Origin of the sequence: Rosistilla carotiformis (genome assembly GCF_007753095.1) — a bacterium.
Taxonomy (GTDB): domain Bacteria; phylum Planctomycetota; class Planctomycetia; order Pirellulales; family Pirellulaceae; genus Rosistilla; species Rosistilla carotiformis.
This window is the reverse complement of sequence record NZ_CP036348.1, coordinates 6,991,937-7,049,607: the sequence shown is the minus strand read 5'-3', so window position 1 is coordinate 7,049,607 and position 57,671 is coordinate 6,991,937. Positions and strand designations below refer to the sequence as shown.

General features: G+C 58.6%; 39 protein-coding genes (1 of these 39 cut by a window edge). 22 read left to right on the top strand and 17 right to left on the bottom strand.

What is annotated here, in order from left to right; genetic code table 11:
* Window positions 1–265: 265 nt before the first annotated feature.
* Both Poly24_RS25375 and Poly24_RS25370 read left to right on the top strand, forming a co-directional pair.
* Window positions 266–1,498, top strand: coding sequence for an ABC transporter permease (locus tag Poly24_RS25375; RefSeq protein WP_145102158.1), 1,233 nt, complete (start codon window positions 266–268; stop codon window positions 1,496–1,498).
* Window positions 1,499–1,559: 61 nt separating this feature from the next.
* On the top strand, window positions 1,560–2,243 hold the full coding sequence (locus tag Poly24_RS25370; RefSeq protein WP_145102155.1) for an ABC transporter ATP-binding protein: 684 nt from the start codon (window positions 1,560–1,562) through the stop codon (window positions 2,241–2,243).
* A gap of 505 nt (window positions 2,244–2,748) precedes the next feature.
* On the opposite strand, the gene Poly24_RS25365 is transcribed toward Poly24_RS25370, so the two are convergent.
* From Poly24_RS25365 to Poly24_RS25345, 5 genes are all read right to left on the bottom strand, one after another.
* Window positions 2,749–3,639, bottom strand: a complete 891-nt coding sequence (locus tag Poly24_RS25365; RefSeq protein ID WP_145102152.1) for a cupin-like domain-containing protein — start codon at window positions 3,637–3,639, stop codon at window positions 2,749–2,751.
* 2 nt (window positions 3,640–3,641) lie between these two features.
* Window positions 3,642–4,862, bottom strand: a complete 1,221-nt coding sequence (locus tag Poly24_RS25360; protein WP_197452164.1) for a GNAT family N-acetyltransferase — start codon at window positions 4,860–4,862, stop codon at window positions 3,642–3,644.
* Entirely contained in the window at window positions 4,859–5,956 is a 1,098-nt protein-coding gene (locus Poly24_RS25355; protein ID WP_145102147.1) for a GNAT family N-acetyltransferase, read from the bottom strand. Before Poly24_RS25355 ends, Poly24_RS25360 begins: the two co-directional genes overlap by 4 nt.
* Before the next feature lie 304 nt (window positions 5,957–6,260).
* On the bottom strand, window positions 6,261–6,602 hold the full coding sequence (locus Poly24_RS25350; RefSeq protein ID WP_231753350.1) for a hypothetical protein: 342 nt from the start codon (window positions 6,600–6,602) through the stop codon (window positions 6,261–6,263).
* Window positions 6,602–7,726: a DUF1559 domain-containing protein gene (locus Poly24_RS25345; protein ID WP_145102145.1), complete on the bottom strand. Its 1,125-nt coding sequence runs from the start codon at window positions 7,724–7,726 to the stop codon at window positions 6,602–6,604. Before Poly24_RS25345 ends, Poly24_RS25350 begins: the two co-directional genes overlap by 1 nt.
* 220 nt (window positions 7,727–7,946) lie before the next feature.
* Between Poly24_RS25345 and mntR the strand changes: the two genes are divergently transcribed.
* Window positions 7,947–8,408, top strand: a complete 462-nt coding sequence (gene mntR / locus Poly24_RS25340) for a manganese-binding transcriptional regulator MntR (RefSeq protein WP_145102143.1) — start codon at window positions 7,947–7,949, stop codon at window positions 8,406–8,408.
* A 534-nt stretch (window positions 8,409–8,942) separates the two neighbouring features.
* On the opposite strand, the gene Poly24_RS25330 is transcribed toward mntR, so the two are convergent.
* The gene (locus Poly24_RS25330) at window positions 8,943–10,712 is read right to left on the bottom strand and encodes a glycoside hydrolase family protein (RefSeq protein ID WP_231753348.1); all 1,770 of its coding nucleotides are present in this window, start codon (window positions 10,710–10,712) and stop codon (window positions 8,943–8,945) included.
* A gap of 156 nt (window positions 10,713–10,868) precedes the next feature.
* On the opposite strand from Poly24_RS25330, the gene Poly24_RS25325 reads away from it, so the two are divergent.
* Window positions 10,869–11,342, top strand: a complete 474-nt coding sequence (locus tag Poly24_RS25325) for a YaiI/YqxD family protein (protein WP_145102136.1) — start codon at window positions 10,869–10,871, stop codon at window positions 11,340–11,342.
* 234 nt (window positions 11,343–11,576) lie between these two features.
* Here Poly24_RS25325 and Poly24_RS25320 read toward each other — a convergent pair whose 3' ends face one another.
* Window positions 11,577–13,055, bottom strand: a complete 1,479-nt coding sequence (locus Poly24_RS25320; RefSeq protein WP_145102134.1) for a tetratricopeptide repeat protein — start codon at window positions 13,053–13,055, stop codon at window positions 11,577–11,579.
* A 23-nt stretch (window positions 13,056–13,078) separates the two neighbouring features.
* On the opposite strand from Poly24_RS25320, the gene Poly24_RS25315 reads away from it, so the two are divergent.
* The 3 genes from Poly24_RS25315 (at window position 13,079) to Poly24_RS25305 (ending at window position 16,547) form a co-directional block, all read left to right on the top strand.
* Complete coding sequence (locus Poly24_RS25315) at window positions 13,079–14,680, top strand: aldehyde dehydrogenase (NADP(+)) (protein WP_145102132.1); 1,602 nt, start codon at window positions 13,079–13,081, stop codon at window positions 14,678–14,680.
* A gap of 101 nt (window positions 14,681–14,781) precedes the next feature.
* Window positions 14,782–16,059, top strand: a complete 1,278-nt coding sequence (gene tyrS, locus Poly24_RS25310) for a tyrosine--tRNA ligase (RefSeq protein WP_145102130.1) — start codon at window positions 14,782–14,784, stop codon at window positions 16,057–16,059.
* A gap of 41 nt (window positions 16,060–16,100) precedes the next feature.
* Entirely contained in the window at window positions 16,101–16,547 is a 447-nt protein-coding gene (locus Poly24_RS25305) for a DUF4430 domain-containing protein (protein WP_145102128.1), read from the top strand.
* Window positions 16,548–16,620: 73 nt separating this feature from the next.
* Here Poly24_RS25305 and Poly24_RS25300 read toward each other — a convergent pair whose 3' ends face one another.
* Window positions 16,621–16,941, bottom strand: coding sequence for a P-II family nitrogen regulator (locus tag Poly24_RS25300; RefSeq protein WP_145102126.1), 321 nt, complete (start codon window positions 16,939–16,941; stop codon window positions 16,621–16,623).
* 166 nt (window positions 16,942–17,107) lie between these two features.
* Here Poly24_RS25300 and hisS point away from each other — a divergent pair, with 166 nt between their 5' ends.
* Entirely contained in the window at window positions 17,108–18,445 is a 1,338-nt protein-coding gene (gene hisS / locus Poly24_RS25295) for a histidine--tRNA ligase (protein WP_145102124.1), read from the top strand.
* 18 nt (window positions 18,446–18,463) lie between these two features.
* Window positions 18,464–19,450, top strand: coding sequence for an AAA family ATPase (locus Poly24_RS25290; protein ID WP_145102122.1), 987 nt, complete (start codon window positions 18,464–18,466; stop codon window positions 19,448–19,450).
* A gap of 33 nt (window positions 19,451–19,483) precedes the next feature.
* On the opposite strand, the gene nirD is transcribed toward Poly24_RS25290, so the two are convergent.
* Complete coding sequence (gene nirD, locus Poly24_RS25285) at window positions 19,484–19,801, bottom strand: nitrite reductase small subunit NirD (RefSeq protein WP_145102120.1); 318 nt, start codon at window positions 19,799–19,801, stop codon at window positions 19,484–19,486.
* Between the two features lie 134 nt (window positions 19,802–19,935).
* On the opposite strand from nirD, the gene Poly24_RS25280 reads away from it, so the two are divergent.
* The 4 genes from Poly24_RS25280 (at window position 19,936) to Poly24_RS25265 (ending at window position 29,390) form a co-directional block, all read left to right on the top strand.
* Window positions 19,936–21,765: a TIGR03960 family B12-binding radical SAM protein gene (locus tag Poly24_RS25280; protein ID WP_145102118.1), complete on the top strand. Its 1,830-nt coding sequence runs from the start codon at window positions 19,936–19,938 to the stop codon at window positions 21,763–21,765.
* Between the two features lie 372 nt (window positions 21,766–22,137).
* Window positions 22,138–24,975, top strand: coding sequence for a leucine--tRNA ligase (leuS, locus tag Poly24_RS25275; protein WP_145102116.1), 2,838 nt, complete (start codon window positions 22,138–22,140; stop codon window positions 24,973–24,975).
* A 33-nt stretch (window positions 24,976–25,008) separates the two neighbouring features.
* Window positions 25,009–27,225 (top strand): beta-galactosidase trimerization domain-containing protein, encoded by a 2,217-nt coding sequence (locus Poly24_RS25270; RefSeq protein WP_145102114.1) that lies wholly within the window; start codon window positions 25,009–25,011, stop codon window positions 27,223–27,225.
* Window positions 27,226–27,512: 287 nt separating this feature from the next.
* On the top strand, window positions 27,513–29,390 hold the full coding sequence (locus Poly24_RS25265; RefSeq protein ID WP_231753347.1) for a TolC family protein: 1,878 nt from the start codon (window positions 27,513–27,515) through the stop codon (window positions 29,388–29,390).
* On the opposite strand, the gene Poly24_RS25260 is transcribed toward Poly24_RS25265, so the two are convergent.
* From Poly24_RS25260 to Poly24_RS25250, 3 genes are read right to left on the bottom strand one after another with little or no spacing between them, the layout of a single operon-like run.
* Complete coding sequence (locus Poly24_RS25260) at window positions 29,391–31,442, bottom strand: ABC transporter permease (protein WP_145102110.1); 2,052 nt, start codon at window positions 31,440–31,442, stop codon at window positions 29,391–29,393.
* Between the two features lie 51 nt (window positions 31,443–31,493).
* A complete protein-coding gene (locus tag Poly24_RS25255) occupies window positions 31,494–32,759 on the bottom strand; it encodes an efflux RND transporter periplasmic adaptor subunit (protein ID WP_145102108.1) in 1,266 nt (421 codons plus the stop codon).
* Window positions 32,756–34,360, bottom strand: a complete 1,605-nt coding sequence (locus Poly24_RS25250) for a cyclic peptide export ABC transporter (protein WP_261343099.1) — start codon at window positions 34,358–34,360, stop codon at window positions 32,756–32,758. The genes Poly24_RS25255 and Poly24_RS25250 overlap by 4 nt, the downstream gene beginning before the upstream one ends.
* A gap of 195 nt (window positions 34,361–34,555) precedes the next feature.
* Between Poly24_RS25250 and Poly24_RS25245 the strand changes: the two genes are divergently transcribed.
* Window positions 34,556–35,707, top strand: coding sequence for a glycosyltransferase (locus Poly24_RS25245; protein WP_145102103.1), 1,152 nt, complete (start codon window positions 34,556–34,558; stop codon window positions 35,705–35,707).
* Window positions 35,704–36,597, top strand: a complete 894-nt coding sequence (locus Poly24_RS25240) for a glycosyltransferase (RefSeq protein ID WP_145102101.1) — start codon at window positions 35,704–35,706, stop codon at window positions 36,595–36,597. The genes Poly24_RS25245 and Poly24_RS25240 overlap by 4 nt, the downstream gene beginning before the upstream one ends.
* Before the next feature lie 7 nt (window positions 36,598–36,604).
* On the opposite strand, the gene Poly24_RS25235 is transcribed toward Poly24_RS25240, so the two are convergent.
* Window positions 36,605–37,459: a sulfotransferase domain-containing protein gene (locus Poly24_RS25235; RefSeq protein ID WP_145102099.1), complete on the bottom strand. Its 855-nt coding sequence runs from the start codon at window positions 37,457–37,459 to the stop codon at window positions 36,605–36,607.
* A gap of 48 nt (window positions 37,460–37,507) precedes the next feature.
* On the opposite strand from Poly24_RS25235, the gene Poly24_RS25230 reads away from it, so the two are divergent.
* The 6 genes from Poly24_RS25230 (at window position 37,508) to Poly24_RS25205 (ending at window position 52,563) form a co-directional block, all read left to right on the top strand.
* Entirely contained in the window at window positions 37,508–38,776 is a 1,269-nt protein-coding gene (locus tag Poly24_RS25230; RefSeq protein WP_145102098.1) for a glycosyltransferase, read from the top strand.
* Window positions 38,777–38,879: 103 nt separating this feature from the next.
* Entirely contained in the window at window positions 38,880–40,178 is a 1,299-nt protein-coding gene (locus Poly24_RS25225) for a hypothetical protein (RefSeq protein ID WP_145102096.1), read from the top strand.
* Window positions 40,175–41,242: a glycosyltransferase family 8 protein gene (locus Poly24_RS25220; protein WP_145102094.1), complete on the top strand. Its 1,068-nt coding sequence runs from the start codon at window positions 40,175–40,177 to the stop codon at window positions 41,240–41,242. The genes Poly24_RS25225 and Poly24_RS25220 overlap by 4 nt, the downstream gene beginning before the upstream one ends.
* Window positions 41,243–41,247: 5 nt before the next feature.
* Complete coding sequence (locus Poly24_RS25215; protein ID WP_145102092.1) at window positions 41,248–42,162, top strand: hypothetical protein; 915 nt, start codon at window positions 41,248–41,250, stop codon at window positions 42,160–42,162.
* 73 nt (window positions 42,163–42,235) lie between these two features.
* The gene (locus tag Poly24_RS25210) at window positions 42,236–43,513 is read left to right on the top strand and encodes a glycosyltransferase (protein ID WP_145102090.1); all 1,278 of its coding nucleotides are present in this window, start codon (window positions 42,236–42,238) and stop codon (window positions 43,511–43,513) included.
* Window positions 43,514–43,689: 176 nt separating this feature from the next.
* A complete protein-coding gene (locus Poly24_RS25205; RefSeq protein WP_197452163.1) occupies window positions 43,690–52,563 on the top strand; it encodes a type I polyketide synthase in 8,874 nt (2,957 codons plus the stop codon).
* Here the strand turns inward: Poly24_RS25205 and Poly24_RS25200 are convergent.
* A complete protein-coding gene (locus Poly24_RS25200; RefSeq protein ID WP_145102086.1) occupies window positions 52,560–53,897 on the bottom strand; it encodes a hypothetical protein in 1,338 nt (445 codons plus the stop codon). The two genes, Poly24_RS25205 and Poly24_RS25200, sit on opposite strands and share 4 nt — an antisense overlap.
* A gap of 113 nt (window positions 53,898–54,010) precedes the next feature.
* Between Poly24_RS25200 and Poly24_RS25195 the strand changes: the two genes are divergently transcribed.
* Window positions 54,011–55,243 carry a glycosyltransferase gene (locus tag Poly24_RS25195; RefSeq protein WP_231753345.1) on the top strand — a complete coding sequence of 411 codons (1,233 nt, stop codon included), beginning with the start codon at window positions 54,011–54,013 and terminating at the stop codon, window positions 55,241–55,243.
* A 50-nt stretch (window positions 55,244–55,293) separates the two neighbouring features.
* Here the strand turns inward: Poly24_RS25195 and Poly24_RS25190 are convergent, their stop codons facing one another.
* From Poly24_RS25190 to Poly24_RS25180, 3 genes are all read right to left on the bottom strand, one after another.
* Window positions 55,294–55,509, bottom strand: a complete 216-nt coding sequence (locus Poly24_RS25190) for a DUF4339 domain-containing protein (RefSeq protein ID WP_231753344.1) — start codon at window positions 55,507–55,509, stop codon at window positions 55,294–55,296.
* Between the two features lie 337 nt (window positions 55,510–55,846).
* Window positions 55,847–57,565 (bottom strand): NAD(P)-binding domain-containing protein, encoded by a 1,719-nt coding sequence (locus Poly24_RS25185; RefSeq protein ID WP_145102084.1) that lies wholly within the window; start codon window positions 57,563–57,565, stop codon window positions 55,847–55,849.
* Window positions 57,566–57,581: 16 nt separating this feature from the next.
* Window positions 57,582–57,671, bottom strand: the 3' portion of a protein-coding gene (locus Poly24_RS25180) for a non-ribosomal peptide synthetase (protein WP_145102082.1). 5,220 nt of this gene lie beyond the right edge of the window; the window shows 90 of its 5,310 coding nt (coding positions 5,221–5,310); its start codon lies off the right edge, out of view — the gene reads right to left on this strand; it ends in the stop codon at window positions 57,582–57,584.

Below are 57,671 nucleotides of genomic sequence, written 5' to 3'. Positions count from 1 at the left end.
CAAACTTTGATTTGAGGACTGATGGTAGTGGACGAGGTCACGAGTCCCATAATCTCTGTCGCGAAAGGACTCGTGACCTCGTCCACTACCCTGAATTCTAGTGTTGACGCAGCACTAGCATCTGCGTCGCTCGAAACGCCGCGGCCTCCTCGCTCGATGATCCGCCAAACCGTTTGCGTTTGGCGGGCAGGATGCGGCTCCGCGGCGTTAGAAAACACTCCCACGAAATACGTAAAACGTAAAGCACTCTCAAGGAACGGAATCCATGCAACTGAAGTCCATGATTTGGAAAGAACTGTGGCAGCGGCCGACACCGATGTTGACCAGCCTGCTAGCGGTAACGCTTGGCGTGACGGCGCTGGTCGCGATCCAGAACATCACCGTTTTCTCGGAGCGGAAGATTGCTGGCGACATGGAATCGCTGGGAGCCAACGTGCTGGTGCTGCCACCGAACGTCAGCTTGCAAGATTATTATTCGGCCGACATGCATGGTCACACGATGCCTGAAGAGTATGTCACGCGGTTGGCTTTGGCCCGGATGGCGGGCGTCGAAAATTTGGCGCCCAAGTTGTGCGTGGCTGCGGATGTCGATTCGATTCCCGTGACGCTGACCGGGATTTTGCCACGCAGCGAATTCCAAGCGAAATCGGCTTGGCAGGGGCTGGGAATGTTGACCAATGCCGTCGGCACCGACGCCGGTTGCTGTGCTCCCAAAGCTTCCGTTCCATCGAGCGGCGACAACGATCCCGATTCCTTGGCGACCAATCGCACGATCGAGGAACTGGGCGATCGCGACGTGATCTTGGGACGCGACATCGCCACGCAATTGGGAGCCAGCGTTGGCGACAAGCTGCCGTTGTTGGGCGAAGAATTTAAGGTGCTGACGATTCTGCCAGCCACCGGAACGATCGACGACGGCCGCGTCTTCGCTCACCTGCACAGCGTGCAAGATCTTTCCGAAGCGGGCCCGGTTGTGAACGTGATCGAGATCATGGCTTGCTGTGAGGAAGCCGCCGGCGGATTGATCGGCAAGCTGTCGGCAGAACTGCCCGACACACGAGTGATCACAATCGCGCAAGTGGTCGAAACGCAGATCGCCGTCAACGGTCTGATGTCGCGATTGTCGTGGGTCTTCTTTTCGATCCTGTTGTTGGTCGGCGGAGCGAGCATCGCCAGCGTGATGTACGCCAACGTGACCGAACGCCGCAAAGAGATCGGCACGCTGATGGCGCTGGGTGCATCGCGCGGCTTCGTCACAAAGATGTTCTTGGGCAAAGCGACGTTGTTGGGCTTGGCCGGCGGTGTCGGCGGGTTCGCTGCCGGAACGATCCTGGCCGCGATCTTAGGTCCTCAATTGTTGGGCGTTCACGTCCAACCGATGCCCAGCCTGCTTGGCGTCGGGATGGCCACCGCCACGATCGTCGCCGTGTTGGCTAGCCTGCTGCCAGCTCGCCGCGCCGCGGGAGTCGATCCCTGCCTGGTGTTCAACGACGCCTGATTCGCGAGTCTCGCGAACCATCACCCCAATTCAACGCTCTCATTTTCAAGGAAGGACTGTCATGTATCGCTTGCAATCGGTCACTCATACGTACCAGCGTCGCGGTCAAATCGTGACCGCTCTGGACGACTCCAATCTCGAAATCGCCGACAACGACTTCATCGCGATCGTTGGTCCCAGCGGCAGCGGAAAGACGACGTTGCTGTCGGTGTTGGGAGGCATGTTGGCTCCCACGACCGGTCAGATCATGCTCGATGGCCAGTCGCTGTACGATCTGTCGATCGAGAGCCGAGCGGAGCTGCGACGCGAAAAGATCGGCTTCGTGTTCCAGTCGTTCAATCTGATCCATTGGCTCTCCGCATGTGAAAACGTGCAGATCCCACTGATGCTGTCGGGACTGAGCGCTCAACGGCAGCGAGCGCACGCGTTGGAGCTGTTGGATCGCGTCGGACTCGCCGACCGCAGCGATCACCGTCCGTCGGAGATGAGCCAAGGGCAACAACAACGCGTCGCACTGGCGCGGACGTTGGCCAACGATCCTCAGATCATCTTAGCCGACGAACCGACGGGAAACCTCGACGCCGAGACCCGCGTGCAAGTGATGGAATATCTGACCGAGTTCCACAACGACGGCCGCACGATCGTGATGGTCACTCACGATGCCCAGACCGCGTCGTTCGCCAACCGAACGATCCGTCTAGTCGCGGGCGTGACACAAGAAGTTGCCACAGCCAAAGCCGCCTAGCGCGTGTTGGCGGGCTGAACGGCCCAGCAAGGTTTTGTAACCCAGGCTCCAGGCCTGCGAATGGGATTTCGGCTCCCATCGCGGGCCGAAGGTCCAGCAATTTGCATGGCCCAGGCAGAAGGCCTGGGTGAAAAGAAGGCGCGCAAATACACCCAAAGGGCCAACGGCCCGGCGGTCGATGGCGGTGCGACCGAGTCCGCGATTGCCAAAGGGATCCCGCAGGGATCTCAGGTGGTAGCCGGAGGTCGACGCGCAGCGGCGCACCTCCGGAACACGATACCACGGCGCGCGACGCTCCCGAAGGGATCGCAGATCGACGTGCGCCCCCGTCGGGGCCGGCGTTCGAATTAACAAACGGTTGGCCGGAGCAGGGGTTGGGACGCCGGGTTTCTCCTGGATCCCGCGGGCCGAAGGTCCAACAATTTGCATAGCCCAGGCAGAAGGCCTGGGTAACGGCGGCCCGACACACAACTCGCCCCTCAAAGGGCCAATGGCCCGACGGTTATTACGCGTCGGCGGGACGGCGCACGATGTTCTTCACCTTCCGCAGCGTCCGCAACATCGTCAATTTTGCGTTGTCGCGACCGGGACGCTCACCGACGTTCGACGGCGTCAAACCGATCCGTCGCAAGTGGCGGTTGAAGCGATGAAGGGTTTGCCGATCCGAGGAGTCTTGGGTCTGGAAGGTGATGCTGAACGAGACCGAGACCTCGGGGCCATTTTCGACGTAATGCGGCGCAACGACGGGGAAGTGCAAACCCTCGCCGGGCGACAGATCGAACTGCTGGCCACGCTCGCGGAACCGTTCTTCGAACTGCATGTTCCGGTGAGCGCCGGAGAAGAAGTCTTCGACCTGCGTTTCGGGGAGGACTTCGCGATCGTTCTGCCCGAACATCCAGACCTTCTTCGTGCCGCGGATCTGCAGAAGAAAGTTATTCTCCGGATCGATATGGAATGGAGTCACCGAACCGGGAGACGAAATGAAGATGAAGCCCTGCTTGTGCGTCATCCCTTCGGATACCAACGCTGCCAGCGGTTTGACCTGGTCGAGGCATTGATCCAACAGGTCGCCATATTCGTTGTTCAGTTCAACGTTTTTTAGCACCAACCAAGATTGGCACTGCTGGATCCGTTGGATCGTCTCTTCCACCGACAGCCCGTTTTTCGGCGTCGATGTCGGGTCTTGTGATACCGGCAGGTTGCCAGCGTTGTATTCGACGCGGTCGGCTGGCAGGTCTTTCGACAATGCGATCAACGATTCCAATGCGAACAACGGATGATCGTTCAATTGATGCCCGATCTTAAACGGACGGCGATTGAAATCGTCGATGAACTTCTGCTGGTCCAGGTCGCACAGATGGTCTTGGCTGAGCGCGGTGGGGAGTGGTTGCAACATCGTTATTTTCCCTTCTTTGTAATGGAGTGATGGACCAGCTGGAGCATCGGTAGGCTGGCTGCGGCGATGTTCGACAGCTTGCCGCCCAATGCTACGACGAGACTTTGAAATCGGATCCGGTCGGGCCAGACGCGGTTGATCATCGAGTGGTCGGGATCGGCGCACGAATCGACGATCTCCAATCCGCGGTCGTGCATGATCGGGATGTTCTCCAGTTCGGCGATCAAGCCGGGAGAATATTCGTGTAGCGTTTCGTCGAAAGTGGTTTTGAAGTGCGCCCCGCGTCCGGATGTCGTTAGATCGCACATCATGCTGATCGGACGCTCGTCTTGCGAAACCTTCAGGATCTGCATCTTGCGTTTGCTCAGCATGCGCGTCGCCATCTCGCGGAAGAATCCAAGACCGCGTTCGCTGCTGGCAAACGCGGTCCCTTGGCGTCCCTTCCAACCGGCTGCTTCCAAGGCGATGTATTCTTCGATCCACGTCGCGTGGTCGTCTTCCTCCGCACACCGCGTTGTCAGTTCTCCCCGCTCGGCCAACTTGCGACTCAATCGCTGCGTTCCCTTCCGCGTACTCTTGGAGACTTGAGCATTCAGGTACGTTTCTGCATCGGGGGCCGGCAAGAAGCAGGCTCGCGTGAAGGCGTCGCGGTGGAAGACGGTCATCGATGCGGCATGAAAATGATCGGTGATCAGATTCGCAAATCGATCCTGACCGCTGACCGTGTCCATGCTCAGCAATTGCACGCCCTGCTCGGTCGCCAAATATTCGAGTGCAAACCGCCAGGCTTCGGCGTCGCAATCGCGGCGTAACAGCGGAGTGCAATCGAAGCACTGATCGTGTTTCCAGATTTCGCGACCCGATAATGGCAGGCCGTAGATTCGTTTCGCGACCAGTGGCATCAGGGCGCACAGGACCGGTTCGCCTTCGGGATGCATGCGCCGCGGCGCTTCGATCACCAGCACCGCCGCATCGCGATCGTTCAGATGCCGCAGCGCGGGGATCAGAAAATCGGGATCGAAGAATAGATTCGGCTGGATCGCGGTTTCCATCAATCGCTGCCAGCGATCGGCGATCGATTCGAGTTCTTCGAGGTCGCGAACGATTCGGCCGCGGAAGTCGAGTTGTGGCAGATCGACCTCCGCCACGCGGTAATGTTTTTGCCCGATTTTGGGCTTTGAAGCCGTCGGTTCCAGCAGTGACATGGACAGCTTTTGGATCATCGAGCGACTCCCAACCCACGCCATTGGAAGCTGCGTAGGTCGCCTTTTAGTCGTCGAGCTCCGAGTGCCAACTTGTGCCCAGCGGTTGTGAGCAGGCTCTTCGACACACACCTCACGGTTGCCAAGGGAATAGGCCGAGCGCCCCAGAACTTTTTGTACGGTTCGTCGCCGCGCAGGAAGTCGAACTCGGCAATCCCTTCATCGATCGTTCGGCGAATCGCGTAGGTGAACAGCAAATGCCCAGGCTCCAGTTCCATCGCATCACGCGATGCGCCAGACTGATACAATTGCGGACCACTTGCGCCGTGCAAATTCAAATGGACGGCGATCGGTTTGTCTTCGTAGCCTGCGGTGATGATTTCGGCTTTGCCCTGAGGGATCAAATCGGTTGCGGCGGCATGCAGGAAGCGGACGTACTCCGGATTGCAAAACGCCGACTGCAACCCCTTGGCATCGGTTCGTTCCAGGTGCAGGCGGACCAGCGTCGCAAATGCCGATTCGATAGGTAGGTCGTTGCGGGTCGAACGGATCTGAACCTGCCCGCTGTCGATGCGGCGTTCGGCTTTGCGAATCTTGCGGCGCAAATTGGAAGCCGAGTTCTTTACAAATTGGTCCCACGAATCGGGCAGATCCAATACCCAAGACGATTCGACGTCGCGGTCGTATCGCCAGAAGGGCGTTCCCAATCGGTCGACGATCTTGAGGTCGGGGTTTCGGGAGGGATCGGCGAGGACGCCGTCGAGTTCGACCATCCGGATGAACCGCGACTGACGGACGTCTTCGGCGATCGCCGAAATGAAATCTTGGCGGTGTTCGTCGGCGACGATCAATTGCGCGTAATCGCTGCATGTGATCCCGCTGCCGAGGAACTTCAAAGCGCGTTGGCCAAGGCGACGGTCGAAATAAAACGGCGCGATTCCGACGACGGAGCCTTGATCTTCGTAGCAATAGATCCGTAGCGCGTTGTAGCGGCTGAAGCTTTGCCACCATGCGAAGTTCCAGGCGAAGCTCTGCATCGGTGCGGGATCCAACGCGTCCCAGGCCCCACGCAGTTGCATGAAATCCGCTTCGCTTTTGACAATCCGTAGATTCATTCGTCGGCTTACCAGCGTCTTGAGTTGTGAGTGGAGGCTTCGTCGCGACGAGAAAGCGGCGCGTTCATTACCCGCTGTCAGCCCATCACCGGGCACGATCTACGGGCAATTTTCAGAAGCGTTTGAAGCCGCATGCGATCGCATCGATGGATCGGGCACGCCTAGTAAACGTAGATCACAAATCCGCCGTCAGCCGACCGCGGCGGTTTGAATTTGCCCAACCGTTCCGATCGGCCGATCGCTGCGATGAGACTGCACCGATCGCAGCGATCGCGCCGAACATAACGGCAGCGCCGGCCGATACTCAGCGTTTGACTTGGTCTTCCAACGCCTGTCGCGACGCTCTGGCTGCCGCTTCCCAGTCCCCTGCTTTCGCTTTTGCAACGATCGCCGCGACGATCCCGTGCGATGGATCGACTGCCGCCGTCGCCGCTCGGCTTTCGTCCAACAGCTGCTCGATTCGCTCCAGCCCCTCGTCGCTGCGTTGGTTGCAAACGCGATAGAGGGCGATCGTCAGGTCGTATCCGTTTTCGCTGAGCGGTGCCGGCGGCCGCATCCACCACCACAGCCCCGCGGCAACCATGGCAACCGCAACCATTCCCAAGCCGAGCCGCGGAAGCGATGTTTCCGATTTCGAAGTTCCCATCACAGCGACTCCCCAGCGATGACTTCGCCTTCGTTCATACTCGACAGTTCCGCCCACAGGAACAGATCGACGTATTCGCTGATAAAGCGAACGCTTCCATCTCCCATGCAAACCATCCCGCCGCCGGGATGCTGCGAATACATCTGACCGACGTGATAGGTGGGGAAGTTGACAGGGTGAATGATCGGGCTGCCGGTGATATCCAGTTCGCCGCCTGAGGGCCCGGCGTGGACCAATGTCAGCGTCGCCGCAGCGTCGGGACCGTTTTCGGGCGAAGAGAATTGTGGATGTGTGTAAGCACCGGGCACGACGCCCACCCACGTTTTGTCGCTCAGTGCCGAACTGTGCTCACCAAAAAAAATGGTGTTCGTGGTCCCATCGGTCACGTCGCGGAAACGCGTTTTGGAATTCCGAAAGAACGGCCCGTCGGCCACTCGCCCCGCATCACCATCGATCGCCACAATCGTCGTCGTCGACGTGTAGATGTTGGTAAAGATCTCTCCCGTCGCCGCCGATCCACACTCGCCCCAACAACTCTCTTGACCGTGGCTTGCGACGTAGTGGCTGCGTCCGACACGAACCGTCCCGCCGCCGATGGTCAATGGATTGCCCGACGCGCCCTGAACATCGAACGGACCGTCGCCGCCGGTAGCGCTGGGGCACAAGAACAACGGCAGCGTGGTTGCAATCGCTTGTCGATTTGCCGCCGACCAGATCGGTTGATCGATCCGCATGCTATCGATCAACGTGCTTGCTTCGACAAACGGCAGCAAACCCGTCGACCAACCCCAACCGGGACCGGCGTCCCAGGTCAGCGGATCGATCAGAACCGAAGCGGGTGCGGAACCGTTCCTTGTCGGATAAGAGACGTAGCCTGATGGGAACCGTCCGAAGGTGGAGTGGTAGTTGTGCGTTGCCAGTCCAATTTGCTTCAGTTGATTGCTGCACGACATCCGCCGCGCCGTCTCGCGAGCCGCCTGGACGGCTGGCAGCAACAGACCCACTAACAAACCAATAATCGCGATCACCACAAGCAGTTCGACTAGCGTAAACCCTCGTCGGCGAGACCATTTTTTGCAGGCGGTTTGAAAGTCTTTGCGAATGAGAAAACGTTCGACTCGCATGAAATGACCCTTCGGTTGTGGTTGATTGAATTTGCAGAGTTAGTGCAGGCTAAGTTTGCATGCAAATAAAAGAAGCAGGCTCTTCGTTGTGTCAGTCTCGAGTTAGTGCGGGCTAACTTAGGTGGTGCTAAACTAGTGCGGCGCGTGGGGCAAGATCAAGGGGGTTCAGTCGAAAATTCAAAATTGATAGAATCCAGGGTCCCCCGCGAGCCGGGAATTACTGACGACTGACGGCGGAACCGGCGCCGCATCCGCACCTTTAAGGGATCCTGGTTTGCCCTCCAAGACGCATCAACGCACTCGATCCGACCACGCTAGCGAGGTTGCGGAGGACTATGTCGAAGCGATTGCCGACGCGATCGCCCAGCGTGGGGTCTGTCGCGCCGTCGATTTGGTCAATCAATTTGCTGTCACACACGCTACGGTCAACAATACGATCGGGCGTTTGCAGCGGGACGGATTGGTCGAGACCGAGCCGTATCAACCGATCGAATTGACAGTCAAAGGGAGGCGATTGGCGACGCAATCGCGAAAACGGCACGAGATTGTCGAGGCGTTTCTGCGGCGATTGGGAGTCAGCGAGCAGACGGCCGCCGCGGACACCGAGGGGATCGAGCACCATGTCAGCAAAGAAACGCTGGCTGCGATGAAACGCGTCCTGACCAAAGGCTGGCCCGAATAATTCGGGCGCATCCGACAACTTGGATTCAGGTTGTTCGATTGTCGGTGTCCGAGACCTTCGTTTCGATGCGACTGTCGTTTGGTTGGTCGTTCGCGGGAGGTTGCCAGAGAGGGCGTCCCGATGTGGCTTGGCGTTGTCGTGCATCTTCAACGATTGCGTGAAGATCGCCGGCAAAGCTTTCAGAAATTTCTCGACGAGTCCGATGGATGTCGTCGACGGTTGTGTCAGTCGTTTTCGATTTCTGAATCATTTCCTAGCATCTCCTCCGGTGTGCATATCACGGGAGACGGGATCGAAAGATCATTGAACACAGCGTAAATGCGGGACAGGATTCGTGCATTCGCAATGTGCCGACAGTGTCACGTCAACAAGTATTGTATCCGATGATGTGCAACCGCAGCGATATGAAGCGCGTCGGGCCAGGGCAATTAAGTGCTTGTCCTCAAGTGAATTAGCTGGCACGCTATTGCGTGCCAGCTGGTAGCTCAAATTGAAACACGGCTCAGCCCTACCACTCTCCCGACTACCCAAAGGCTACTTCGAGACAGCGGTTCCGATTCCGGTGGTGCCGTAGCCGTTGCCGCAATAGAACATCCGCAGATGGTCTCCTTCGCGGATCACGGTTGGGTATTCGACCATCTGTTTTTCCCAGCCTGAACCGTTGGGAGTGAGTTGCAGGTTGTCGTCCGATTCTGCTCCGCGGCGCCAGTAGATGCCATCGTCCGATTCGGCGTACGCGATCGAATAAAAGCCCCATCGCGTGCCGATCGCCGAATACCACATGCGGAACATGCCGTCGTCATCCCGCATCACGACCGGACCGGCGACGGCGATGTTTTCGTAGTCGCGTTCGGGGTTGCGGAGCATCACGGCGCCACGCTTTTGCCAATGGATGCCGTCGTCGGAAATCGCCAGGCAGATCGTCTTCTGCTGGTTGAGCGCATGCGCTTTGCCGGTTGTTGGACAGCCGGTGTAGTAGAACCACCACTGCTTCGACCCGTCGGGTTGATCGACCGCGATCAACGATCCGCCAGCGATCCCGATCGCGTCGGGAGTGCCGTATTCTCCGCTGGGAGCTAGAACCGGCGGGCGATCGCTGCGCGTCCAGTTGATTCCATCGCTGCTGGTCGCCAGACCAAGTCCCGGGAAGGCGCTCAGCCCTACGCCACGCCCGGCGTTCCCGGTGTAATACAGATGCCATTGCGCGTCGCCAAATTTGACAGCATGTGGCAGCACGCACCACTTGGCGTCGAACGAACCGGGGGCGCCGGAGCCGAACAGCGGACCGGTCCGCTCCCAATCGGCGAGGTTGCCAATTGCCGACGTCGCCATTCCGAGCGTGTGCGTCCCCGCCTTGTCCCTGCCGGCGTAGAAGACGCGATAGTTGTCGCCGCTGCGGACGACCCATGGGTTCATGCAACGCGTGGCATCAAATCCTTCGCCCCGCGGCGGTATCACGGGATTGTTCTTATTGCGAACCCACTCCACCGGACGCTTCAATTTCGTGAACTCTTCGGTGTTGGACATCTGCATCGCAACGACTTCTTTGTTGCGACGGACGATCCCGTACAGCGAGCCGACGTCGCTGCGGTCCCATGCGATGCCCTGCCCCGCGAGCGGCGCGGTCAGCGTGTTGACATAGATCAATTCGCCGTCGGCCTCAGGAACCTCCAAGACGTACAGTTCGCCGCGATCGTGCCCGGTCACGTACAGCTCGCCGTTGGGACCAAAGCTGCCGCCGGAGTTGCTGTTGGGCAGAAAACGCTGAACGACCGGTTCCGGGAAACTCCAGTGGCCTGTCGGTTTCCAGTTGTCGTCGTATCGAACCAGCTGAGTCCGGCTGACCTCTTCGCCGTAAAACGCAAACACGATCCACCACGCGTCGTGTTGGCGATCGATCCAGTTGATCGCTCCTTCGCTTTCGGGAAACGCCTTGCTCTCCAAAGGTTTCAGCGTCGCGGCGTCAAAGATTTCAAGCGTGTTCTTCAGCGGCGAGGCGGGCCAGTTGGAGTGGGCACAATACAGACGCCCGTCGTAGACGAGACCGCTGTTCAGATGCTGGATCTTCGAATCGGCGGGTGCGGTCCAGTTGCCGATCGGTTTGTTGGTTTGTTTTTCATAGCGACCGATCGATCGGCTGGAGATCGCGTAATAAGAAGTCGCGTCGACGGCGACGGCCTGATGGGCTTCGGCGGCGGCGAAGCGGTTCAGTTCGCGGATCGATGGTTCAGCGGCACCGCAGGCGGGAGCTACGAGAGCCAAAGCGACCGCGACGACAATGCGGTTTGAGAAGGAGAGTTGCATGCGATTCATTTGGGGCAGGATTTTCAAAGGTGGGCAGACGAGGGTAAGCTGGAACCATGTTACACCAACGGCCGATGTCGGTTCTTCGGCCGCGGTTGGAAACTCGAAAAATAGAAGTGCCACCTCTGTGGCGGTGAATCTCAGGAGCCCAGCGAAGTGAAGATTTGGATCGATGCCGATGCGGCTCCCATGGATGTTAAGCAGATCGTGTTTCGCGCCGCCAAGCGATTGGATGTCGAAACGATTTTGGTCGCCAACCGGATGATGGAGGTTCCCGCCAGTTTGTCGATGGTGCGATCGATCCAGGTTCGCGAGGGAGCGGACCAGGCGGATCGTTACATCGCGGCGGAAGGCCAGCGGGGCGATCTGGCAATCACGGCCGATCTACCGTTGGCGGGTGACTTAGTCGAGAAAGGGTTGTTTGTGATCGATCCGCGGGGCGAAGAGTATTCGCCCGAGACGATCACCAGCCGGTTGTCGATGCGTAACTTTATGGACGACCTTCGCGGTGCGGGGATGGTCGTCGGCCGAACCGCTCCCTACGGCGAGACCGATAAAAAAGCGTTTGCCGCCACCTTCGACCGCCTGCTGACCCGGGCGATCCGCCTCGCGGAACGCGCGAAGAAGTAGCGGCACTCGTCAAGAGTTTCGGTTGTTGGGTAGGAGCGTCCCGAAGGGGCAGCCATTTGCATAGCCCAGGGCATCGCCCTGGGTGTCATCGGGTGTGTCGGAATCGCTAGTCCTGAAAGGGCGGTTCTTCTTCGCCTGCCCTTACAGGGCGTCATCCATTAAATGCTTTTCCGCCCCCCCAGGGCTTCGCCCTGGGCTATGCAAACGGTTGCCCCTTCGGGACGTATCGCGTCACTATCTCGCCCTGCCGGCGGCCCATTGCTTCAGTCCTTCTAGCCGTTGTTGGCCGCGGACGAAGTAGCTTTCGTCGAGCGATCGCAGGTGATCGGCGTAGGCCGTCTCGCGGTTGCTTTGGCAATCGACGTCGCTTGATGTGATCCGCTGGTCGACGAGGATCTCCAATAGGGCATCGGCGATCATTTGATGGCCGTGGACCGTCGGGTGGACATGGTCGACCATCCACTTTGCCCCGACCAATCCGTTGCGGCTGTGCGATTGCATCAGTCGATCGACGTCCAGCAGCGGCACCTGTCGTTGCGCGGCGATCGCACGGATCTGACTCTGCATCGAACTGCGGATCCGCAGCGGGCAACTGTCGTTGTCGGCGGCAAGTGTCAGTTGCTGCCGCGCCGTCTCGATTTCCCCGGCCTGCAACATCAGTCGCCCCAGCCGATATGCGACGCTTGGGTTTTGGGGATCGATCGCTTGCGCCGTGCGAAGCGCCGCGATGCGATCGGCTGCCGCGGCCTGTTCCTCGGTCGCTGTCGCCATCGCCACGTCGAATGCTCGCTGATCGGAATCGTCCAGCGGCACCAGCGGTTCCGATTTGAATGGCGGGCAATCGACGAGGTTCCTCGCCGGACAGCAGACGATGACCGGCACATTCCGCTGCATGCAATAGGCGATCATCGCGTCGAGGTTGTCGGCAAACGCCTCTTCCACCGCCTCGCGCGGCGGCGCATCGGGATGATATTCCGCCAGGCCACCTTGGTTGTCCAAGAGTGCGTCGACGTTGTGAGTCAGCAATTCGCGAGTGCTCGGTTCCAACGCGGCGTCGGCGAAGATCTGGCTGCGCAGCCATTGGAACGTCCTCATCCGCTCCACCGCACTCAGCGACGGGACTAGCCAGTCGGGCAAGCGTTGCAGCTGGCCGAACGACTGACGCTCCAGAAATTCATTGTGTCCGATGTATAAGATGATCGCATCGGGTTGGTATTGGAGCACTTCGTCGAGGATCGCCGCCACGCGATAGCTGGCATACGAAACGCCGCCGCAATTGACAACTTCCCATCGATGTCGGGGATCACACGTTTGTAGCGCCAGCCCCAGCCAAGTCGAAAAAGCTGTCTCGATTTGATAGGGACGACCCTGGACGGTCGAACCTCCCAGGACAAAAACGCGTCTCAGGTCGGCTGGCTTTTCAGCGACAAAAGAATCCGGGCGGAACAGGCTCAACCGATCCGGAGCGATCTCATAGCGTCCGGTCGCCCGATTGAGAAGGAACAGGCGACGCGTGCCGTTGGCTTCGCCGATCGCTTCGATCCTCGATTCGGCTCGCGGCAAATCGAGCACCCAGAGGGTCGATTCGATCATCAGCAATGGCAGCAAGCCAATCGCGAGGGCGATCAATCGAAAGGCGATCCCGCGGGCTCGGCACACTCGCCAAAAGCCAGCTCGGGCGATATGCTTGGAAGCCTTATTGATTGGATACAAGTCCCAACGAATCCTGGAAAATCATGTCCACAACAGCCCAATCCGAACCTGTTTTGATTGCCGGTCAATGGCGGCCTGCTTCGCTCGACACCGCGAATACTAACGTATTTCAAGCGACCGATCCAAGCAACATGGAATTGCTGAGCCCTGTTTTTCCGGTCAGTTCGTGGCAGGATTGCGACGAAGCGTTGAACGCCGCCGCTGCCGCTTATGCTGAACTGCGTCAGCTGCCACGCGAGCGAATCGCTGCGTTTTTGGAAGCCTTTGCCGACCGCATCGACGCTGCCAAAGATCGCTTGGTCGCCGCGGCGAACCGCGAAACCGGGCTGCCCGCCAGCCCGCGATTGGCCGACGTCGAACTGCCGCGGACGACGAACCAGTTGCGTTTGGCGGCCGCCGCCTGCCGCAGTGGCGATTGGGCCGCCGCGACGATCGATTCCAAAGCGGGCATCCGATCGTGTTACCAGTCCTTGGGGCCGATTTGCGTCTTTGGACCCAATAACTTTCCGTTCGCCTTCGGCAGCCTCAGCGGAGGCGATTTCGCCGCCGCGATCGCAGCGGGCAACCCCGTGATCGGCAAAGCGAACAGCTCGCATCCCGAAACGACCAAGATCTTCGCTGAAGAAGCGTTTGCCGCGCTGCAAGCGACCGACCTGCCGACCGCAACGGTTCAATTGATCTATCGTTTGAACCACGCCGATGGCGAGCGATTGGTCGCCGATCCTCGCGTTGGCGCGACCGGATACACCGGTTCGCGTGGCGCCGGTCTGGCACTCAAAGCGGCTGCCGATCGCGCTGGCAAACCGATCTATCTGGAATTGTCGAGCGTCAATCCCGTCGCGATCCTTCCCGGTGCGATGGTCGAACGCGGCGATGCGATCATCAAAGACTTTGTCGGCAGCGCCTTGATGGGAACCGGCCAGTTCTGCACTAGCCCCGGGATCATCCTGATGACCAAGGGTGAGGACGCGGACAAATTTGTCGAAGCGGTTTCGGCTGCCTATCAAGCGGCTACGCCCGGCACGTTGCTATCGCCCGCGGTCACGAAGTCGTTGGGAGCGGGAATCCAAACATTGCGCGACGCAGGGGCGGAATTGGTCTGCGGCGGAGGCGATCCGGTCGAAGGTCGCTGTGCCCGATCCAACACGCTGCTGAAAACAACGGGCGGGAAATTCCTTAGCGATCCTGAAACGTTCCAGACCGAAGCGTTTGGCAACGCGTCGATGGTTGTGGTTGCCGACGACATCGATCAATTGACCCAAGTGATCGATTCGTTGGAAGGCAATCTGACCGGATGCATCTATTCGGCGAACGACGGATCCGACGACGCGGTTTATCCGCAAGTCGCCTTCGCGTTGGAACCGAAGGTCGGCCGGATCTTGAATGACAAGATGCCGACCGGCGTCGCTGTCAGTCCCGCGATGAATCACGGCGGTCCCTATCCATCGACCGGCCACCCCGGCTTCACCGCCGTCGGCATTCCGGCCGCGTTGCCACGATTTGCCAAACTGACCTGCTTCGATGCCGTTCGGCCAGCACGCCTGCCCGAATTGCTGCAGGACAAAAATCCGACCGGGTCGACTTGGCGGTTCATCGACGGCCAGTGGTCGCAAGCCGACGTTTGATTCGGCTGGCTTGATTTTCGTGAACCAAATCGCAGGCCCGGCTGTCGGGCCTGTGTTCGTATTGTTTCCATTCTCTACATCACGCTGCTGCTTTCAGACCTATGACCGACATCCTCTCGGAACTCCGCTGGCGGAACCTGATCCATCAAGTCACCGATGAAGCGGGACTTGCGAAACTCTTGTCCGAAGGTTCTCAAAGCGTCTACGCGGGCTTCGACCCGACGGCCGACAGTCTGCACGTTGGCAGCCTGTTGCCCCTGATGATGCTGCGTCGTTTTCAACGCGCCGGGCATCGTCCGGTCGCGTTGGTTGGCGGTGCGACGGGAATGATTGGCGATCCGAGCGGGAAAAGCGAAGAGCGGAACCTGTTGTCGGCCGACCAGTTGGAAAAAAACGTCGCGGGGATCGCGTCGCAGGTGCAGAGTTTCCTCGACTCCGACGGCGACAATGCCGCTCAGTTGGTGAACAACTTCGACTGGATGAAAAACTTTAGCTACCTGAACTTCCTGCGTGATGTCGGCAAGAACTTTCCCGTCGGTGTGATGATGGGGAAGGAATCGGTTAAGTCGCGACTGACTAGCGAGGCGGGGCTCAGCTACACCGAGTTCAGTTACATGCTGTTGCAGGCCTACGACTTTGTCGAACTGAACAAGAAGCTCGGTTGCCGAGTGCAGTTGGGTGGCAGCGATCAATGGGGCAACATCACCGCCGGAATCGATCTCGGTCGCCGGATGGGGACGCCGCAGTTGTACGGCATGACCTCGCCGTTGCTGCTGACCAGCGATGGCCGCAAGATGGGCAAGACCGAACGGGGAACGATCTGGTTGAGTGCCGAACGGACGAGCCCTTACGAGTTCTTCCAATACTGGCGAAACGTCGACGATAAAGACGTGATGACCTGCTTGCACTACCTGACCGAGATCGACCGCGAGGAATGCGAGTCGCTGGCCCAAGAGCTGGAAAACAATGCGGGGGCCGCGGTCGCGCAGAAGCGGTTGGCCGAATGGTTGACTCAGTTGGTGCATGGCGATGCGGGATTGAAGAGCGCGCTGAACGCTTCGCAGATCCTGTTTGGTGGTGAGATCAGCGATCTGTCGGACAAAGAGCTGACGCAGATCTTCGCCGATGTTCCGAGCAAGGAGCTGCCGAAATCGTCGCTCGAAGGCGAGGGGCTTTGGGTCGTCGAAGCGTTCAAGACATCGGGGCTGGTTTCCAGTAACGGCGAAGCCCGTCGGGCGGTCCAAGAGGGAAGCGCCTACATCAATAACCAGCGGCAGCAGGATATCGACTACAAGTTGACGCGAGCCGATCTGGCCAGCGAATCGGTGATGGTGCTGCGGCGCGGCAAGAAGAAATACGCACTGCTGCGATTCGTCTAACATTCCCCCGTTTTCCACCGCTTCCACTTTAGGAATTTTTCATGATGTTCGTCTGTCAAACCGTCTCCGTTGCCAGCCTGCAGCGGATCGCTGGGTTCGGTTGCTTGTTGTTGCTTGCTTTGGTCGGATGCCAGAATGCGACCGAGCCCGCCGCGGCGCCGCCTGCGGATGGACCGAAGGTTGCGGTTCGCTTTGTCTTCGAATTTGGCGAGGGCGAACCTGTCGAAGTCGCTCTCGATGCGGTGCCGGCCGGTTCGACGGTCGCCGATGCGATGCGTCAGATCGCGGAGATGCACGACACGGTCCAGTTGGAGATCGTCGGCAAAGGAGATATGACGTTTGTTCAATCGATCAACGGCAAGACGACTTCCGGAAACGAAGGCTGGTTGTACACCGTGAACGAAGAATGGGCGCAGGAGGGCGTTGGAGCAATCGAGCTGGAAGATGGCGATTTGGTTCGCTGGACTTACGGCGAGTCAGAGTTCTAACTCATACGCTAGCGGTTAGTCGCTGGCGACTTGAGTTGGTGCTGGTGTCAGCGACTGAAGAGCGTCCGGCGGCTTAAGTGCCGCTTGGTTCTTCCAGGAACCCGAGCACGGGCATCACAAAAATCTTGCCGTCTCCCATCCGGCCGCTGCGGGCGACGGAGACCAGTTTGGCCAGGATCTCTTCGACGCGAGCATCTTCCACCCAAGCGGTGATCTCGACTTTGGGAAGAAACGCCTCGGAATATTCGCTGTCGCCGTATTGGTCTAGATAGCTTTTCTGGCGTCCAAAACCTTTGACCTCGGTGACCGTGATCGCTTCGATCGGCGCACGTTCCAGGCTCCCCAGGACTTTTTGGGCGAGATACGGCTTCACGACGGCGATGACTTGTTTCACGAAACGGAATCCGTTGGCGACGATTGGAGTTGGGACTCGATCGTCCACTATAACCGGCCTCGCTAGGGAACAACAAGCTAGGCCGTGGGTTGCTTACGCCCTGAGGCGGTTCGCGTTAAAATCCCATCTTAACTGAGTGTTTCCTCCTTCACGCACGCAAAATCGTATGTCACTAATCACGCCGCGAACGCTTCGAGGCTTCCGCGATTATCTGCCCGAAGTCATGATGCCGCGGGAACGCTGCATGGAGATCGCTCGCGAAGTTTTCCGCAGTTTTGGCTTCGCCCCGATCGATACGCCGGCGCTCGAATACCTGGAGGTTTTGACCGGCAAGGGGAGTGACGAGACCGATCGCCAGCTGTACCAGTTTACCGATCAAGGGAACCGCCAGGTTGGCATGCGGTTCGATCTGACCGTCCCCTTCGCCCGCTTTGCCGCGCAACACATCAACGAATTGGGAACGCCGTTTAAGCGGTATCACATCGCGCCGGTTTGGCGAGGCGAGAAATCGCAAGCGGGCCGCTATCGCGAATTCATTCAGTGCGATTTCGACACCATCGGCACGCAGAGTGTCGCTGCAGACATCGAGACGCCGCTGGTGATCCATTCGCTGATGCTGGCGCTTGGGTTTGAAGCGTTCAAGATTCACATCAACGATCGCCGCGTGCTGACCGGTTTGTTGGAGCACTTGGGAATCGCCGAGCATTCGGTCTTGGTGCTTCGCGCGTTGGACAAGCTGGCCAAAATTGGAGCCGACAAAGTCGCTCAGGAGATGCAGGATACGGCGGGCGTTTCCGAGTCGCAGGCCCGCGCCGTTCTCGCCTTGGCCGAGATCGATGTCGACGCCGACGATCTGTATGCTCAATTGAGCAAGATCACCGGCGAAAACGCCACCGCGGCGTTGGGCATTGAGCGGCTGCAGCAGATGCGTGAAGGGCTCGCCGCCGCCGGCGTTCCCGCGTCGCGAGTGAAGTTGGACCTGACGATCGCGCGCGGACTCGACTACTACACCGGCGTGATCTTCGAGACTTTCCTCGACGCGTTGCCATCGATCGGTAGCGTCTGCAGCGGCGGTCGCTACGACAACTTGGCCGAACTGTTCACCAAGCAGCACCTGCCGGGCGTTGGGGCTTCGCTGGGCCTGGATCGCTTGTTGGCGGCGATGGAGCAGTTGGAGATGCTTCCGCAAGTCCGAACGCCGGCACCGGTTTTCATCCCTTATTTCGACAAGGGGCAACTGAACGCCTACCTGCAGTTGGCGGCAATTGTCCGCGCGGCGGGGATTGGCGTCGAGGTATTCCCCGAACCGAAGAAGCTGGGGCAACAACTGAAGTACGCCGACGGCCGCGGGTTCACGCTGGCGTTGATCGCTGGTAATCAGGAATTCGAAGCCGGAACGTGCCAGGTCAAAGACCTCCGTGATAAATCGACAACTGATGTGCAGTGGTCGGCCGACCAGCCCGAACCGTTGCTCGACGCGATTCGTAGCAAATTGAAATCCTAAGAGATCCCAATTCACGATATGACTGCTCCACAAATCGACGAACAAATCGCCCAATATTCGCAAACCTGCACCAAGCTGATCGATGAGGTGGGCCGGGTGCTGGTGGGGCAAGAAGCGATGGTCTCGCGACTGTTGATCGGCATGTTGACCGGTGGTCACATCCTGCTCGAGGGTGTGCCGGGGCTAGCCAAAACGCTGACCGTCAGCAGCCTTGCCAAAGCGATCCATACAGGTTTTTCGCGGATCCAGTTCACTCCCGATATGCTGCCCGCCGACGTGATTGGGACCGAGGTCTTCAATCCCAAAGAGGCGACGTACAGCATCAAGCAGGGGCCGATCTTTTCGAACTTGATCCTGGCCGACGAGATCAACCGAGCCCCTGCCAAAGTGCAAGCCGCGTTGCTGGAAGCGATGCAGGAGCGGCAGGTCACGATCGGCACCGAGACGTTCCGGTTTGAGGATCCGTTTCTTGTCATGGCGACGCAGAACCCGATCGATCAAGAGGGAACGTACCCGTTGCCCGAAGCTCAAGTCGATCGCTTCATGTTGAAGGTGATGGTCGATTACCCGACTCGCGATGAAGAGCGCAAAGTGGTCGATCGGATGGCCGGTGGCAAACCGATGCCGGAGATCAGTGCGATCGCGACGCCCGAGGATATCATGGGAGCCCGCGGCGTCGTCGAGAAGATTTGGTGCGACGACAAGGTCCGCGACTATGTGGTCGATGTCGTCCGGGCGACGCGGAATCCGGCGGAATTGGGCGTCCGCGGACTCGAAGGGATGATCGAAACGGGAGCCAGCCCGCGCGGTTCGCTCAATCTAATGAAGGCCAGTAAGGCGCATGCGTTCCTGCAAGGCCGCAACTACATCACACCGCACGATGTCAAATCGTTAGCTCCCGACGTGCTGCGGCATCGCGTGATGTTGAGCTACGAAGCGGAAGCCGAAGGCAAAACGGTCGACGACTGCATCCGGCAGATCTTGGACAACGTCCCCGTTCCATAACCGGCGCTGCCGGCGTTTGGCGTTTTTTTGCGATCAGTCGTCGGAGACGAGGACTTGGACTTCGCCGTCGACGACGCGGACTTCAAAGGCTTCGGTTTTCACTTTGGGGTTGTCGCACCAAGTGCCGTCTTTGATGCAGAACCGCCACGCGTGCCAGGGACAGGTGACTCCCTTTTCATCGTCGACGTGCCCCTCAGCCAACGATGCGCCCATGTGAGGGCAGAGGTCGTCGATCGCATAGAACTCCTCTCCCACGCGAAAGACGGCGACCATCCGTCCGTTGACCGGAATCGCTTGGCCTTTGCCATCTTCAAAATCTTCTACTTTTCCAACGGTCTCAAAGTCGCTCATCGATTCGTCTCTTGCAAGGGCATAGGGATATCTGACAAATTAGGGAGGGGCAAGGGGCATCGGCAAGGGGAGGCCAGCCAAAGATTGCCGGTTTCTGCGATTCAGACGTAATCTCATCCGAAAGACAGACAACGATGATCAATAGCCAACGGAAGCAATTTGTCGAAAGCCGAATCCTGCATAAGGTGTCGATGCCTTCACAATACCTTGGCGGCGAACGCAATGCGATCGTCAAGGACCACCGCACCGTCAAAGGGAAAATCTGTCTCGCCTTCCCCGACGCCTACACGATCGGGATGAGCCATCACGGCCTGCAGGTCCTCTATTCCCTGATGAACCGCCGCGACGACTGGGTGGCGGAACGCGCGTTCTGTCCGTGGCAAGACATGGAGGCACAGCTGCGCGAACACAACGTGCCGTTGTACAGCTTGGAAACGTTTACCGCGGTCTCCGATTTCGATGTCTTTGGGATCTCGCTGCAATACGAAGTCAGCAGCCCCAACGTCCTGACGATGCTCGATCTGGCGGGCATTCCGCTGCACGCCGCCGATCGCACGATGGCCGATCCGCTGGTCCTCGCCGGCGGCCCCTGCTGCCAAAACCCCGAACCAATGGCCGATTTCATCGACCTCTTTGTCACCGGCGATGGCGAACCGGCGCTGCCGCTGATCTGCGACATGTGGTTGGAGCTGCGAGAGCAAGCCCGCGCCGCAGGATTCGCTGAAGGAGCCGCCGGCGTGCAGCAACGCGCCGATGCGTTGCAGAAGATCGCCGCCGAGTTGCCGTTTGCTTACGTCCCTCGGTTCTACGAACCCGAATATCAAGACGGCCGCGTCGTCGCGCTCAATCGCACGCGGAACGATGTCCGCGAGACGATCGAACCGAGCGTGATCCGCGATCTCGAAGGGATCCCGCTGCCGACCAGCCCAATCGTCCCCTACGTCGAATGCGTCCACGATCGGATCGCGATCGAGATCATGCGCGGCTGCCCCTGGCAATGCCGGTTCTGCCAGAGCACCGTGATCAAGCGACCGCTGCGAATCCGCAGCGTCGATACGATCATCAACGCGGCGATGGAATCGTATCGCAACACCGGATTCAACGAGATCAGCATCCTGTCGCTGTCGTCGAGCGATTACCCACACTTCGAAGAGCTCGTCAAACGACTGCACGAAGTCTTCCGGCCGCTGGGCGTGAACATCAGCGTCCCCAGCCTGCGTGTCAACGAGACGCTGCGAACGCTGCCCGCGTTGATCGGATCCGAACGCCGCGGATCGCTGACGCTCGCCCCCGAAGTCGCCCGCGACGACATGCGGGAACAGATTCGCAAGAAGATCAAAAACGAAGACCTCTTCGCCGGCTGTCGCAATGCGTTCGAGAACGGCTTCGACAGCGTCAAACTTTATTTCATGTGCGGCTTGCCGGGCGAGCGGCCTGTCGATCTCGACGGGATCGTCGACATGGCCGAACACATCGCGGGGATCGGCAAAGAGGTCAAAGGCCGCTATGTGCGAGTCACCGCCAGCGTCTCGAACTTTGTCCCCAAGTCGCACACGCCCTATCAATGGAACGGCATGCAGCGACGCGAATATTTCCAATGGGCGCACAAATATCTGTGGAGCCGCCGGAAGATCCGCAGCATCAACATCAAGTGCCACGACATCGACACCAGCCTGCTGGAAGGGGTGCTCAGCCGCGGAGATCGCCGTACCGGCAAAGCGATCGAACTCGCCTGGCAACGCGGCGCGCGGATGGACGGCTGGACCGAACACATGGACGCCCAGCGTTGGTGGGACGCGATCGCCGACGCGGGGATCGACATCGACCAACAGGTCCACACGCAATACGGTCTGACCGACAAACTGCCCTGGGATCACGTGAACGTCAAATACGGACGGACCTTCCTGGAGAAGGAACAGAGCCGTTCGCTGACGCAATTAGAAGCGATGGCCAACGCGAAATAGACATGCCGGCAGCGTGAACTGCCGCCGTGCGAACTTGCAACTTCTCAAAAGCACCCGAATCGGCTATTTGGCCTTTGGCGGCGTGCTGATCGGTTCAAGATCGAGTCTCTCGTGCGACTCGATGATTTCGGCCTTCATTGGAGACATGGACGCTGCGTGCAAAGACGTTGGCGAACCATTTATCCGCGGCGCGCTTCGATCGCTTAAATTCTCGATCCACGCATGGGCGGTTGGGGGCGCCGTCGCCATTGCCAAGCGAAACCAACGGTCCGCCGGTGCGTGGCTATCGGCATGGTGCAGGCTCCGGTAAAATCGGGCCTCGACGCGAAACGCACTGTATTTCCTTAATAAAACTCTTCCTCAGCAGATCCGATGCCACGATACAACCCTGCCCAGATCGAGCCGAAATGGCAAGCGTATTGGGAGCAGAACAAAACCTTCGCCGCCCCCGAGATGCCGGGCGACAAGAAGCTGTACGCCCTGGACATGTTCCCCTATCCCAGCGGCGATGGGTTGCATGTCGGTCACCCCGAAGGCTACACGGCGACCGATATCGTGTCCCGTTTCAACCGCATGCGCGGCGTCTCGGTCCTGCACCCGATGGGCTTCGACGCCTTTGGCCTGCCCGCCGAAGAGCACGCGATCAAAACGAACACGCCGCCGCGAGCGTCGACCGAAAAGAATATCGCCACTTTCCGCCGACAACTGAAGTCGCTTGGCTTCAGTTACGACTGGGACCGCGAGATCGCGACCACCGACGTCGATTACTTCCACTGGACCCAGTGGATCTTCTTGGTGTTGTTCGACACCTGGTTCGATGCCGATCAACAGAAGGGACGTCCGATTGCGGAGCTGCCGATCCCGGCAGAGGTCGCCGCCGCGGGAGCCGACGCGGTCCGCAGCTATCAAGACGATCACCGCTTGGCCTTCCAGAGCGATGCGTTGGTGAACTGGTGCCCGGCGCTGGGGACCGTGTTGGCGAACGAAGAGGTGGTCGATGGCAAGAGCGAACGGGGCAGCCACCCGGTCGAACGCCGTCCGCTGCGACAGTGGATGTTGCGGATCACCGCTTACGGCGACCGCTTGCAGAACGACTTGGAGTCGGTCGATTGGCCCGAGAGCATCAAGACGATGCAGCGCGATTGGATCGGCCGCAGCACAGGGGCGGAAGTCGATTTCTTCGTCGGCGATGTCGATGACTTCCAGACTTGGAAAAGTGCCCGCAGCGAGTTTCCTGCCAAACCAACCGACGACAGTTTGCGGATCTACACGACCCGCCCCGATACGCTTTACGGCGCGTCGTACATGGTCATCGCTCCGGAACATCCGTTTGTCGATCGCCTGACGACCGACGATCAAAAAGCGGAGGTCGAAGCCTACTGCCAAGCGGCTGCGAACAAGAGCGACCGCGAGCGTCAGGAGGACAAAGAGAAGTCGGGCGTCTTCACCGGCTCCTACGCGATCAATCCCGTCAACGGACAACCGACCCCGGTCTGGATCAGCGATTACGTGCTGATTCACTACGGCACCGGTGCGATCATGGCGGTCCCGGCGCACGACGAACGGGACTTTGAATTCGCCAAGAAGTTCGACTTGCCGATCACGCCGGTCGTCGATCCGGGCGAGGTGCATGAAGAACGCGATCAGGTGCTGGCGGGCGAAGCCTGTTTCGCCGGGCACGGCAACGCGATCAACAGCGGTCCGTACAACGGAGTCCCCACGGCCGACTTCAAGCAGAAGATCTCCGAGGCGTTGGAAGCCGAAGGGACCGGGCACGAAGCTGTCAATTACAAGCTGCGCGATTGGTTGTTCAGCCGCCAGCGATTCTGGGGCGAACCGTTCCCGATCCTGCACGAATTGGACGACGCCGGCAATCCGACGGGCAACATCCGCGCTGTCGATGTCGCCGACCTGCCGATCGATCTGCCGCATCTGGAAGATTACAAACCGCACGGAAAACCGGAACCGCCGCTGGGCAAATCGCCCGACGAATGGCTGTATGTCGAGATCGACGGCAAACGTTACAAACGTGAAACGAACACGATGCCTCAGTGGGCTGGTTCGTGTTGGTACTACCTGCGGTTCATCGACCCCAAGAACGGCGACGCCTTTATCGACCCTGAAAAGGAAAAGGCTTGGATGCCGGTCGATCTGTACATCGGCGGTGCCGAGCACGCGGTGCTGCACCTGCTGTACGCTCGCTTCTGGCACAAAGTTCTCTACGATCGCGGGCACGTCAGTTGTTCCGAGCCCTTTGGCCGCTTGGTCAACCAAGGGATGATCCTTGGCCAACCGCAGTACCACGTCAGCGAAGCAGCAGCCGAGGCGGCGGAAGCCAAATTGACATCGCTGGGCGTGACGCCGGTTCGCGTCGAGAACAACGACAAGGTTTCGTACATCCTGCAGCAGACCGCTGGTGGCGCCGACTTGTCGGACGACATGACTGAAAAACGCCAAGGGCAAACCTATCTGTCGGGAACCGATATCGAACTGACTCCCAAAGCCGACAAGATGTCCAAGAGCCGCGGGAACGTGGTCAACCCGGACGACATCATCAAAGTCCATGGCGCCGACACGCTGCGGATGTACGAGATGTTCATGGGCCCGTTGGAAGCGACCAAGCCGTGGAACATGGCCGGAGTCGGCGGGATCCGCAAATTCCTGGATCGCGTTTGGCGGATGATCGCCGACGAAGATGCTGAAACACCGACGTTGGCTGCGGAGGTGCAAGACGTCGCGCCGACCGAAGAGCAGAACCGAGTGCTGCATCAGACGATCAAAGCGGTCACGCACGATACCGACACGCTGGGCTTCAACACAGCGATCGCGCGGATGATGGAGTTCGTCAACTTCTTCAGCAAGCAGAAGGTCCGTCCTCGCGCGGCGATGGAGAGCTTTGTCTTGATGCTGGCTCCGTACGCTCCGCACATCGGTGAAGAACTGTGGGGACTGCTGGGGCACGACGGCACGCTGACTTACGCCACTTGGCCCGAGCACGACGAAGCGGCGTTGGTCGAATCATCGATCGAATTGCCGGTTCAGATCCAGGGCAAGGTCCGCGCCAAGATCCAAGTCGCCGCCGACCTTTCGCAAGACGAAGTCCTAGCGATCGCATTGGCCGACGAAAAAGTGGTCGCCGCGATCGGCGACAAGCAGGTCGTCAAGAAGATCGTCGTCCCCGGACGCCTGGTCAACTTGGTCGTGAAGTAGTCCCGCCGTATCACCGTCGCACGAGGTTTCCCCATGTGCAAGCGAGTCACCGCCGTCCCCTTTGGGTTCGCAGTGGTCCTGTTTTTTTCGTCGCTTGCAGTGGGGCAGCAGGATGCCGATCCGTACAGGCACTACGTCCAGCATTCACGCGATTTCCAACGCGTGCATCAAGACCGCCAATGGGCACTGCAGGCGTTTCCTAGCTGGACCTACATGCCGTGGACCTACCGGTGGACAATCGGGTTTGACGACGTCGCGGGGCGTTGGAGCCGAGAGCATGGTTACAACGGCGGCTTTGTCGATCGCGACGACATCGGCACCGCCGGTTCGCCGCGCGGGCGACTGCAGTGGCTGGAAAAATTCCGCCTCCCCTTCTATATGGATCACGCTGCTGGCAAGGGACTGCTGCATCTGTTTGATGGCGGCGAAGTAAAGCCCCATCTCGATGCGTTGCATTCGACCGGCATCCGAACGGTGCCGATGAACCAGCAGACGCTATCGCAACTGCGGGATCGGATGCGGAAGCATATCACGGCGCTCAGAGATTCGCCGCAACGCGTCGCCTATGCGCTGGATGATGAAGCCTCCTGGGGGCATTTTGTTCATCCGACGATGTGGCAGATCACCGATGATCCGGCAGCCTACCAGGATTGGTTGACGGAGATCTACGGCGAGGCGAACGCGCCTAAGCGAACCGAATGGATCAGCTACGACACGCTCCTCCCGCATCTCCGCGAGACAAGCATCGCCGAGTTCGATGCCAGCCCACTGATGGATCAATGGACGTTCAACGACTCGTGGTGGAGCAACCAGATCGGCGAGCTGGTTCAGTACTCCAACACGCTGGATCCCGCCACGCCGTGCGGTCTCGTGGGCGGCCAGATGCCGAGCTCCTTTGGCGGATACGACTATGCCAAACTGATGCGGAAGGTGCAGTTCATCGAAAGCTACAACCTCGGCTCATCGCAGGCGATCATCCGCTCGCTTAATCCCGAGAACGGGCTGCCGGCAGTCACCACTCACTTCCATCGCTCGGTCGACGATACGATCTGGCAGACTTGGTATTACCTGGCGCACGGCAACCGCGGCTTCATCGGCTGGGTCGACGGATGGTTCGATGGCGAGACACCGAAACCGTGGCATCGCGAGGTGGCACCGTCGTATCGCGAGGCGGGCGACACCATCGGGCCTCTGATGTCCGGCAGCCGCTGGCAACACGATCGCGTGGCGATCTATTACAGCCATGCGTCGATTCAACTCGGCTGGATCCTCGACGCGGAAGCCCATGGGAAAACCTGGCGAAATCGCAACAACGACCATCGACTCAGCAGCGCCGCCAACGTCCGCAAAGCGTGGGAGAACATGCTTCGCGATTCCGGTTTGCAATACGATTTTGTCAGTTATGTCGATGCGATCCAACAGGGAATTCCCGACGAGTACGACGTTCTGATCCTGCCCGCTTGCTTGGCGTTATCCGATGCGGAAGCCGACGCGATTCGCGCGTTTTGCAAACGAGGCGGAACGGTCATCGCCGACTACCTGCCGGGCATGTGGGACCAACATGGCACCGGACGCTCCGAGGGCGGAGCGTTGGACGATATGTTTGGCATCGAGCAGCCGAGCTCGCTCGCGGCCAAGTCGATCTTCGGGAAATCGCTGTGGGTGGAAGTCGATCAGGACGCGAACTACTCCTACAAAACCACGACCGACTTCTTGACCAACAAGAACACCTGCCAGGTCGATGAAAGTGGTTTCCATCGCGCCATTCGCGACTTCCCCACCGGACAGAGTGCACGCTTTGGAGAGGGCCAAGCGTGGCTGATGAATCTATCGCCCCAGTGGTACAACGCCTATCGCGAACAAGGAATGCAAGCCGCCGCTAAGCGTGATCGGTTCATGCAGCCGATCTTCGACGCGGGCGTGCGACCGTGGGTTCGGATCGCCGATGAAAGCGAGCAGACGTTTGGATACGAGATCACCTACTGGCGGATGCCCACCGACGACGGCCAGCCGCCCCGGACGCTGCTGTTCGTATGCTTCAATCCCGACGTCAGCGGTAACTCGCAAGGGGGCGGTAACTCGGTCGGGCTCAAATCATCGGAGCTAGAAATCACGCTTCAGTTCGCCACCCCCGTCACCCAAGTCCGTAACGAACGGACGGCAGCCATGCTCCAGGACGGACGCCGAGTTACGGTCCCCTGGAAACAAAACGAAGCGGTCGTGCTGTCGCTGCAAGCCAACGCCAAGTAGCGCCTACCAATACCAGTACGAAGCGCAAGCAAGTGATCGAAATCCACTCGTATGCGCCATGAATTCACTCGCTTGCGCTTCGTGCTGGTATGGGAGGATCGTCTTTGCCGGCGCCCCCCACGAGCAACTTTGACGATTAGGCAATCGGACGGGATCGTAGTCGTCCTGCTGATTTTCTGGCTTCGTGCTTCCGATACTGCTAATGGTTCATTCTACCCCTGGTCGCGTAGCCCAACAGTTCGCGGGATTGCAAGGGTTGCGTCATTAGAGGTGTTGAGAGTTTTAAGATGAAACACAGCTATGGATCGATTGCTGTGTTGTTGCTTGCCCCGCTGCTGTTCTGCAGCCAGGGATGTCGCTCCCAAGCAAAACTTCCCGGCATCCGTTCCAAGAAATTGACGGTTGCAACATCTCCGGCCACCGAGCCGACGTCGGCTGAATCTGTCATCGCCCTGGTGAACTATCAGGCGTCGAAAGAACTGAGCGACAGCGCGATCCAGGGCGCGGTCGAACTCACGCCGCCGAGCGTGGATGATTTTCAGCAGCTGCCACAAGAAGACATCTCGCTCGACGACGCGGTCCAGCGAGCGCTTGCGAACAGCCAAGTGATCCAGGATCACGGTGGTCGCGTGCTGACCTATCCCGATGCGATTCGCACTACGCTCGATCCAGCCGTGATTGCAAGCGATCCCAATATTGGTATCGACGCGGCGCTATCGGCTTACGACACGCAGTTTGAAACCGCGCTGGTTTGGAACGGCGGGGGCAGTTCCGTCAACTCGGCATTCTCCAGCGGACAGTTCGGCGTCTTTTCGCAACCCGAGACGATGGCAAAAGTCGGCTGGGGACAGATGCTTCGCAGCGGAACCAAGGTGGCTGTCGGCGGCGTCGGCGGCTACGACAAACAACTGGCCGGAGGTCTTTATGCTGCGTATGGTGCCGAGGTGCGACACCCGCTGATGCGTGGAGCTGGGACCGAATTCAACGACATCGCCGGCCCATTTGGCAAACCCGGCTTATATCGCGGCGTCTTGATCTCGAAAATCGGCCAGCGCAAGGCGCAACTGGAAGTCGAGAAATCGGTAAGAGACCTCGTGCGCGACGTGAGCATCGTCTACTGGGAGCTGGCGTTTGCCTATGAAAATCTCAGGGCCAAGCAGAAAGCACTGGACAACGCGCACAACTCCTGGCAGCGAGAGCAAGAGCGGGCCGCTGCGAATGTCAGCCCCGCCGACGTCGAAGCGATCGCGCGGCAACAGTATTATTCCGCCGTTGCTGCAGTCCGCAACGCCATCGCTGGGACCGGACATGGGCAGACCGGCGTCTATGCGATTGAACTGAAACTGAGAACGCTGCTGGGCATGCCGGCTTGCGACGGCCGCTTGCTACACCCAAACGGAACTCCGCTCAAAGCAGCGATCCGATTCGATTGGCACGAGAGCAACGCGTTGGCAACGACCGGGCGGCTTGAGCTGAGGATCCAGCAGTCGAATATCGACCGACGTATTTTGGAGCGGAAAGCGGCCAAGAACCTTCGCCGTCCGCAGGTCGATATCGTTGGCCAATACCGTCGCCTGGCCGATGATCCAACCACCGACACCGCGCTGTTCAGCGAGGCGTTGCAGGGTTGGCAGATCGGGATCGATTATCGCCGTTCGATTCAAAACAGCCGCGAAAACGCAGCGATCCGCAACGCCGAACTTCAGCTGAGCCGCGAGCACGCGCTCGCTGATGCACAGCGAGCGCAGATCTCATCGGAACTGCGAACCGCTTTCATCGAACTCGATCGCGCGCTGGGGACGATGCACTACATGGCGCTCAGCCACGATGCGGCAACGATCCGCTTGGACGCTCAAACCCAGCGGCACGCGGCTGGCGATGCGCAGGTTGAACATGTGCTGGAAGCGCAGATTCGCGCCACGCGAGCCGAGACGCAATATCAACGAAGCGTCATCGATTACAACCTTGCATTTATCAAATTGCACTACGCTCGCGGAACGCTGCTGAAAACGATGGGCGTTGGTTTTGGAACGCCAGCAACGGATGAATGTCGTTTTGCGTTAAACGCGCCTTCGGTGTTCGCCCAACCGCCATCGGGCGACGATTCCTCAACCAACACGCAACTGGCTCAACCTCCGGCCGCTGCCGGTCCAGCTGTTCGGTAGTTATTCAAATCGCAGGGCGTCGATCGGATCCAACAGCGAAGCTTTTCTCGCCGGATAATATCCAAACAGGATGCCGACAAAGGCAGCGACACCGACGGCGACGATCGCGGCGGTCAGCGACAATTCGTTGGGCCACGACATAAACCAACCGATCGCCATCGAACAAAGGTGTCCAAACACGATTCCAACCAGACCACCGATCATACATAACACGGTCGCTTCGATCAGGAACTGGCGAAGGATTGCAGAGCGATCGGCGCCAACAGCCATCCGCAGCCCGATCTCTCGCGTCCGTTCGGTCACCGAAACCAACATGATGTTCATGATCCCAACGCCTCCCACCAGTAGCGAAACGCCGGCGATAATGAAGCCGAGTGCCGCCAGCCCGGAGACAACTTGATTTGTAACTTTCGAGACCTCGGTCAGGTCTTGAATCTGGAAAACGTCTTCGCTGACATCGTGCCGACGGGCAAGGAACTCACGTATCTGTTGGCGTGCTTCGCCGATATGTTCCGGCGATACCGCCTGCACATAGATCTGACTCAGGTTTTCATTTCGCGACGATTGGCGGTTCGATACCAATTGCATTTTTGGCATTTGGTCTGCGAATGCAGCGAATCGCGGTGTGGCATGCGAACTGGCATTCAGACGGTATTTAAAAGTTGTCCAGGGCGCGACGATGATGTCGTCTTGATCGTTGCCGATCACGTCACCACCTTTTGCCGACAAGACACCGACAACGCGCAGTGAGATCCCGTTGGCTCGAATCTCTTTCCCTACGGGATAGTCGTCCAGGAAAAGGTCGCTGGCAACCGTCTGCCCGATCACGCAGACCTTCGCCGCATCGAAGACGTTTTCGTCGGTGAACAATTGGCCCATGTCGGTATCGGCCCAGTGGCGTCCGCGAAGGTAGTCGGCTGTGCTTCCAACCACAAACGTCGGTCGACTGCGGCGGTTGCCATACACCAGCTGCACCTGTCCGTGCACGATCGGTGCCGTCAACTTCACCGCAGGGCATTGCTCCGCCAGCTGATCGGCATCCGCCGGCGTCAAAGGGACATAGCGATTGCGTCTTCCCGATGAAGAGGTATGGGTCGACATGACTGTCAACATATCGGCTCCCATGCTGGCAACCGTCTCTTTGATCGCCCGCGAAGAACCGCTGCTCAGTTCCATCACATTGACGACCGATGCCACACCGATGATCACCCCCAGCATCGTCAGCGCCGTTCGCAGAGCGTTGCGACGAAGCGCCAAGATCGCGACCATGACTGCGTTCAGCGTCGCCGCCAAATGTTGTCGATTCCTGCCGCCGGAGAGCTTCGTTGGCGGAGCCGGTTCGGGTTGCTCGACGGCCGAATAGCTGGATTCATTCGGTTGATCTGCGGCGATCACACCGTCTTTCATATGAACGATACGGTCGGAACTTTTGGCGACTTGCGAATCGTGAGTGACAACGACCAGTGTGATCCGATGTTCGAGATTCAGCTTGCGAAACAATGCCAAGATCTCGAGCTCGGTCTTCGAGTCGAGGTTGCCGGTCGGTTCGTCGGCGAGCAACAATCGCGGACGGTTGATCAAAGCCCGAGCAATGGCGACGCGCTGCCGTTCGCCACCGGAAAGTTGGTTGGGCGTATGGTCCAAACGCCCGGCAAGTCCCACCGTTTCCAACAACTGTTTGGCGTATTGAACCTTCTCTGCTTGGGACCGATCGTCGCTGGCGTAAAGCGTGGGCAACAGCACGTTGTCCAATGCCGAGGTCCGCGGCAGTAGATTGAAATTTTGGAATACAAATCCAACGTGGCGATTGCGAAAGATGGCAAGTTCGCCAGCTGTCAATTCCGACACGTCGATATCGGCGAACCGATACTGCCCGCTGGTTAACCGGTCCAGGCTACCTAACAGGTTCATCAGCGTGGTCTTGCCGGAACCGGAGGTGCCCATCAGCGCGACGTATTCGCCGGCGGCAATGTTCAGCGTGATCCCTTTCAGGACGGGCAGGTCGGAATTGCCAACCCGGTAGGTCTTTTCGACGTTGCCCAGTTCAATCAATCTTCTGATCCCTGCTTCGATCGCTGCTCAAATGAAATCGCGAGACGCGGCTTATCGAATCGTCTTAGCGGTCGGAATGATCCGCGCAAGGGTCGTGCGGTCGACGGTTCCAACCACGATCGGCAATGCTTCTGCAAAGCCATCCCCTTGGACCTCGGTCTGCACCCCATCGTCCACTCCGACGCGGACCTTCAGTGGGCGGACCCGTCCGTCTCCGGCAGCGACCCAAACGCAAGCCTGTTCGCCTTCGCTGGGGCCTCGCGCATTGTCTTGCGGTTGAGGACGATCGACCAGCAGATCTCCGCTTTCGAGTTGTTTGGAGTCGGGCCACCAACGGAGCGCTCCATTGGGGACCAACCAAGCGTGGTCTCGCCGCAAGACTTCAAACTCCACATCGGCGGTCATGTGTGGGAACAGTTCGATGTCGGTCGGGTCGATGCCGATGACCACATCGTAGGTAACAAAGTTTCCCTGTCGGCGGGCGTTGAACAGAATCTCCTCGACGCGGCCCGTCATCGTGTCGTTGCGATGGGCATCGACGGTGAAGGTCGCCGGTTGCCCAAGCTTCACTTTGCCGATGTCGCTTTCGCTGACCGAAGCCCGGATCCGCATGTGGTCTAAATCTTTCGACAGCAAAAACAGACCGGGATGCCCTGCATGAACGTGCTGGCCCAGGTTCGCCCGACGGTCGATCACGATCCCATCGATCGGCGACCGGACCGTCGTCTGCTCCACATGGATCTCGGCATGGCGGACTTCGGTCTCCGCCTGCTTTAACCTCGCCTGTCCAACCGCCAACTGGGCGGCTGCCATTTCGTGCGCAGTCTGGATCTCATCGAAAGCGCTCTGCGTGTTGGTCGCCCGCAATTGCGTCGCCCGCTGCAGGTTTCGGCTGGCCTGGGCAAGTTGTGCCTCCAGACGCCCGATGTCAGCTTGCGCCAAACCATACGCAGCTTGTGCCTTTTGCAGCCCCATCTCGAATTGTTGCGGATCGATCTCAAACAGGACCGTCCCTTTCGAGACACGAGCCCCGACGCCAATCGATTTCTGTTTGTCGTCGGGATCGACGCCAAAGCGTACGATCTTGCCGGCCACCTCGGGCCCTACTTGCACCACTTCATCCGGCTCGATCGTGCCGGTGGTACCAATCGTGATCACGAGGTCGCGTCGCTGGATATCGACGGTTCTTAGTTCGGGCAGCGCATTGCTAACGCTTCGAACATAGAAGAATCCTGCGACAGCAAGCACGCCGAAAAGCATGCCCCCACCGAGAACCAGACGTCTCACCCACGAGCGTTTAGGTTTCTTGTTCGTCATGCTGCGATCCTTTGCCGTCGACTGGAAACCATCTTCCCATCCACCAACTCAACGACGCGATCGGCGGCGAAGAAGTAGCGGTCATCATGGGTGATCGCGACGACCGATCGACCGTTGCGAGTCAATTCAGGCACGATGTGTCGATAGAAAACTTCTTTAAACCCGGGGTCTTGTTCAGCCGCCCATTCGTCAAAGACAAACACGGGGCGTTGGTCCAAACAGGCGACCAGCAGGGCGAGTCGTTTGTGCTGCCCACGCGAGAGCTTGCCAAGCCGGAAGTGTCCGGTCTCGAAATCAACTTTGTCTTCGATGCCCAAAATGCTGGCCCAACGCTTCAACTGCATCGGATTGGCGTCGATTCCCAGCAGTCGGTCGAACAGGTGCCCCTCGACGAAGACTGTCGTAAACATCTGCCGGTAATCACCCAATGCCGCCTGGTCGACGACTTGTTTGTTCAGCAGCAATTCGCCCTGATCGGGCGTGTACAAACCGGTCAGCAATTTCGCTAGCGTCGTCTTCCCGCTACCGTTGCCACCGGCAATAAACAGCACCTCGCCGGGCATCACCAAGAGATCGATGGGGCCCAGATGGAAGCTCTCTTGGTCGGAATGCGGAGACCGGTAGGCGTAAGAGACGTTGCGGAGCGAGATCGAGCGAAACTCGGGAATCTGCGTTCCGCAAGCGATCGCTTTGGACGGATCGATCATCAACCCGAGCGCGTTGATTTTATTGAGCGAGATGTTGGCGTTGTTCAGCGCCGGCAACCAGCCAAGGATGCTGTCCAGAGGACTGGTCAGATACAGGATCGTCAGCGTGTATCCCATCAAGGTTTCGGATGTGACCGGCCAGAACCGCGGCCAGACAAAGATCAACAGCCCGATACCGATGAAACGCGATAGACGTCCCCAGGTGTGTGCGGCACCGAGAATATCGGTCCCTTTTATCAAACGTTCCCGCATCGCGGTGTCGGCCGGCAGCAGCACGTCGTACATGAATTCAACGCAGCGACGATTGTTCCCTTTCAGCTCTTTGATCCCAAACACCATCGCCTGCAACTGCTTCCTGACTTCGTCGCGATCCTCGCGCGCTTGCCGCAGGTGGTAGTTGGCCCAGTGCAATCCGCCCAGATAGCTGGCAATGCCTAGCGACGCCATGATCACCGAGCCGATCGCCAGCGGTAGCGACAGACTGGCCAAGTAGACCAGACCGCTGATCAGCACCATCGCATTGGCGCATACGGTTGGGAATTGCGAGAGCGCGTTGGTGATCGCACCGACGTCTCCACCCAACGTGCCCAGCAGGCGATGGGGGCCACAGGCTTCCAATTCGGGCAACGGGGCGGCAGCGATGCGATTGCATAATTCAAACTGCAAACGGGCCGCGGTCGACTGGGAAAGGCGGGTCAAAATGCACTTGGAGACCACCTGCAGAACCAACACTGCAAGACAAGCGAAGCCAAACAGTGTTGCCAAGCGATTGGATGCGGCTGCTTGCTGCGTGAACGATTGATGGATCAACGTGATCAATCCAAGCATCGCCAATCCACTGGCTCCACCAAAGACAATCGATGCCAAGCTCGCTCTCCACGAGGAACGCAACATGAGTAGAAGGAGGCTCACCGGATATTTTGTCCCGACAGGTACTGAACGATTTCAACGAATGAAAGTTGCCTGATAACAAAACCCCATCGGATTCACCAACAGCATTTGCTGTGATAGCATGCTGCAGATTCACGCCGAAGCGAAATCGATCGCTTCACTTGCCTTCGTCGCTGTCATCGATCAGGTGCTCCCCCATTGAAGTTCGCGTTTTATTCCACGATGACAGGCATGCCGTGGGGCGGCAGCGAAGTTCTTTGGTCGCGAGTCGCGCACCGAATGCGGGCCGACGCACACCAAGTTTGCGTTAGTTTTCGCCGCTGGGATCCCGAGGCCAAAGCGCTCGAATCGCTTCGTCGAGCAGGAGCGAGCGTGAGCACGCGGCCCGTGCCGCATCCGCCATCGTGGTTCAACAGCCTCAATCCCGCGCGGTGGCCCAAGACCGATGCCCAGCATATCCAGCGGTGGTTGGCCAAAGAGCAGCCTGATCTGGCCCTGGTTACCCTCGGCTATCATTTAAATACAGTCTCCCCGGCAGCGGAGCTGATGCGTCGGCAAATTCCCTACGCGATCAATGTCCAATGCGCCAGCCCCGACTATCTCGATTCGTATTTCCTGGACGCCTTCCGAGCCGCGTATGCCGGTGCGGCCAGAGTCTATTTCGTTTCCCAGGAGAATCTTGAGCGTGTTGAGACGATGTTGGCGATGCGGATCGAAACGGCAAAGATCATCGACAATCCGTTTAATGTTTCCTGGGATGCCCAACCGGCCTGGCCAACCGATCGCGACGGTTTTCGTTTGGCCTGTGTCGGGCGATTGCACTTTCCCTCCAAGGGCCAAGACCTGTTGATCGACGTTCTGCGGCAAGACAAATGGCGACAGCGGAATCTGTCGCTACATCTGTACGGCGAATCGCAGGGCTTCCTTCGACAAACCGAAGACCTCATCGCGCGGCATGGACTGCAGGATCAGATCCACTACGAAGGCTTCTCCGAAACGATTGAAAAGTTGTGGGCGAATCACCACGGTCTGGTTCTCCCCTCCCGTTTTGAAGGTGCCGCGTTGGCAGTCGTCGAAGCCTTGTTGTGCAATCGCGTTTGCGTCACGACAGCTGTCGGCCGCAATCGAGAATTGATCCGCGATGGTGAGACGGGGTTCATCGCACCGGCTGCGACAGCCGAACTGATCGACCACGCACTCGAAGCGGCTTGGCAAAAAAGAGATCGCTGGCAAGAGATCGGCCAATTGGCGGGACAACACATTCGGCAGCGGTATCACGAGGACCCCGTTGCGGTTCTCTACAGCGATTTGATGGCATTGGCTGCCGAACAGGGAGTCGGAAGTTCATGAAGATCAGCGTCGCGATCTGCACCTGGAATCGCTCCGGTTTGCTCCGACGCACGCTTCAATCGATCGCCGAAATGGAGATGGGCGATCCCATCGAATGGGAATTGATCGTCGTCGATAATAACTCTTCGGATGATACCGCCGATGTGATTGGGAGCTTCGCCCTACAGCTGCCGATTCGATACGTTCACGAACCTCAGCAGGGGCTGTCGCTCTCTCGCAATCGCGCGATCGATACAGCGACGGGCGACTACATTCTCTGGACCGACGACGATGTTTTGGTTTCCAAGCAGTGGCTGAACGCCTATCGCAGCGCATTTGAGGCGGCCCCGGACATCGCTTTTTTTGGCGGTTGTATCGAACCATGGTTTGAACCGCCCGGATGTCCCGACTGGATTTCCGAAACGTGGGAGAAGTGCAATCCGGCCTTTTCGCCGCGGATGCTGGGGGATGCAGAGGTCGAACTGACGGCGGAGCGTTTGCCATACGGCGCGAACTTCGCCGTTCGCACCGATGTGCAACAGGCCCATCGCTACGACCCGCGGTGGGGACGCGTCGGTTCGGGAATGATGGGAGGCGAAGAGATCGCAGTGCTGCGGGAAATCGTCCGCTGCGGAGGACGCGGACGCTGGGTCCCGGACGCGCCGCTTCGACATATCGTGCCCGCGCGACGGGCCAGCGAAAAATTTATCCGCGACTATTTCGTTGGCCAGGGAATGGAGAATGTCGCCGCGGGGCGGACCGTCACAGGACGGATGGCCAATGGCTTCGACGCGATGTATTCGATGCTGCTGTATCGGATCAAACGTCGTTTTGTAGAGCCCGACGAATGGGTCTCGCATATGATTCGTGCGAGCATTTCGTGGGGAGAATTCCGGGCACCACGGAGCTAAAAAAAACTCATGCGGCGACCAACTGCAACGCTTCGCTTGCTTCGGATTCAAACCAATTGCGTTGTTCGTCGGTGAAATACTCCTGCCAGGTGCCGGCGCATCCACGGCGATAGAAGTGGTGGGGCCGATTGGTCTTCCCATTTCCAAATCCCGCTTCGGTCTTCGCGGTCAACGGTTGCGCCTGTTTGGGTTTGAGGTTCAAGAATCGATAGATTTCATCGCGGCGAGCCAGCGTGTCGCGATGCAGATCCTCGTACCGCACCCAGTGATAGTCCAGTGGGATCTCGCCGCGGTCGGCGGCGCGCATCACGTCGAAGTCATCGCAGACGACCGCGTTCCATTGCGCGGCAAATGCCCGTACACTCTGCTCGCACGAGAGCAGTTCGTTTTTGTGGGTCTCGAAGTAGTTGGGATCCGCTTGAACTTGCTTTACCTTGGCTTTCATTTCCGGCCACTCTTCGATATCCAAATTCATGCTGTGGTAAGTCCAACTGACCATCGCATCGCGACCGTCGCGGGTGATGTAGAGGGTCTTCGAATCGGGGATGATCAGCGACCGCAGCGGACATGGCGTGCGATCGCCGCACAGTCGTGCAGGCCCGCAAACGTCGACGACGAGATCTCGGATCATCTGATGCAAGCGATCTTCCAAGATTGGACGATTTTCATTCTTCTTCAGGAGTGCCGTGAGATCTTCCTGCTCCCCCAACAGTCCACGAAATAGCGTCGGGAAATGAAACTCGCCACAACACCGCACCTGCGGATGCAGGTTCATCAGATTGCACAACCAATTGGTCCCTGATTTGGCGTACCCACGGATGAAAAACAGCTCCGGCGGCTTCGGCTTTAAAAAACGCAGCATCGATGTTCTGACAATTCGGTTGGAAGCAATGGCTATGATGATCGCTCAATGAATACTCTGTTACTCGTTACCGATCAACCGTTCTGGCGGCGAGAGAATGGATCGCAGCAGCGATCTTGGGCACTGCTGCAGTTTCTGAAGTCGCAAGGTTTTCGCGCGACCTGCTTCTACATGGTGCCGCTGACCGATAGCGACATCCTGGCGACGCGCGAACTCGGATTACAGATCGTTGCGTTTGATCCGAATGGCTCTTGGTTTGCAAAGCGAGTTCAGAGGATCGCGAACATGTTCGGTCGACGACGTCGCAAAGCGAAGCGTCCCGCTTCTCAAGCTGCCGGTGTTTCAAAGTCGCCGCCGGCCACGCTGCAAACCTATCGCTGGCCAGCTGCGCCGGCGCAGTTTCAAAAACTGGTCGCCCGCCTGCATCCCGATTTGGTCCTCTGCAATTACGTTATCTGGGGCAACCTGCTGGAAGCGTTCCCGTCCGGCCAGCGACCTTTTCTGGCGGTTGTCGATACGCAGGACGTGCTGCACCAGAGGCAACAGAGCTTCTCGCGGTACGGAGCCGACCATTGGATCGAGATCACTCGCGACGAAGAGGCTCAGACGCTTGGCCTGTTCGATTTGATTCTCGCCGCCCAAGCCGACGAAGCGAAGACGCTTCGCGCGATGGTGCCCGAGGTCGACGTCGTTCAAGTCGGTCACGATCACGATCGGCACGCGAGGCCAGATGTCATCGATCCGCCGCGGCGGTTGCCGGACGCCCCCGTCCGGATCGGGATGATTGGATCTGGCAATGCCGCCAATCGCGATGGCCTGCGATGGTTTATCGACGAGGTCTGGAATAACGGCCTGTCGGCGCAGAATGTTGAATTGCTCGTGGCCGGATCGCTGAGCAGCGAGATGGATGGCCCAACGGATTCAGGGGCACCGCAGGTTCGCTGTCTGGGAGTGGTGCAACCGCTTGACGCTTTTTACGACCAAGTCGATGTGGTGATCAATCCGATCCGGTTTGGAAGCGGCATCAAAATCAAGACGATCGAAGCGTTTCGGTTTGGCAAGCCGCTGGTGGTCCATCCCCACAGCACTCAAGGGCTCTCCGAAGCAGCAAAAGAGGCAGTGTTGGTTGCCGATACCGCCGCGGAATTTTCCGCTGCCTGCCAGCGATTGGTCGATAGTGCGGCGATGCGGCGCGAGATGTCGCAACGGATGTTGCAGTTCGATCGGACTGAACTGTCGGCGAAATCGGTCTACAGCGACCTGGTCGCGTGGCTGCGCGAGCACGACCTTTGTCTCGCCAGCGGCCGTCCCGCTTGAACCCTTGCGAAACATCGGGGATAGTAGGTGCCGGTGCGATCGATTTCTGCAGCGGCAGAATCGCAACGACAATCGAAGTGGTGGGCGCAAGGATGGGCGAGCGGTGGCGAGTGGAACGGTTTTTTATGTTGGCACCGACAGCGAAGTGGCGCACCACGCGGCACCGCTGATGGGCCGACTGCCGATTCGCATCGCCACAGCCGAGGAAGTCCTGAAGCTTGCGGTACCGGGCGATTTGGCGATCTTCTTTTCGGAGCACTTCGAGCGGTTTCGATCGGCAATCCGCCAGCTGCAAAGCCGCCGTGTCGCGACGCTGTATGCGATCGATGGCATCTTGGAATGGCGAAACGCTTGGGAAAACCGAGCGGATGAGCCAGCATCGCCTTGGACGATGCGTCCGGTCCTGTCGGACAAAGTCGCGTGCATTGGGGCGGCGCAAGCGAGAGTGCTATGGTCTTGGGGGAACGCTGACAAGATCGAGATCGTAGGGATTCCCCGCTTCGATGATCTCGCCGCACGCGACACCACTCGCAATCTCCCACGCGATCCAAACGTCTTCCGAATCCTGGTGATGACGGCCAGATGCCCAGGCTTTACCGATTCGCAGCGGCAACAAATCGCTCAATCGCTAGCCGATCTTTGCGACACGGTTCGCGACACCGATCGGCTCGATGGCCGACGGATCGAAATCGCATGGCGGCTGAAAGGCGGAATGGACCGTCGGATCGGAGTCGAGAACCAGGAGAGCGACAGCGATCTGGCCGACGTGCTCGATCGCGTTGACGCCACGATCACAACGCCATCGACGGCGCAATTGGAATCGATGCTGTTGGGCAAGCCGACGGCGATTCTCGATTACACCAACAGCCCGTTGTATGCCGATGCCGCTTGGCGAATCACCGCAAAGGAACAGATCGCACAAACGCTAGAACAATTGATTCGGCCAACTGAAGCTCGCATGCACTATCAAAAATCGGTGCTACACGACGCGTTGCAGCTTCAATCCCCGGCCAGCGATTTGATGGTCCAGTTGATTCAGGCGATGCTGGGTCAGGCGCAAAGCGCGGTCCGCAGCGATCGGACGCCTCGGTTTCCCAAAGCGATCTTGCCGCCGGCGGACGCTGCACCGCCGTCGCTCTGTTTGCCAGCAGCCTACCCGATGCGTGGCGTCTTCCAAAACGACGACCTTCAAAAATTGCAAACGCAACTGGCGGATGCCGAGCGTGAAACGGAACTGCTGCATCGGATGATCGATGGGTTGCGCGATGAACTGGGCCAGGCCCACGCGATCTTTGATTCGATCCATCGGCATCCGGTCGCTGGGCCGGTGGTTCGCGCACGCCAGAAGGTGATCGATTGGTTTGCGAAGGCCGAACGGGGCGATGCGGAGCACGATTCGTGAACACACAACAATCAACCGCCGCGACAGCGCAGCACGCTCCGCCCGCCGATCGATCCGATGCGACGATCGATGTCGTTTGTGCGGCCGACGACGCCTATGCGATGCCGTTGGCAGTGACGCTCAAGAGCGCCTGCCGCAACTTGGCAAAAGGTTCTCGGATTCGTTTGTTCTTCATCACCGGTGGGATCAACGACGCAAATTGGTCGATGATCGAAGCGACGCTCGCAGACGAACCGATCGATATCCACGTGATCCAGCCCGATCGCGCGATCTTCGCAGACCTGACGATCTCGCATCATATTTCACACACCGCCTACTTCCGGCTGCTGACTGCCGAACTGTTGCCAAGCGATGTGCGACGGGTGATCTATCTCGATTCGGACCTGTTCATCCAAGAGGACCTTGGCCACTTGTGGGCGTTGCCGATCGAAGCCAATTTCTGCCTGGCAACCGTCGACGTCGCTTGCCCCTATGTCGACGCGCGACTTGGATGTGCGAACTATCGCATGGCCAATCCTTATATGGCGTCGCTCTCTCCGATCCGGAACTACCGCGAACTAGGGCTCGACGGATCCAGCGAGTACTTCAATAGCGGCGTGATGGTTCTGAATCTTGACCTGTGGCGCAAGGAAGAGATGGCGACGCGATTGCTGAAAACGCTCCGCGATAATCAAAAGTACGTTTGGTGCTGGGATCAGTACGCGCTCAACGTGGCTTGTCATGGCAACTGGGGACGCTTTGATCCGCGCTGGAACCAGGGGGCGCATGTGTTTGAGTATCCGTCGGCACGGCACGCGCCAATCGAAGTGAACCAATGGGATCGGATGCGGACCGATCCGGCGATCGTGCACTTCACGACAGAATTCAAGCCTTGGCAACACAACTCCAATCACCCTCGCAGCGAAGTCTTTTACGAGGGGCTGGATGAAACTGCCTGGCGCGGGTGGCGGCCCGATACCAGCAGGTCCAACTTCAAGGATTGGTTCAATCGGCAAGTGCTTGCCGCGATCAAACAAGCGACGATCTCTTCCCGACGATTGACTTCGATGTGGGCCGCAGGATAAAGCCAATGACACCAACAACACTTTCGGCAGCACGCCCAAGCGCCCGATTAAGGAAAGCGGAGGCTAACGCCCGTCCGTTGGTCACGATCTTCACGGTGCTGAAGCCGTTTGTTGGCGAAGCCGACACGCACCAACGCAATGCGCTGGCCAGCTGGCAGATGCTGGGACCGGACGTGGAGATCCTGCTGTTCTCCGACACCTCGATCCCCGACGATCTTCGCGCTCGCTTTACGTGCCTTCCGTGCATCGCGACCAATGAACTTGGCACTCCATTGCTGGACGATGTGTTTCGTGTCGCAGCCGACATCGCACGCGGCAGCGTCCGCGCCTTTGTTAATGGAGATATCGTGCTAGACCAGCGTTTCACCCATTCGGTGCGACGGTTGCAAGATTCCGACCTCGCGTCGTGGCTGGCGATCGGGCAGCGAACCGAGCTGGATGTTCCCGCCGCAGTGCAACATCCCGCGGCTGGCTGGCTCGACGATTGTTTCCAGAAATGTGAGACGCAGGGCGAACTGGCATCGGTTGTCTGCAAAGACTACTTCATCTTCACCGCCGACCTTTTTCAAGATCTTCCCGCGTTTGCCATCGGGCGTGGGAATTGGGACAACTGGATGGTCGCTCACAGCAAATCCAACGGCATCCCGGTCGTCGATATCACAGCCGTAGCGCCGGTCATTCACCAGCGACATGGCTACGCGCACGTCAGCGGTGGCAGGGGAGCGGTCTACGTCAGCGGTCCCGAGGCGAAGGAAAACCAACGCCTCGCCGGAGGGCGACATCTGATCAGCGGCAGCACCGCAAATTGGCGGTTCGATAAGTCCGGAATCCGCAGAGTGCGATGGACATCGTGGACCCTCTGCAAAGATGCCTTCCGTTTTGCGGGGCTCTTGCTGCGGATGCTGATGCGATCGGATTAACGACGAACTCCGGATCGATCTACAAACACTTTCCCCCTCGATACCGCCGCGTGATGCTTCCAACAGGTTCCCCATGATCTCGATCGCTGCAATTTATTCGATCGCGCTGTTGCTGTGGTCGATTGCAAATTGGGGCTTCGCCTGGTTCTTTGCCGCACGGATTGTCCGGCCTGGCATGGGGAATCATAGGCTGCATGAAAACCAACCCTTCGCCCCCAAGGCTTCGGTGTTGCTGTCGTTGCGAGGCTGTGACCCTTTCCTGGAACAGACGTTGCGAGGTTTGCTGGAGCAATCTTATCCCGACTTCGAAGTCATCGTGGTGGTCGACAATCGGTGCGACCCAGCATGGGATGTTGCGATGCAAGTCAAGTCGGAACGCGACGCACAGGATCGCATCCGCATCGTCGAACTGCAGAATCCGTTGCCAACGTGCAGCCTGAAATGCAGTTCGCTGGTACAGGCGACAAGCCAGATCTCATCGACTAGCCAAGTGGTCGTGTTGGTGGATGCGGATGTTGTTCCGCACGCCAATTGGCTGCGCGACGTGGTCCAACCGCTATCGGATCCGAAGGTCGGAGTCGTCACGGGCAACCAATGGTTCGATCCTCGCAGACGCGATACGGGATCGGTTTTGAGAAGCCTTTGGAATTCCGGCGCGTTGGTAGCGACGGCGATCAACGCAAACCCCTGGGCGGGGACCTGCGCGATCCGCACCGCCGACCTCTTGTCGTCGGGGCTGGTCGACGACTGGAAGACCTCCGTTGTCGATGACGGTCCGATCAAAGCGGCGATGACTCGGCTCGGGCTGCGAGTTCATTTCGCTCCCAATCTGATCATGGTCAATCGAGACCAGTGCACGACCGCATTTGTCGGCCGCTACGTGACACGCATGCTCACGTGGAGCCGAGTCTACGAACCCACATTTGCGGGGACAGTCGTTCACGCAGCTGCCTTGGCTTTGTTTACCGCGGGCTGGTTGTTATTTCTGATCGCCGCGCTCTGCTGGGGCGACTGGCCTGCGGCCGCATTGCTGACGTCATCGATGCTCATCGCCAACGGTTGCATGTTTCTCAGCTGGCGAACGGTTCGCGTTGCGGTCGGCGAAGCGGTCGCCACGAGAGGCGATTCACTGCACCGGATGTCGTGGAGTGAAGCGGCACAGGTCTTTGCCTTGCTCCCCGTATGCCAGCTGACGCACGTCTATTGCACCATCAAAGCGATCTGGGTGCGGCAGGTGAACTGGCGAGGGATCACCTATCGTCTGCACAGCCAGCGGCGCGTCGAGATGGTTGCCTACCGCCCCTACGTTGACAATCAACAGGTTCCCTCCGAGGCAAACCTGTCCGTCTAGTCTAAGTCGCCATCGCGATTTCCTCGCAAAAAGGGGGGGGCTGGGCCGCCGGACCGCCCAAAAAGTTGTGTCGCGACTTGCTCTCAAAACCGAGCTGTTTTGGTATGGTGAGTCAAGAAGTGGTGATATGCTCGCCAGCACAAATGGATATCGTGAACGAAATAGGATGCTTGGCGATGACGCAAAGGAATCAGACGACGCAGCGTCAACCGTTGGCCTTGGTTGGGCTGGGATGCCGTCTACCCGGTGGGATCCGAGATCCCGATTCGCTTTGGCAGCTGTTGGCTCGCCGCGGCAGTGCGATCTCGGACGTCCCAGGAGATCGCTGGCACATCGATCGATACTTCCATGAGGATCCCAATTCGGCTGGCCACATGACGGCGCGACGCGGCGGCTTTGTCGATCAACTGAAAGAGTTCGATGCGACGTTCTGGGGTTTTTCGCGACGCGAAGCGGTTCGCTTGGATCCCCAACAACGCTGGATGCTCGAAGTGGCTTGGGAGGCGTGCGAAGATGCCGGAATTCCTCCCAGCAGTTTGCGAGGCACAAACGTTGGCGTGTTTGTGGGAGCTTCCAGTCACGATTACGGCAGCCTGCAATTAAACGACCTGGGCAATCTGGATGTTCATTCGAACACCGGCGGAACGCTGAGCATCGTCGCCAACCGGATCTCCTATCTGTTCGACTTGCGTGGCCCCAGCCTGGCGGTCGACACCGCTTGTTCGTCGGCGCTGGTCGCATTTTCGATGGCTTGTAGATCGATTTGGTCGGGTGAATGCGATGCCGCGCTGACTGGCGGCGTCAACGCGTTGCTGACGCCCAACGCCAGCATCGGATTCAGCAAAGCGTCGATGTTGTCGGCCGCCGGCGAGTGCTTCGCTTTTGATCATCGGGCCGACGGCTACGTTCGCAGCGAAGGGGCGGGGATGGTTTTGCTGAAACCGCTGGCCGATGCGATCGACAATGGCGACCACATCTACGCCGTCGTCCGCTCGGCAGTCGTCAACCAGGATGGTCACACGTCGTCGATGACGGTTCCCAGTTCGGCGGCACAAAGCAAGCTGTTGCGACGGGCACTCGACGAAGCGGGCGTTGCTCCAAATGAAGTCTGTTACGTCGAAGCCCACGGAACCGGAACGCCGGTCGGCGATCCCATCGAGGCAGCGGCGATCGGGGCGGTCGTCTCCAAAGGCCGTGCCGCGGGGGACGATTGTTGGCTGGGGTCGATCAAGACGAACCTCGGGCATCTGGAACCGGCATCGGGTATCGCAGGCTTGTTCAAGCTTGCCTTGATCATGGACCGCCAAACGATTCCGCCCAGCGGCAACTTCGAAGCGGCGAACCCCGCGATTCCCTTTGACTCGCTGAAACTGAAAGTCGTCGACAGATTGCAACCGATCGCGACGCAGGATCAACCGATCAGTGCGGCGATCAATTCGTTTGGTTTTGGTGGCACCAATGCCAGCGCCGTGGTGCAGTCGGCTCCGCAAACGAAGCAACACAAATCCAGTTCCGAAACCCCTGCGACACGACCTTTCCTGTTGCCGATTTCAGCTCGCGACGATGAAGCGCTGCGTGGTTATGCAAAACAATACAGTCGCCGGTTGAAGGAGTTCGGCGGTGATGATTCAGCCGCACTTGCCGACTTCTGCTATTCAGCTGGAACGCGCAAAGAGCAACACTCGCAACGCATGGTGCTGCGTGGTCGCGACGCCAAACAACTCGCGGGCAACCTAAGAGCGTGGTTGCGTGGTGACGACGTGGAAGAGAGTGTTGTGGTTGGCCATGCGGAAACGCAGCCAGGAACCAACGCGTTCGTTTTCACAGGCCAAGGGTCTCAGTGGGCGACGATGGGGCAAGACTTAATCGCGCGCGAACCGATCGTCGCAGCAACCATCGAAAAGATCGACACGCTATTCCAACAGGTCAGCGGATGGTCGCTGAAGGAAGCGATGTTGTGCGATGCCAGCGAATCGAAGATCGACAGCACGCAAGTTGCCCAGCCCGCGATCTTCGCGCTTCAGGTCGCTTTGGTTGAACTGTGGAAGACTTGGGGGATCACACCCGACAGCGTGATCGGTCACAGCGTGGGAGAGGTTGCGGCCGCGTGGTGTGCGGGCATCTATACGTTGGAAGAAGCGACGCAGCTTGTCTATCATCGCAGCCGGTTGCAGGATGGGACCGGTGGTGCGGGCAAGATGTTGGCCGTTGGTATGACGGTGGCCGAGGCGCGTGCGTTGATCGGCGATGCCGCGGCGGAAGTCACCGCGGTCAACAGTCCCTCGTTGGTCACGATTGGCGGCGACTCCCAGACGGTTGCTGACCTGGAAGTCCAACTGAAACAAGCCGGGAAATTTGTCCGCGACTTGGGACTCGATTATGCCTTCCATACGTACCAGATGGATGCGATCAAGGAACCGTTACTGCAGGCGTTGGAATTCCTGAATCCGCAACCGTCGACGATCCCTTTCATTTCGACGGTCACCGGACGGCCACAAGACGGCCAGACGATGGACGCTCAATATTGGTGGCATAACGTTCGCCAACCGGTTCTGTTCGACGAAGGCTTTGCCGCCTTGGTCGCTGCCGGGCACGGGAACTTTCTCGAAATTGGCCCCCATCCTGCACTTCGAAGTTCGATGGCCCAGTGCCTCGCATCTCTCGATGCATCCGCTCAAGTATTCCATTCGCTCGCACGCCAAACCGATTCGACAACCACGCTGCTCAAGAACGTCGCCCAGATGCATGTCGCTGGGCTCTTGGTCGATTGGCAGGCTTTGAATCAGTGCGCGGGCAACTTCGTCCTCCAGCCCCGTTATCCTTGGACCTACCAAGAATACTGGCTCGACAAAGGCCGCGACCTTGCCAGGCTCGACAAACCTCTGCACCCGCTGTTGGGCAAACGTCTGCAATCGGCAAATCCGACGTGGCAATTGACGCTCGACCCACACCGTTTTCCGTACTTGCGAGATCACCAAATCTGGGATGGCATCGTGTTCCCGGCCGCTGGTTTTGCAGAGATCGGTTTTGCGGTCGCCGACGCGATGCTTCCTGGCGATGCGTATGTTGTCGAAGACTTGCAATGCCTGGAGGCATTGTTTATCGATCCCGATCTGATGCCGACGATTCAAGTCGTGTTCGAAGAACAGACCAAGTCGTTTTCTATCCACAGTTCCACCGATAAACAGAATTGGCAAACCAATGCCTGCGGGCGGTTGGTGTTGCTGCCGGCCGATCCGATCCAGCCCAAGCCAAATCTGCAGGCGATCGAAAGCCGGCTGCCATGCACTGTTTCGCATGAGAACCTGTACGACAATCTGCATCGGTCGGGGTATGGATTTGGCGATGCGTTCTCGTTGATTCAACATCTCAGGCATGGTGAACCAGCGTCACTTAGCGAGACCTCATTCGATGGTTCGCCGCTGCGGCGAGAATCGCTGGCCTGGGTCGACGCTTCGGGTTTGGGCGCCTCGGCGGCCGCCGAATATCGCTGGCATCCGGCGATCTTAGACGCCTGCCTGCAAGCAACTCATGGCACGCAGTACGCCGAAGCGGATGCTGAACAAGGCGACGATTTTTACTTGCCCGAATCCATTCGCAGAGTGCATTTGTACTGCAACAGCTTGCCGCTGCAATTTTGGGTTCACGCGGTTCAAACGGCTGCCGAGTCCGATTGCTTTGAATACGATCTTTTTGTGATCGACAGCGCCGGACAAACGATCGCGGAGATCCAAGGTTTCCGCGTCGCGAAGGTCCAGCGGACTGGCGTCACTCGCCCAATCGATGACTGCCTGTATCGGTTCCAGTGGCAACCGCAGCGGATTCGAGGAACCCAAGCCACCGGCGCATGCGACTTCCCTTCATCCAGCGAATTGCTGCGGCCCGTCGAATCGCAGGCTGCCGACCTGGTCGATCAGTATGGGCTTGGCGACTACTATGCCGACTTTCTGCCACGGATGCAGCAGGTCGTGCTCGCTTGCATCGTGAACGCGCTGCGACAACTCGGTTGGTCATATCAGGCAGGGGATCGCTTCACCGCCGACCAGTTGATGGAAGCGTTGGGGATCGTCGAAGAGCACACTCAGTTGCTGCAGGCTCAACTGCACTGGCTTGCCGATGCGGGTGTGATCGCAGCAGATGGATCGGGCTGGCGAGCAACCACAACATTGGCGACACGCGACACGAAAGAGTTGCTCGCTGATCTGGCAGAAGAGTATCCGCGGTTTGCTGCGGAAGTCGATCTGGTGACCGCGTCGTGCCTGCGTTTGGCTGATGTGATGTCGGGTGAGATCGATCCGCTGGAGCTATTGTTCCCCGGCGGATCGAGTCACCTGGTCGATCATTTTTATACGCAGGGATGCGACTTTCCCGCGTTCAATCAATTGCTGAAAACGGTCGTCGGGCAGAGCGTTGCCAATCTGCCGCCGCGGCGTACCGTCCGCGTGCTGGAAATTGGTGCCGGGACGGGATCGTTGACGGGACAAATTGTCCAGACGCTCCCCGCAGATCGGTTTGAATATCTGTTCACCGACATCGGCGGCGCGTTTCTCGCCGATGCAAAGCAGCGATTCGACGATTGTCCTGCGATGGATTATCAGCTGTTTGATCTCCAACGACCGGCTGAGGATCAGGGGATCGAACCGCACAGTTTCGACATCGTGATCGCGACTAACGTGTTGCACGCAACGGAAGATTTGTCCGTAGCGCTCGCGAACGCCAAGTCTTGTTTGGCGGCCGAAGGACTGTTCGTCTTCCTGGAGGTCGTCGAAAGAAGGCCGATCTGGGACAACGTGTTCGGATTGCTGAAAGGCTGGTGGTCGTTCCAGGACGCGCACCGAAGCGATTCGCCGTTGCTCAGCCGCGACGCTTGGGAAGCACTGCTGCAGCAGAGTGGCTTCCAGGACGTTGCGTCGTTCAAATGCGCCGATGACGCGGAACAGGCGGTCTTCATTGCGCACGCTCCCGAGACGCAATCCGTATCGGCCGACGCGGATTCGATGGCAAGACAAGACGATGTCGAACCGAGCAGCGATGCGATCACTTTGATGTTCGTTGGGGAGGATCCTGTCTCGACCGAGCTTGCCCTCCAGTGGGATCGTGAGTTGGGGGAAGTCGTGCGAGTGCGACGAGGTGCCGAGTACCAACAAACCGACGAAAACGAATTTACGGTTGTCGACGGTTCCGTCGACGAACTTCAACGCCTCTTCCACGACGCGCGACTGGGCGACCGAACCGTTGAAAAGATTGTTCACGGCTGGGGACTTTCAACGCCCGCATCGGCACTGGACATCGACCGGCTGCTGGATGCACAAAAGGTTGGAGTGTTGAGCTGCATGCATCTGGTTCAGGCTCTGGGTGATTGGAACCTGAGTCCTCAACCCCGCGTTCACGTTTTGACCCGTGGTGCGCAATCGACATCCGATACCGATCGAGTCGACGGGCTTGCCGCCTCGCCATTGGTCGGCTTTTGCCGCGTGGCGCGCAGCGAAGTCTTCGACCTTGGCTGGCAATTGATCGATTTGGACGTGGAGCCCAATGCGGATGACGTCGCAAATATTGTCGATGAATTGAGGGCTGCCGAACCGGAAGCGGAAGTTGCGCTGCGTGGAACGTCGCGGTTGGTCAACCGCTTGCATCGAGCCAACGCTGCCGATCTACCGACGCGACAATTCGATTGGAACGCCGGCGGGCCAACCAGCCGAGCGTATCGATTGCAGATGCAAAAACCGGGTGTACTGGAAGACCTTTCGCTCAACGAAACCGATCGCCGCAGCCCGCAACCCGATGAGATCGAAGTCCAAGTGATGGCGGGAGGGATCAACTTTCGCGACGTCATGAAGGCGTTGGGGATGTACCCAGGCAACTCGATCGATCTGCTGTGGTTTGGCGACGACTTTGCTGGCGTCGTCGAGCGTGTTGGCGAAAACGTCGACTCGATTCAACCGGGCGATCGTGTGTGTGGCATCGCGGGCTACAGCTTCCAGTCGCATCTGGTCGTCGATCATCGGATGGTCTTCAAGCTGCCAGCGGATCTTAGTTTCGCGCAAGGGGCGACGGTGCCTACCGCGTTTATGACTGCGGAGGTTGCGATCGGCCGGATCGCGCGAATGCGGGCTGGTGAGAAAATCCTGATCCATGCTGCAGCCGGCGGGGTCGGGCAAGCCGCCGTGCAGACTGCACAGCACCTGGGGCTGGAGATTTTCGCGACGGCGGGGACGCCCGAAAAGCGAGAACTGTTGAAACGCATGGGCGTTGCTCACGTGATGGATTCGCGGAACGTTCGCTTTGCCGACGAGATCATGCAGTTGACCGACGGCGCTGGAGTCGACGCGGTTCTCAATTCATTGGCGGGCGAGTTTGTTCCGAAGAGCCTTTCGGTGTTGGCTCCCTTTGGCCGCTTCCTGGAAATTGGGAAAGTGGATGTCTACGGGAACTCCAAGATCGGCCTGGCTGCGCTCAAGCACAACATCTCGTACCATGTGATCGACCTGGCGCAAATTATCGATCAGCGGCCAGCGGAGATCGCAAACGTTCTGCGAGAACTGAGCGACCGTTTTGCGGCGGGAGATTACAAACCGCTGCCGCTGACCCAGTTCCCGATCAGCGAAGCGGCAGAAGCCTTCCGCTATATGGCTCAAGGCCAACACATCGGCAAAAATGTACTGTCGTTCGAAAGTCCAGCGTCCGACGCGGCAACGGGGCGACGCATCGTTGGGCCGTGCACCCAGGAAGGACATCTGTTTAAAGCAGACGCAACCTACCTGATCACCGGCGGTGCAAGAGGTTTTGGTTTTGAAGTTGCCAAATGGATGGCCAGCCAAGGTGCAAGAAATCTTGTTTCGATGAGTCGTTCGGGCCCCGACCAGGCGTCGTCCGACGCAATCCAAAGGATGCGTGACGAAGGCATCTGTGTAGTCGATGCCCGCGGGGATGTCACCGACGCAGAAGCCGCCAACCGCGTGATCGATACGATTCAAGCAGACATGCCAGAGCTCAAAGGGGTCCTGCATGCGGCGATGGTGCTGGACGATGAGTTCATCAGCGAACTGGATGTGCAGCGATTTAATCGCGTGCTTCAACCCAAGATGCTCGGAGCGTGGAACCTGCACCAGGCAACGCTCGAATTGCCGCTCGATCACTTCATTTGTTTCTCCTCGTTTTCCGCCGTGATCGGTGCTCCGAAGCAATCGAATTACAACGCCGGCAACAGCTTTCTCGATGCGTTGGCTGGTTATCGCCACGCCCGCAACCTGCCCGCGATGACGGTGAACTGGGGCGCCATCCTCGGTGCCGGCTTTGTCGACCGGAATCAGAAGACGGCCGAATACCTGGATACTCTGGGGATGCAAGCGTTTCCCGTGGGGAAGGCATTGGATCTGCTGGGCCAACTTCTGCAACGCGATGTGCCTTTGTTGTCGGCAGCACGCGTCGACTGGCAGCGATTGAGCAAGCTGAGCCCCGCGCTCACCCGGCTGCCGGTCTACGCTGGCGTTGTGAATGAACGTGGCAGCAGCCGCTGCGGTTCGTCGCTACCGGAAGAGCTCAAGGCGATGCCGGCAGATCAGTGGCCTGCGTTCCTTGAAGACTTCGTTGCCCAACAGGTTGCCGGAGTCTTCGGAAGCCAGGACCAAGATGTCGACCGAACGCGTTCGCTGACCACTCTGGGCATCGATTCGTTGATGGCGGTCGAATTGGTCAATCGGCTCGAAACCGCTGCCGGCATCCGCATCCCGATGGGAGGTCTGTTGAGCGGCGTCAACGTTCGTGAGCTAAGCGTGTTGCTGCAGCAGCAATTGCTTGAACGGATCGCGGTGGAGCCACAGCGTGGCGAGGGACCGACGCCAACAGAGGTGCCGTCGAAAGGGATCGATTTTGAAAGAGATGCAGCCTTGGACGATTCGGTTTTGCCAGCTGCCAAGCGTTATTCCAGCGACCCGCCTGCGAAGGTTCTGTTGACCGGAGCAACCGGGTTTATCGGAGCCCATCTTTTGCACGAGTTGCTGGAAACGACCGATTCGGAAATTACCTGCTTGGTTCGCGCACGCGATCTCGAATCGGGGATGCAACGGATCGTCGACAATCTGGCAAAATATCGACTCTGCCCCAACGGAGCGGCAGACCGCGTGAAGATCCAGCTTGGCGATATCGCTCAACCTCAGCTGGGGCTGTCGACCGAAGCGTTCTCTTGCCTGGCCGACGAGATGGACGTGCTGTACCACAACGCGGCTAGCCCCAATCTAATGCTTCCCTACGATGCGTTGCACGGCCCCAATGTGGTCGGCACTCAAGAGATGTTGCGTTTGGCATGCCATAACAAAACGAAGCCGCTGCACTACGTCTCGACATTCATGGTGCACGGGACCGATGCCAACCGCGGTTGCGACGTGGCGGAATCGGATCTCCTGCCTCGCTGTGAAGACTTGATCTACGGATACGCCCAAACCAAATGGGTCGCGGAAAAGATGATCGAAACGGCGCGGCAACGTGGGCTGCCCGTGACCATTTACCGCCCAGGACACGTGACCGGACACAGCGAAACCGGCGTTGCAAACGTCGACGATCTGCTGCACACGATCGTGCGAGCGTGTGTGTCGGTCGGGGCGGCTCCCTTCCGGTCGTTACAACTGGACATCACGCCTGTCGATTTCGTCGCCCGTGCGATCGTGGCGTTGTCGCAGCACGACGCAAACCTGGGCCAGACGTTTCATCTGACCAACCCTCAACCGCTCAACGACGAAGTCCTTGTGAACTGGATGCAGAGCATTGGCTCGCAAGTCGATTTGATCTCGCACGAAGAGTGGTGCCAACGGATCGATGCCAAAACATCTGATCACGACGCCAGCTTAGAAGTTCTCACCGAAGTCCTGATGCCGCGGCTGACGTCGGGCGGCAAACGTGGAATCCACCCGCGATTTGATTGCAAGCGAACCCTCGACGCGTTAGCCGGATCAGGGATCTTGTGCCCGCCGGCCGACAAGCAACTGCTGTCGACCTGTTATGCCTACCTGCAGGAAAACGGAGCCGTCGACGATCCGTCAGCCGTCTGCTAGGTGTTGGTTGCGGTCGTGGCGACGGTTCGCTGGAGGAATATCTGCAGCAACTGTCCCGCCTGCGCGTCGCTAATGACTCGAGGATCAAAGTGGAGATTCAACTTCAAACGCTTGTTGTATTCGAACGCAAATAGGGTTGCGGCGGTCTGTGAAGTGATGGGGGCCAGCCCGTCGATGTCCAGAACTTTCAGATTGCCAGCGTGATGGAACCCGTCGATTCGGGGAAGCTTGCAGCGGCGGAACAATTTCCCTGCATTTGAGAAGATCACCGATATCGTGCGGCCGTTGTTGGTAGCCGAGCGACGGAGCGCTCCCGGGATCCATTGCATCAACCACAGGCTGAGCAAAAAAGTGTATCGTAAATCGAATCTGCGAATGATCTCCATCTCGTCGCGAATGCTGTGCAACAACTGCGTTTCATCTTCAACGTCGCCTGGGCGACGATCCAGAAAGATCGAACTGACAGCATTCATCGCGGGCAGCGTCGCGTGCGACTTATCTCGCATGTTGATTGGAATCATCATCCGCAGCCACGCTTGATCTTCGCGCACGCCATAGGCTGCCTGCCAATCCCAGAGGGCAAGAAAGAAGTCGCGGGCCAATAGTTCGTTGAGGGAGACGTTGCGGCGGCGAGCGGCTTTCCGTAGCTCGACTGTATTTTGGGATGAAACTTCGAGAGTCGTCGACGAGGGGAAGACTGCTTCGGCCCGCATCGTCCCCGGTGTCTGTGGTAGAGAGAGTGATTCCGGCTGGCGTCGCCAGAATTGTAGCGCACCGATCAAGCCAACCGATTGCCGAGGCAGAATCTTCAGCGCTTTTGACATCGTGAACCCGTACCGACCGCGAGACTGCAGCCTCTGGGGATCGACGGGCGGTACCGCAGTCGCTGGTTTAAAGCCGGACTGCTCCGTTGCGTAGTGGGACAGCAAATCCTCGAAAAAACGCAACAACCCAGCACCATCGCAGCAGGCGTGGTGCATTTGGAGAGTTAATTCGACGCGGTGGCTGTCTTGAACGACCACACCCCGCAAACCGGTTTCGCGATCGAGATCGATTCGCGGTGCCGGAGGAAGCGGTCGTCCCGTTGGCCCCTGCTGCCACTCGATCGGCGGCAGACTTGCGTCTCGAACGATCCATCGTTTCCGACGTCCATGCGAAACGGTCGCTCGCAACAGCCAGTGATATTCCAGCGTCTTGAGCAGCGCCGACTCGAATGCCTGCCGATCCAGCTGCCCTTCCAGCAGAACACGGCCGATGCACAGACATGGGTAATCGTCCCGATCACTCCACAACATACATCGCTCAAACGGCGTCAAAGGCAATGGCTTTGCCATCTTCTCGAAGCATCCTCTGCGATCACAAATCGAAGTAGTATAATCCCGCTCGGTCGCATCGACGATGGCGTGCGATTTCGACCATCGTGTACCGCTCCTAGGAAAAATGCTCTGTGACGATCGTCTCCGCTCTCTATTGTTTGATCGCGGTGATTGTTGCAATCCAGACGACTGCGGCGGTTTGCTTTGTTTGGTTCATGTCGCGAAGCGGTTGCGACCGGCAAACAGCCAACCAACCGAAGGCTGCGATTATCCTTTGCCTTCGCGGCGCGGACCCTTTCCTGTCGGATTGCCTGCAGAGCCTGCTGTCGCAAGATTATGCGAACTACTTGCTTTGCGTGGTCGTCGACAGCGACGAAGACCCCGCTTGGTCGGTGCTGCGGAAATTTGAAGGGCGTGCCGGGCTGCAAATCGAAGTCTTGCAAAACCCGCCACCGACGTGCAGCTTGAAATGCAGCAGTTTGGTTCAAGCGATCGGGAACTTGGATGCGTCGTTCCAGATCGTCGCCCTGTGTGATGCCGATGCGGTTCCAGGTCCTAATTGGCTGGCCGATCTCGCGGCACCGCTTGCCGATCCCGGCGTCGGTGTTGCCACCGGGAATCGCTGGTACATGCCTCAGCCCAACTCGCCCGGGTCGATGATACGCTACCTATGGAATGTTCCCGCCGCAGTGAATATGGTGCTGCTGCGAATCGCCTGGGGCGGAAGCCTTGCGATCCGCCGGGATGTTATCGACAAGGCCGATCTGCTGAAACACTGGTCCGGTACGCTATGCGAAGACACCATGCTGTATCGGCTGCTCCGCAACCATGGTTATCGGCAAGCGTTTGTGCCGACTGCGATGATCGTCAATCGTGAATCGACAACGCTGGCCAACGTGATCGACTGGGTGCCTCGGCAAATGTTACTGGCAAAGTTGTATCACCCCAGCTGGCCAGCCACGGTCGGCTACGGCATTATCTCCATCATCGTCCCCTTCTTGGCAGCGTTACTGATCATCGTTGCCGGAACGCAATCCAACTCGAACGACATGATTGGGGTGCTTGCGGCGCTTGCAGCCTTCGAAGTCTCCAACTCGCTATTGGTGGGACTCTGCCAATGGGGAGTCCGGCGACGGCTGGCCAGTCGAGCCGTGCAGTGGAGGTCCTGGAGGTGGATGTCCGTCGCCGCGCTACCGTTCTGGGTTTTACTGAGCCAGCTAATCTCACCGGTCTTCTATTGGAAATGCATCACGGCGCAAAGCATCGATTGGCGTGACGTCCGCTATGACATCTCGGGCCAGACGATCACAAAACATCCACATTCACCGCACCGATCCAACACTGTCGACAGCCAATCATTGTGAACACGAAGGAGTTTGCATTACATAGATTGAGCTGCTCGCTTATCCAGTGTCTACGCAACGGGATGTTTTTCGTTCCAGCGTTTCATCGCTGGCGTGATCGTTCTCATAAAGACCCAAGCACCACGTGTCTTGGATAGGCAGCGGATAAGTGTTTCGGGACGAATTTCCCCCGAATCGATCCGATGCAGAAATTCAGGTTCGCGGATCGGGCCGACTCGTTTCGAACCCAACCAGCCACGCTTCATGCAATACCATTTCACTGACATACTCGGCGTTCCTTCGTTTATCGAGAATTACGATACCGAAGCCCCGCGGCTACTGCCCGATCGGTTATAGCCAGTTTGAATGGGTCATTGAAAAACTATCCCGATGATTGCCGATATTACGCTGGCACTTGCGGACAAGTGCATTGCATGGCAGTGTTCAGACGTTCCCCTGGCCAGCATCTCGCTTGGGCGCTGGGCTGCGTTTCGCATACCAGCACGAGGCGCAATCGAGTGAAAATTGTGCACTCGCATGCTAGCACGAAGCGCAAGCGAGAGGAGCTTGGTCACTCGCCTGCGCTTCGTGCTCGTATGCGCTGATCGCGTTGCGCTTTGGTGCCTACGCCTTTTCGGAAACTTCGCAGGCGGTGGAGCACGCTGTGGGGCTGCTCGACTCGTGGCACATCGGGGTTGCCGACGCGGTGTCGACGGCTAGCTGCCGTTCGAAGAAACAGACCAACTTTTGGAAATGGGTCTGCTGGTACTGCGTCGGATCCTCTTGGCCGACGAAATCGATCGCGCGGATCAGCTTGCGCTTGCCGCAATGTTCGTTCAGCCGCCAGTCATTTTCAAGAGATTCGCTGATGTGATGCTCGGCGATCAATGCGTTGCCGCGCATGTGGCGGATCCGCGGATGTAGGTAGGCGTCGTTGTAAGCCTTCTCCGGATGCGGCTCGCGTTCGAGGCTGAAGACGTTCCCTTCAAAGTCGCCGTATTCCATCGTGATGATGTAATAGTCTTGCTGTTGGCCAAATTCGCTGTCCAAGATGTAATCGACAGCCAGCCCCTCGTGATACCGCGCCTCGCCCGTCTCGCGGTCGACCACCATGCAATCGCCCAAGAATCCCGGTTGGTGCATCAGTCCCGCGTCGCTGCTGACGCGGTCGATGATCTTGTCGGCGATCGGTTCGGCAGCCACGGGCAGTTTGTGCGACGGATAAGGAGTCGATTCGTGTTGCTGTGCGATGATGTTGTACAGCGATTTGATGTTGAATCGGAAACCGTGCAGCACGTTCGACATCGTCTTCTTCAGATCGCGTATCTGCATGATCGTGCCGGCGTAATACAGGTTGGGAATGTTTGTCGATTCCCAGCCGCTTGTCATCGCGGGCAAACGGTCTTCGCAAGCCATATCGGGGCGGCAGTTCTCGCCAAAGAACTTGGGATCCCAGCGGAATCCGGTGCAGCAGATGACGCGATCGTAAGCCATTTCCGCTCGCTGTCCTTCGGCATGCGTAAACGTGATGTTGACGCGGTATTCCCCGTCGACCTTTTCGATCTTGTCGATGTTGGCGTCGAGGACGGAGTTCTGTCCCTTCAGAATGTAGGTGTCCAGGAACTCGTTGTTAACAGCTCGCAGGTGGCCGAAGAAGTGCGACTGCCAAGCCATCTTGATCGACCCGGGGCTGGCCAGGTGCGTGACGCGGGTGGCGTTGAGCAGATGGTTCGCCGTCTCAAACGCGGAGTTCCCCTTACCGATGATCAACAGCCGCTGGTCGGCGTAATCCTTGGGATCGATCGACATGTCGAAGTAGTTTTCGGTCAGTTCGATACCGGGGATTTCGGGAACGTACGGCTTGGAAACTCCCGTCGCGACGATGAACGTTCGCGAACGATAGAGGTTCCCGTCGGCATCGCGAACGATAAACCGGTCGGTTCCGTCCTCGGCGCGGCTGACGTCGCTGATCCAAGTGTTGTACTGGATCTTCAGATCGAAGCGGGCTGCGTAATCTCGCAGGTATTGCGCGTACAGTTGTGCGTTTGGGTAATAGGCGTCGGTGTAGTTCTGGAAGTTGAAGCCATCGTCATCGCACAACAGCGAGTTCCAGTCGTATCGAAGCTGGGCCCGTCGCTCGGTATAGCCGTTGTAGACCTTATTGATCGAGATCAGCTTGCCGTGTCGCGGGAACCGTTCGTAAAACGCTCCGGCGCGGTCGTTTGCTTCGAGAACCAGATAATCGCGTTGTTCGCGGTCCATGAAATAGGCAAGCTGCAGCCCCGCAGGGCCGGCGCCGAGGATCAAGTGGTCGATGTCGCGAATGGTTTCTGTCGTGGTCATGTTTCGGGCTCGTTCGCTATTGGGAATCGCTCAAGTTGTCGTTGCGGTCGCGACCTGCGTCGTCGCCGCTGGCATCCAAGCTGCCCAGTCGTCGTTGCACCTCCTC

What these genes read in the sequence shown, in the direction of transcription:
- Poly24_RS25235 (WP_145102099.1), bottom strand. Translation starts at nt 37,459, where the DNA reads ATGCTGCGTTTTTTAAAGCCGAAGCCGCCGGAGCTGTTTTTCATCCGT.
- Poly24_RS25350 (WP_231753350.1), bottom strand. Translation starts at nt 6,602, where the DNA reads ATGGGAACTTCGAAATCGGAAACATCGCTTCCGCGGCTCGGCTTGGGA.
- Poly24_RS25265 (WP_231753347.1), top strand. Translation starts at nt 27,513, where the DNA reads ATGAAACACAGCTATGGATCGATTGCTGTGTTGTTGCTTGCCCCGCTG.
- hisS (WP_145102124.1), top strand. Translation starts at nt 17,108, where the DNA reads ATGTCACTAATCACGCCGCGAACGCTTCGAGGCTTCCGCGATTATCTG.
- Poly24_RS25190 (WP_231753344.1), bottom strand. Translation starts at nt 55,509, where the DNA reads ATGTCAGTGAAATGGTATTGCATGAAGCGTGGCTGGTTGGGTTCGAAA.
- tyrS (WP_145102130.1), top strand. Translation starts at nt 14,782, where the DNA reads ATGACCGACATCCTCTCGGAACTCCGCTGGCGGAACCTGATCCATCAA.
- Poly24_RS25365 (WP_145102152.1), bottom strand. Translation starts at nt 3,639, where the DNA reads ATGTTGCAACCACTCCCCACCGCGCTCAGCCAAGACCATCTGTGCGAC.
- Poly24_RS25360 (WP_197452164.1), bottom strand. Translation starts at nt 4,862, where the DNA reads ATGATCCAAAAGCTGTCCATGTCACTGCTGGAACCGACGGCTTCAAAG.
- Poly24_RS25370 (WP_145102155.1), top strand. Translation starts at nt 1,560, where the DNA reads ATGTATCGCTTGCAATCGGTCACTCATACGTACCAGCGTCGCGGTCAA.
- Poly24_RS25200 (WP_145102086.1), bottom strand. Translation starts at nt 53,897, where the DNA reads ATGGCAAAGCCATTGCCTTTGACGCCGTTTGAGCGATGTATGTTGTGG.
- Poly24_RS25315 (WP_145102132.1), top strand. Translation starts at nt 13,079, where the DNA reads ATGTCCACAACAGCCCAATCCGAACCTGTTTTGATTGCCGGTCAATGG.
- Poly24_RS25355 (WP_145102147.1), bottom strand. Translation starts at nt 5,956, where the DNA reads ATGAATCTACGGATTGTCAAAAGCGAAGCGGATTTCATGCAACTGCGT.
- Poly24_RS25185 (WP_145102084.1), bottom strand. Translation starts at nt 57,565, where the DNA reads ATGACCACGACAGAAACCATTCGCGACATCGACCACTTGATCCTCGGC.
- Poly24_RS25210 (WP_145102090.1), top strand. Translation starts at nt 42,236, where the DNA reads ATGATCTCGATCGCTGCAATTTATTCGATCGCGCTGTTGCTGTGGTCG.
- Poly24_RS25250 (WP_261343099.1), bottom strand. Translation starts at nt 34,360, where the DNA reads ATGTTGCGTTCCTCGTGGAGAGCGAGCTTGGCATCGATTGTCTTTGGT.
- Poly24_RS25305 (WP_145102128.1), top strand. Translation starts at nt 16,101, where the DNA reads ATGATGTTCGTCTGTCAAACCGTCTCCGTTGCCAGCCTGCAGCGGATC.
- Poly24_RS25375 (WP_145102158.1), top strand. Translation starts at nt 266, where the DNA reads ATGCAACTGAAGTCCATGATTTGGAAAGAACTGTGGCAGCGGCCGACA.
- Poly24_RS25230 (WP_145102098.1), top strand. Translation starts at nt 37,508, where the DNA reads ATGAATACTCTGTTACTCGTTACCGATCAACCGTTCTGGCGGCGAGAG.
- Poly24_RS25270 (WP_145102114.1), top strand. Translation starts at nt 25,009, where the DNA reads ATGTGCAAGCGAGTCACCGCCGTCCCCTTTGGGTTCGCAGTGGTCCTG.
- Poly24_RS25205 (WP_197452163.1), top strand. Translation starts at nt 43,690, where the DNA reads ATGACGCAAAGGAATCAGACGACGCAGCGTCAACCGTTGGCCTTGGTT.
- Poly24_RS25215 (WP_145102092.1), top strand. Translation starts at nt 41,248, where the DNA reads ATGACACCAACAACACTTTCGGCAGCACGCCCAAGCGCCCGATTAAGG.
- Poly24_RS25240 (WP_145102101.1), top strand. Translation starts at nt 35,704, where the DNA reads ATGAAGATCAGCGTCGCGATCTGCACCTGGAATCGCTCCGGTTTGCTC.
- Poly24_RS25330 (WP_231753348.1), bottom strand. Translation starts at nt 10,712, where the DNA reads ATGCAACTCTCCTTCTCAAACCGCATTGTCGTCGCGGTCGCTTTGGCT.
- nirD (WP_145102120.1), bottom strand. Translation starts at nt 19,801, where the DNA reads ATGAGCGACTTTGAGACCGTTGGAAAAGTAGAAGATTTTGAAGATGGC.
- Poly24_RS25290 (WP_145102122.1), top strand. Translation starts at nt 18,464, where the DNA reads ATGACTGCTCCACAAATCGACGAACAAATCGCCCAATATTCGCAAACC.
- Poly24_RS25280 (WP_145102118.1), top strand. Translation starts at nt 19,936, where the DNA reads ATGATCAATAGCCAACGGAAGCAATTTGTCGAAAGCCGAATCCTGCAT.
- Poly24_RS25345 (WP_145102145.1), bottom strand. Translation starts at nt 7,726, where the DNA reads ATGCGAGTCGAACGTTTTCTCATTCGCAAAGACTTTCAAACCGCCTGC.
- Poly24_RS25255 (WP_145102108.1), bottom strand. Translation starts at nt 32,759, where the DNA reads ATGACGAACAAGAAACCTAAACGCTCGTGGGTGAGACGTCTGGTTCTC.
- leuS (WP_145102116.1), top strand. Translation starts at nt 22,138, where the DNA reads ATGCCACGATACAACCCTGCCCAGATCGAGCCGAAATGGCAAGCGTAT.